Here is a 57,671-nt window from a genome sequence, read left to right on the forward strand (position 1 = left end):
GGCATTATGGCATTCGGCGAAGACAAACGGCCTATTGTTAAATCATTCTCTGATAAAATTTACGGTGCCTTCAGAATGGGTGGCATGGGTGTAGCTTTAGGTGCGGGTACAGCAAAAGAGTTAGTTGATTTGGTCTTATTCCATTGAAGAGCATATGGTTACCTAAGAAAAAGAAAGGTACTACCTTAAGAAAAAGCAAGGTACCACCTAAGAAAAGGTAAGGTGCTACCTAAGAAAAAGCAAGGTATCACCTAAGAAAAGCTAAGGTACCACCTAAGAAAAGGTAATGTATCACCTAAGAAAAGATAAGGTATCACCTAAGAAAAGGTAAGGTACCACATAAGAAAAGGTAAGGTATCACCTAAGAAAAGGTAAGGTACTACCTAAGAAAAAGCAAGGTATAACCTAAGAAAAAGCAAGGTATCACCTAAGAAAAGGTAAGGTACCACATAAGAAAAGGTAAGGTATCACCTAAGAAAAGGTAAGGTACTACCTAAGAAAAAGTAAGGCATCACCTAAGAAAAAGCAAGGTATCACCTAAGAAAAGGTAAGGTACTACCTAAGAAAAGGTAAGGTAGAGGCCGTAAATCACGAGTTAATACCTATGCAGAATGACTGAACTCTTTATTATTTTATTATAAAAACACAATTATAATAACAAAAATGCAACATGAACACTTCTGACACACATAATCAGCGCATTGCAAAAATGATCTTTGCTTCTGTCTATCCTTTGTACGTTGCCAAAGTGGAGAAAAAAGGCAGAACCATTGAAGAACTGCATCAGGTTATAGAATGGCTGACTGGCTTTGATAACAAGAAGCTTCAGGAGCTCATAAAAGAAAAGGTAACTTTTGAAACTTTTTTTGAACGCGCTTCCTTAAACCCTAATGCACCACTCATCACAGGATTAATCTGTGGCTATCGCATAGAGGAAATTGAAAATCCATTGACAAAGCAGGTAAGGTATCTGGATAAGCTGGTCGATGAATTAGCAAAGGGCAGAAAGATGGAGAAGATGCTGCGGGGTTCATAAGCCCATTCCATCTTACACTTTGCTTTTGCCAAACCGGATGGTCAGCATCAAGATGCTACCCACTATTGCGGGCAAAACCAGATTCAACAACCATATCATATAACTTCCCGCCAAAATAGCCAATCCGCTTGCAGCAATATTGGTAGAAGTAAAAAGCAAGTTGGCAACATAACCGCGTACACCCAAATCGGCAAAAAAAACAGAAGGAATAACGGTTATCATCCAAAACATCAGACCTGATACTAAAATACCTTCAAGCCATGGTATGCCTGCTCCAAAGACATTTGCCAGAATCAGGAACTGAACATTATAAACACAAAACCTGCAAAAGGAAATACCTAATAATTGCAGCAAATCTGTCCTTGAATATCGCTTCAGGATACGGATGGAGACAATAACTTTCCGGAGCCATTTTTTACCGTCTGCCCAATCTGCAATTAAATCAATTCTCAGATAAACAAACAATAACACGGCCGCAGAAAGCAATGCAGCAATCAATGTTAGTTTCTGCCAGGTGCCCGGATAAGCAATATTGAAATAAATCAACCCCGCAATACCGAATGAATAAGTAACGATTGTCTGGGATAAATTACTGATAAGGGTGGCAATTGCTGCCCGCAGTTTATTTTTATCATCGACATACAATATTCTTCCGGCGAAATCGCCTATTTTATTGGGTGTAACCATTGAAAAAGCTATGCCCGTAAGAATAGAAGCCAATGCTTTGAAATAACGGACCGGTTGAATTTTAAGCAACAATTTATACCACTTTGCAGCCTCGAGCATCCAATTCACCGGCGCCATAAGCAACACCAATATAAGCAACCATTTATTCCCTTCACTGAAATGTTGTTTAAAACCTTCCCATTGCGTAGCGAAATCATCCTTTTGCGTAACCTGCCTGTAAATAAGCCACAAGAGAAGCACCATCAGCAATGGAGATAAAATATAATTGAGGAGTATTTTTTTGGTAGTTTTGTTCACTATAATAAAATGTTTTGATTCCGATGTCTAATGTCTGATATCTAACATCTAATCTCTAAAAAAATTGACAACTATTCTCGGCATCGACCCCGGCACACTAACCATGGGTTACGGCATTATTTCTGTGGACAAAAGTAATCTTTCGCTTGTGGAAATGGGCGTACTGCATTTGTCCAAATATAAAGAGCATTCCGAAAGATTGCATTTTATATTTGAAAGGGTAAGCGCATTGGTACAAATTCACAGACCTGAAATGGTGGCATTGGAAGCACCTTTCTTTGGCAAGAATGTACAAAGTATGCTGAAATTAGGCAGGGCACAGGGGGTAGCTATGGCTGCCGCAATGGCACATGGCAGCCAAGTGGTTGAATTTGCTCCCCGTAAAATCAAACAAATGGTTACGGGCAACGGGAATGCATCTAAAGAACAAGTATGGAAGATGTTGCAGCATCAGTTAAAATTTGAGGAAAATCCCGATTTCCTGGATGCAACCGATGCCGTTGCTGCGGCTTTATGCCATCATTTTACTACAGGAAAAGGGAATAACGCCAATATTACAAAGGCTGCGCCAAAAAAGAAATCAAATAGCTGGGCTGCATTTGTGGATGCAAATAAAGAAAGGGTGAAATAAAGTTAACAACTATAGTAAAAACGTTTAAATGGCTAATACTTATACTCAAATTCATATACAATTCGTATTCGCTGTCAAATTTCGCAATGCTCAGATAACGGAAGCAATCAAGGAAGAACTGTATAAATATATTTCGGGAATTGTTCAAAATTATAATCACAAACTTTTAGCAATCAACGGCATGCCTGACCATATTCATATTTTTATTGGAATGCGTCCAACACAATCCATATCAGACTTGATGAAAGAAGTAAAGGGCGGATCATCTTTATGGATAAACAGCAGAAAAGTACTTAATGAAAAATTTGAGTGGCAGGAAGGTTATGGTGCATTTTCATATAGCAAATCCCATCTTCAAAATGTAATCCATTATATAAATAATCAGGAGTTACATCATAAGAAAATGAGCTTTAAAGAAGAGTATCTTGATTTCCTCACAAAATTTGAAATTGATTTTGATGAAAAATATACTTTTCATGATTTGCTTTAATACATGTAGGTAATCTTGCCCCTACGGGGCAAAACAAAGAACATTTGCTTATTTTCTACCAATATTTCATCCCTATGGGATATAAGTAGCTACCAATATTCATCCTTATGGGATATAAACACGAATACAAAAAAATGTTCTGTAGGAATAAAATATTGACAGCAAATGAATCATACTATTGGTTTCGCCCTGTAGCTACCAATATTCATCCCTATGGGATATAAACACGAATACAAAAAAATGTTCCGTAGGAACAAAATATTGGTAGCAAATGAATCACACTATTGGTTTCGCCCTGTAGGGGCGAGATTACAACATTACATCTACTGTTTTATCAGACTATTATTTCCATCTCCACGAAACAAAAACTTCCTTCCTACCGAATTAATTACGATTTTTGCGGTCAGAAAATTATTATGGCTACAGATTATAAAAGAATATTGGTTACGGCGGCTTTACCTTATGCCAACGGGCCTGTACATATAGGGCATCTGGCAGGTTGCTATTTGCCTTCGGATATTTATGTGCGTTACCAACGTGCACAAAAACGCGATGTAAAATTTATTTGCGGAAGTGATGAACATGGTGTTCCTATTACCATTCGTGCAATGAAAGAAGGTATTACGCCGCAAGATGTTGTAGACAAGTATCATGCTTTAATCAAAGACAGCTTTGCGCAAATGGGCATCTCGTTTGATATTTATTCCCGCACTTCTTCAGCAACACATCGTCAGACTTCCCAGGCATTTTTTAAGAAAATGTATGATGATGGTTTGTTTGAGGAAAGAGAAAGCGAGCAATATTTCGATTCTGAAAAGAACATGTTTTTAGCTGACCGTTACATTGTAGGTACCTGTCCTAATTGTGGCAATGAAAACGCTTATGGTGACCAATGCGAAAGATGCGGCACTTCTCTTTCTCCGGAAGAACTGATTAATCCCCGAAGTGCCCTGAGCAATGCGCCTCTGGTAAAAAAAGCTACTAAACACTGGTACTTTCCATTGAATGATTATGAAGGCTTTCTGAAAGAATGGATTGTGGATGGAAAGAAGGATGAATGGAAGCCCAATGTATATGGTCAATGCAAAAGCTGGATTGACAGCGGCTTGCATCCTCGTGCCATGACACGTGACAGTGACTGGGGCGTACCTGTTCCTATTGAAGGTGCGGATGGCAAAGTATTATACGTCTGGTTTGATGCGCCTATCGGTTATATCAGTGCAACTAAAGAATTATTACCTCAAAGCTGGGATGAATACTGGAAGAAGGAAGATACCAAACTGGTGCATTTCATCGGTAAGGATAATATCGTTTTCCACTGCATTATTTTCCCTGCAATGCTGAAAGCTCATGGCGGTTTTGTGTTACCGGAGAATGTGCCTGCCAATGAATTTCTGAATATTGAGGGCGAGAAAGTTTCAACTTCGCGTAATTGGGCGGTTTGGGTTAATGAATATGTGCAGGAATTCCCTGACATGCAGGATGCACTGCGTTACACACTTTGTGCTAATGCTCCTGAAACAAAAGACAATGATTTTACATGGAAGGAGTTTCAGGATAGAAACAACAGTGAATTGGTTGCCATCTTTGGTAATTTCATCAATCGCGGCATGGTCTTGATGCATAAGCTGTGCGGCGGTAAAGTACCTGCTTTTCATGATGATGCAAAGGAAGAACGTGATATTGAATTAATCAAAGAAATCATGGCTTCTAAAGCGGCTATTGAAAAGAACATCGAGCAATACCGTTTCCGCGATGCCTTATACGAAGTGATTGATATTGCACGTAAAGGCAATAAATACTTGCAGGAAGTAGCCCCGTGGTCATTGGCTAAAACACCTGAATTGCAGGTAGAGAACCAAAAGAAAATTGATAACTGTTTGCACATCTGTTTGCAATTGACAGCAAATCTTGCTATTTACTCTAATCCTTTTTTACCTTTTACAGCAAAGAAAATCTGCCACATGTTGAAAGTGGTAGATAAAATGCTGGATTGGGAAAATGGTGGTCGAATGGATTTATTGAAAACAGGTTATCCCTTACGTGCACCGGAATTATTGTTCCGTAAAATAGAAGATACAGAAGTGGAACAACAGCGTCAGAAACTGGAAGAAAGAGCTATTGCATTCAAAGCACAACAAATGGCTAACGAACCTAAACCTCAAACAGTAGTTGAAGAAGCAAAAGCACACGAACTAAAATCAATTATTGAGTTTGATGATTTTGCAAAAATAGAATTGCGTGCAGGAACTATCTTGTCGGCAGAAAAAGTTCAGAAAGCCGATAAGCTTTTGAAACTGGAAGTTGATCTGGGTTTTGAAAAACGAACTATTGTTTCAGGGATTGCATTGCATTATCAACCTGAGGATATAGTTGGCAAACAAGTAACTGTTGTAGTTAATCTTGCTCCAAGAAAAATGCGTGGGATTGAAAGTGCGGGTATGATTCTGATGGCAGAAGATGCAAATGGTAAACTTATATTTGTTTCACCGGAAACTACAGTTGGCGCAGGCAGCGAAGTGAAATAGTCTCACTTCGCCGAAAAGCAAAATCATTTGAGTTAAGAATGATGGAATGAAGTTATCATTTACTAAATTTGATTTTAATAAGTTTAAATCCTTATTCCTATTATTGGCCGGGCATTTATTGCAATATCTAATTTATGAAGAAGAAAACAGTTTGGTGGGTTATTATCATAATTGCAGTCATATTAATACTTGCATTAATCCTAAAAAATTCAGGTGTTTTTGGCGATACCAACAGCCTGCGGGTGGCCGTTGATACAGTTGGCGATCGTACCATTATTCAAAGCGTGAGCGCGAGCGGAAAAATTTATCCTGAAACAGAAGTAAAGATAAAGCCCGATGTAAGCGGCGAGATAGTGGAGCTGCCCATACTTGAAGGCGATTCGGTAATAAAAGGGCAACTATTGGTACGCATCAATCAAAGCATTTACAGTTCCGAAGTGCAGCAGGCAGAAGCTTCTATGAATCAAAGCAGGGCGAGTGTGAATAATGCAAGGGAAATGGTAGCACAGGCAAAAGCTCAAATGAGCCGCACACAATCAAACTACGAAAGGAATAAAGAGCTGTATAAAAACAAGGTCATCAGTAAAATGGAATTCGAACAAGCCGAAGCTGATTACCTTTCTGCGAAAGCCAATTATGAAGCCATGAACGCTAATGTTACGGCAGGTAACTTTGGTGTAAGCAGTTCTCAGGCAAGTGTTTCGCAGGCAAGGGAAAATTTAAGGCGTACAATTATTACTGCTCCGACTTCTGGCATCATTTCACAATTGCTGGTAAAAAAAGGCGAACGTGTTGTGGGTACTGCTCAAATGGATGGCACACAAATAATGACTATCGCCGATTTGGGCAAAATGGAAGTACGCGTTGATGTAAGCGAAACGGATATTCCGAAAGTAAACATCGGCGATACGACTTTAATTGAGGTAGATGCTTATCGCAGCCAGAAATTCAAAGGAGTTGTTTCTAAAATTTCCGTTTCAAGTGTTCAGTTAAATTCAACGACAGCAACCATTTCAACCGATCAGGTTACCAATTATACGGTTCATATTCTTATGCTTCCTGAATCCTATGCAATGGTACGTAATCAATTGGGTAAAGGTAAGTTTCCTTTCAAACCCGGAATGACCGCGGGTGTTGAAATCCAGACTCAAAAACAATCAGGCATTCTTGCAGTTCCTATAAATGCGGTTACCACAAGAGACTGGCCCGATTCCCTAAAGAAAAAGAAAGATGCGGATGGCGCTGAAATTACAGATATCAGACAAGTAGTATTTGTTTATAATGCCGCTACCAAACAAGTGCTTATGCGGGATGTAAAAACAGGCATTCAGGATAATGAATATATACAGATACTTTCAGGGATCAAAAAAGGCGATGTAGTTGTAGTAGCTCCATACGGAACAGTTACCAGAGATTTGGAGGATAAGAAAAAGGTGCGAGTGGTTCCTAAAGACCAGATTTACGAAGCAAAAGAAAAAGAATAGTTTTATAAAGTGCAAAAGCCATGAACAACTCTGTTTTCATGGCTTTGATTTATTTGAACAGACAGACGGATTTACTACTATAGATGATCATTACTTTACTTTCAGATTTTGGATATCAGGATAATTATGCTGCCGTAACAAAAGGTATTTTACTGCAGCAAATGCCGCATGCCAATATTATTGACCTTAGCCATGATGTAGAACCTTATCATTTGCTGGAATGCAGCTATTTATTAAAAAGCGGTTACACAAATTTTCCCGATTATACTGTACACCTTTCCTTATTCAATATTCTTCATGAAAATCCGGCTAAAGTTCTTTTGGCAAGGAAAAATAATCAGTTTATCATTTCAGCCGACAACGGCCTGTTGCCATTGACTTTTGACGATACATTGGACGCCATTTACAAATACGATGCGTTTGCAAAAAATTATACAGAATGGATGCAACTGGCTGCCAGACTGATTAAAGATTTGGAGCAATCACAATTCGATTTAAAAAATCTGGAAGCATACCAACCTGCAACCAATGGCGCACAATTTTCAGCCATAGAATCTGAGAATGCAATTGAATGTCAGGTAATTCATATCGACTATTACGGCAATGTCATTGTAAACATTACTAATGATAAATTTGAACAGATAAGGCAGGGACGTAATTTTCAGATACACATTGTAAGAGATGTGCTGAACAAAATCGGAACTGATTATGCTGATGTTACCGAACCGGGCAAGGCTGTCTGCCTGTTTAACAGTGCAGGGTTTCTGGAAATTGCAGTTAATCAGGGAAGCGCTTCCAAATTACTGGGATTAAAACTCCACAAAGACAAGATGATTTATTACCAACACATAAAGATTGAGTTTCTATGATTGTGAGAATAGTAAAGATGGAATTTCAGGAAGATAAAGTGACTGATTTCCTCCAATTATTTGAGGAAAGGAAAGAGCGGATTCGTCATTTTGAAGGTTGTAAGCATCTGGAATTATGGCGCCAATCAGGGAAAAGCAATATATTCTTTACTTATAGTCATTGGAACGCTGAAAGCGATCTGGATCATTATCGTTTTTCCGATTTTTTTAAAGACACCTGGCAGTTGACCAAAGCATTGTTTGCAGCAAAGGCCGAAGCATGGAGCGTGGAACAGGAAGTGGTAATGGAATAAAAAGCAAATGCTTCAAAAGCATTTAATCAGATTCGTCTAAAAAACCCATAAAATGCACAAGTAAAAACGGCTTGTGCATTTTATGGGTTTTTATATTACTGTTGAGTATTCTCCTTTATTCAAATTCTCTCAACAGATTTCAAACGCTAATCAACCTTTATTATTTTTTGATTCTGAATATAATTTAGTTCTGCATTCGAAGTTGTCAATAAATACATTCCTGCAGGTAAATCAGCAACTACAGCATGTAAATCTGTTTCAAATTGTTTGCCTCTGATTACTCCTGAATAAAGGCTTCTGCCATTTATTGTTGTCAATGTAGTTACAACATCTTTATTTAATAAAACTGCGGGTATTGTTGTATGCAAATAATTTTTAAAAGGGTTAGGGGAAAAAGTAATTTTTAGATCTTTATTTTCAGTAACGTTACCAACGCCGGTTGTACCATGTCCTCTAAATGCTACATCTCCCCATTGATGAAACAAATGAGTTGATTCATTGTTATTTCCGGAATAGACGGCATACATATAGGAACTATATTTGTCATCTTTAGAAAAATGTAAATTCTTAGAATCAGGATCGAGGGAAATTAACTGATAATCGTAAGGGGCCGTGGGACCTACAAGCGTGGTCCCGTCACTACTGATTTCTGCTGCAAATAATCCTTCTAATCCGGGTGTTCCCGTAATTCTTCCTCCCACATGTATTGATTGTCCGGTTATATCATAAGCTATTGTTGATTCAGAGAAAGTTCCATAAGGCGTAACATCAAAATTTGGAAAATCAGTACCATTAACGATGTTCTTAGTAATCGGAGCTACACTTGTTACGGGTTCAGATAAGCGTACCTTTAGTCCCTCATTATCACAATAAGTATAAGCCCAACTCGCAGAAGGGGCAAAAGTGCATACCTGAGGACAATCAATCGTAGCAAAATTATACAATGTAGTGCCGGTGATATTATTTACATCTTCTACTACCGGGGAATAGCTTGCCGGATTTGCAGCAAAAACAGTCAGGAAAGGAATAGAAGCTTCAACAATTTCGGTAGAATTAAAATCATGATAAACGATATGCGCTTCAAGCCCACCGGGGGAACCACCATTACTTTTGCTCAAAGCGACGTCAGGATATGCATAATTCTCCGTTCCACTTAATGTAATAACCTGCGTTTGCGTCAAATCATTTACAAGCATACACTTTATCACATAACCGGGTATGGGCATTAAAGGATCATATTCATCCCAAACAATTGCAATATGGGCACCTAAATAGGTATCCATATTTATTACTTTGTGTGGCATGGTAGATAAAGTATCGCTGGTGTAAAGCACAAATGTAGTACCATTCCACTTGTACCGTTCAAATACAAAAGCACCATTTGTATAGTACGCTGTACAGATATAATCGCCTCCGTTTATTGATGAATAAACGGCTTCGATATTTCCACCGCTTATTGGAATTACACCCTGTGATATAACAGCAGGAGATGCGGGAGCACTAATTGTTGAAGATAAAAAACGCCATACTATTTTTCCGGAACAGCAAAGGCCGCTATTTGTCCATCCTGAAACACAAAACTCACCGGGACCACTATTATTAAAAAAGGCAGTAACACTATAAGCAGAATTAGCAATAATGTTAGTACCCGGAGTTGGATAAATGTCAGGATTGATACTGAGGGGTGTTAAATATGGCTGAGCATTTACAAAATAACTTAACAAAGTCATTACGGACAATAATGTAATTTTTTTCATTGGTTATGTTTTTTTGGTTATTGGTACAATTCAAATGCAATATACAATAATATTTTATAGTTTACTATCGTATTTTTTGTCATTAAAAACATCAATATTGTAAATAAAAGTTAAAATATCCTTTGATTGATAACTTGAAAAACTGAAGTGAAAATTGGAAGAGAATAAAATGTCAAAATATTGTACTTTAGATGTTCGATTGGATTTTAATTAAAAAATAATTGACAATTCACAATTAAGTCATAAGCCGATAAAGTATACCCATCTTTTATAAGGAACCAAATGTCTTTGTAAATGGTAACTTGATATTTGCCAGGCAGAGGTATTATTAAAATTATTCAACAAACAAATAAGAAATGAAAAAAACATTCATTACTTCCTTTTTTATGATTGGCTTTACTGTTGCGGGTTTTTCGCAAACAATAAACCCTATTAATACAGCTTTAATGACAAAAGCACAAGTTTTCACTAATGAAGTAATGCTTAATTGTCATTCATCACATAGCAACGACTCTATGCAATTTATTGCCAATGCTGAAATTCTGACTCGTATTGAAGTTACTACCGAATCATATCAATCTGCTGAAACTTATAAGCTATTGTCAACTGTTGCATTAAAGAATAAATGTAACCCGTCCTTAACAAGAGATGAGCTTAATTTCAATCCGAGTAATTTTAATCCATTGAAATATTTTCTTAATTGGTATCCGGGCACCATTACAAAATACAGGGTTGACAATACCAACTATGTTATAATTGTACACCCGAAACTATAATTACGGCATACGAGTTTGTACGCCCGTACTTTATTAAATAATTACAAATATCCAGACAACTGACATTATTCAGAATTTAATATTATAATCTATTAAAGATGAACAATCAAAAATTACAATTTGGCAAAAAGATACAACGACTTTGTTGTTATTTATTTGTTCTGACTTTTACATTATCTTTTACAAACGTCCAGGCTCAGGTATTATCACCTTGTGATGCCAACCCTTTTTGCAGTGATAGTAGTTACGTATTTCCTAATACAAGTGGGAATATTTTTTCCGCACCAACATCTCCTCCCGTTGACTATGGCATCTGCTTAAGTCAACCTAATCCGGTTTGGTATTGGATGCAAATTGGAACGGCAGGCACAATGCAATTGACTATGACACAAACAGCAGTAGGAGGTGGATTAACAGATATAGATTATGCTATGTGGGGGCCTTTTACCGATTTAGCCAGTGGTTGCGCTGCCATCCTTGCGGGCACTCCTTCTATACAATCAAGTTATGATGGAGGCGGATTTCCTGAAGTTGTAGGTCTTGGTCTGATTGGCGGAAGCGGCATTGGCGGAGGTAATGGCGGAGCCGCAACTTCCGGTACTACAACACCGCCTGCCGCACAAGTGGGTCAGGTTTATATTTTAATATTAACAAACTATGCAAATTCTGCGGGCACTATTTCTTTTAGCCAGACTGCAGGAACAGGTGCTGCGGATTGCGGCATCGTTTGCGGCCTTACTGCTGACAATTCGGGAAATGCCTGCATGGGTAACAATGTCACCGTCGAAGCACACAATACCGATACAACCATTTCATGGAGCTATCATTGGACAGGACCAAACGGTTTTACATCCAATGCTAAGAACTTTACATTTACTCCTACCGCTGCCGGTGTTTACAATTTTGAGGTAACAGCAATTTCATCTGAACAAGACACTTGCCATGCAGCAACATCCGTTACAATATTTGCAAAACCAAATGTTGCGCTTGTGGATAACAGTGATAAGGTAATATGTTTCCCTCAAACAGCTACTTTATCGGTAGCTAATCCGACTGCCGGAGATACGTATCAATGGTTTGACAACGGTGTGGCAATTGCAGGCGAAACAACATCCTCAATTACTATTGATACAACAGGTGTATTTAAATTAATTGCCCAAAACGCGAATGGTTGTGTAGATAGTACTATACCTGTTCATATAACATGGGATAAAGTGGATTTGGATTTCAGCTTTCAGGTTTCAAAAGGATGTACAGAAGACACAGTCAGGTTCACAAATCTGAGTGAGCAAGGAAAATATTGGTGGAATTACGGAGATCTGACATCGCCGGATGATACTGTTAAAAACCCAACCCACATTTATGACGTTCAAAATATTTATACAGTAAGGCTTAAAGTTAAAGATTTAGGTGGCTGTATAGATTCCGTACTTAAAACAGTTGATGTAACGCACCCTTTGAATGCTGCCTTTACGCAAAGTGTAGATACAATTTGTTTGAGTGAAGGCGCTCCTGTTGTATTTACAGATGCATCAGTTGGCGACATAAGCAACTGGAACTGGAATTTTGGAGAAGGGGCGCCCTCAACAGCACAAAACCCTACTTATATCTTTACACAAGCAGGAAGTCATAGCATACGATTAGTTGTAAAAGAAGATAATCTGCCTTGTTACGATACTGCTTACAGTACGGTTCAGGTAGATGCAGTGCCTTTTTTCAATATTACACAGGATAAACATGTTATCTGTGCAGGTGAAGCACTGAATTTCGATGCAGATTACTACGCAAATACCATCAGGAATATTGCATGGAATTTTGGAGACGGGACTCAGTGGAATCAATTTGGCGCATCCACACACCATTATGAAAATCCGGGTGTTTACTGGATTACGGCTGATGCCGATTTCGGTGCCTGTGGTATAAGCCATGCCACAGACTCTATTGTGGTGAACGCATACCCGGTAGTGAATCTTGGTCCGGACAGTGTTCTTTGCCTTGACGGCCCTGCTCTTACTGTTTCAGATTTAAATAATGCTTCGGATCCTTCCATAACATGGCATTGGAATACAGGAGCCATTACGCCTTCCATCGAAATTGTTCATCCGGGAACATATTCACTTACAGCAACAAAAGATGAATGTGCTACAACGGAAACTATTGAGGTTAATAAAGATTGCTATACCGATGTTCCGAATGTGTTTACTCCAAACGGTGACGGTGTAAATGATTACTTTTATCCAAGGCAACTGCTAAGCAAAGGCGTTGTAGGATTCAGTATGACTATTTTCAACAGATGGGGACAAAAAGTATTTGAATCCAACACAGCAAATGGCCGTGGATGGGACGGTAAGTTTAACAGCAAAGACCAGCCGGTGGGTGTTTATATTTATCAGATAAATGCCACTTTGAAAAATGGCCGTAACGAAAGTTTTACCGGAAATGTGACATTGGTAAGATAATTCAACAAATAAAGTTTTCATCAAGAAGTCCCTCCTGGCTCAGGAGGGACTTCTACATTTACATGTAGCCCAACTTTTATAAAGAACATATTGTCTAAAAGTATGACCAAAAAACCATTCCTGAATTTATGACTAAAAATATATTACGATTTACAATATTATGTATTGTATTTTTCTCTGGTCTAGGAAACAAAAAAAGCTTCTCCCAAACAACTGCAACCATTCCCGCTGCAGTTAAGCAAGCCTACGGAGACGCAGCTACATCTTTTTCAAAAGAACAAATAGATTGGCTGATAAATCAGCTTGAAAGATCTAAAATTCAGAAAAAGAAACTGATAACAGGAGAAGCTATTCCTTTATTATCAAGCGTCAGCCTTATGTCCAAGTTTATCCCTTCTCTTCAAAAGGACAACTTCAACAATCCCCAATCCATTAACCCATTAAAATATAATATAGATTTCTTCAAGACAGAAGACCAGTCTTTCAGAATTGACGGCACAGATTATGTGCTTTTTATTGCCGGTAAGAAGTAAACTATCCCTGATTATTAACCAATGCAGCAATATTTTTTGCTGCAATATTCTTTACTCGTTATTAAGCCTGAAATATGAAAGCAAAAAAAATATACACCTCTATATTGCAAATTCTGCTGATTTCCTGTCTGACATTTTTATTGCCGGGCAAGGCTTTTTCGCAATGCCAAACGATAATGGCGCATGTAACCAGCACTGCACCTGCAGCAGATCCTGTTGATTCTGTAATTAAGATTTGCAAAGGAGATGGCGTAACCTTTAACGGTAATGCTACTTTTTCAACAGGCGGAACAGGTGCTACTTACAGTTGGCATTTCAATGATGGCGTTATTCTAAATGGTCTATCGGTAAGCCGTGCATTTCCTAACGAAGGCGTGTATGTAGTTGATTTTGTAGTAACCGACAATCAGGGTTGTGTCAATAAAAACTGTGACAGCCGTCGTATTATACATGTTTCAACAACCCCACACTTCAATCTTACCACTTTTCCCGATACGGTTTGCATCAATAAGCTTTCCTATATTCACGGTGTAGTCACACCGGTGGAAGGGGTTTATAACTGTGCCCCGCCAATTGCTGACACTACGTATCTTCCCGATGGTTCAGGTGTTTCTTACACAACAAGCATTACTGTTTCTTGCTTTACACCCTGTGATACCGTAAGAACAGCTGCCGATGTTGAAAGTATTTGTATTGATATGGAGCATTCTTATATTGGAGATCTTGACGCTAAAATAATATGCCCGAATGGTCAACAAAATAATCTTTTTCATACAAATGGAGCACCAGGTGCAGCTTCGCAGTATTTAGGTGTTCCCGTTGATTTTGGTCCCGCTAATGGGCCGGAGGATAATCAATACTGTAGTGGCTCCAATTACTGTTTCAGGATGGATGCAACATGGGGACCTTTTATAAGTATGTTGAGCAATACAACACCGGTAAGCTGTACCTCCACTTTTGGTAATACTACTACCGGTAGTTCAATGATAGCCGGAAACTATCAGCCGGAGCAAAGCTATAACAGCCTGATAGGTTGCCCCTTAAATGGTAACTGGACTATTCAGATTACGGATCATCTCGGCTCCGACAACGGCCACATTTTCAGCTGGGGCATAGAATTTAATCAAAGCCTTGGCAGCTATTCTTTTTTACCTACTTACCCTGTTACGCATTGGGCTGCCAATGCTGACATCGTTGCTACCTCAAACGGAGGAAGCGATATCACCATCAAACCCACAACTCCGGGGATACATTGTTATACCTATCAGGTTATGGATGCCTTTAACTGCAGCTATGATACAACTATCTGCCTGTATGTAATTGATCCGGGCAATCCGGGTAAAGATTCTTCTGCCAATCTTTGCCTTGATCAGGAAACTGTAAATGCATTTGATTATTTAGCAGGTAATCCGACTCCCGGCGGCACATGGACCGGAACAGGAGTTACCCCCAATGGAGACTTTAATCCTGCTGCTGTAGGTGTAGGATATTATCCATTAGAATATAAACTTACAAAATGGCAATGCGACACAACGGCAATAGTTACTTTTCATGTAGTTAACAGCGTGAATATTGATTTCAGCTATGATCTTGGTTTAGGTTGCGTAGTAGATACCGTTCATTTTAACAATCTAAGCGATACCGGAAAATACTGGTGGACATTCGGAGACGGAACCTTCCCTGCTGATACTACCATGAATCCAACACACATATATCAGGATCAGAATTTCTATACTGTAAAATTAATTGTGAAAAATGAGCTTGGATGTATTGATTCTGCTCTTAAAGTGATTGATATTACTCACCCGATAAATGCTGCGTTTACACAAAGCGCAGATACTATTTGCTTAGGCGAGGGCGCACCTGTGGTTTTCACCGATGCTTCTACCGGCGCTATTACTGATTGGAACTGGAATTTCGGAGAAGGCACTCCATCCACAGCCCAAAACCCTTCTTATATTTTTACGCAAGCAGGAAATCATACCATTAGGTTGATTGTAAGCGATGCTATACCTTGTTACGATACAGCTTATAAGCAAGTGCAGGTTGATGCAGTTCCTTATTTCTCTATTTCTCAGGATAAACATATGATTTGTGCCGGTGATGCTTTAAATTTCGAATCGGATTATTACGCTGCTACAATCCGAAACATTGCCTGGAATTTTGGCGACGGTACCCAATGGAACCAGTTAGGAGCTACTACTCACCGCTATGAAAATTCCGGAATTTACTGGATCACAGCAGATGCAGATTTCGGAGCATGCGGCATTAGCCATGATACAGATTCTGTTATAGTAACTGCGCTTCCGCTTGTCAATCTTGGGCCCGACAGTGTACTCTGCTTAGATGGCACTGCGCTAACTGTTGCAGATTTAAATAATGCATCGGATCCTGGCATGCAATGGCAATGGAGCACAGGTGCAACAACACCTTCCATACAAATAGTGCACCCCGGTATCTATTCTCTGACTGCAACAAAAAATGATTGTGCAACCACTGAAACAATAGAAGTGAATAAAGATTGTTATACCGACATTCCAAATGTATTCACACCGAACGGAGATGGTGTAAATGATTATTTCTATCCTAAACAATTACTAAGCAAAGGCGTTGTTGGATTCAGCATGACCATTTTCAACAGATGGGGACAAAAAGTATTTGAATCTACTACGGCAAATGGTCGTGGATGGGATGGTAATTTTAATAATAAAATGCAGCCCGTTGGTGTGTACATTTATCAGATGTCTGTTATAATGAAGAATGGCCGTTCAGAAGAATATACCGGTAATGTAACTTTAATGAGATAACCCCCATTTTTTCTTATTTTATTAAATGAAATAGTACATAACAGTTTGAGCAACTTGTATGTACTATTTCGTTTAATTACCTTTTATAATTGCACATTCCTGTTCTAAATAGTTCTTTTTGTTGTTAGATTAATTTATATTTGTAGGGCTTGAATTTGATTAGCAGATTGTTTGTTCTGAACGTGGCTGAAAATATGATGTCTTTTGTGCCAAAACCAGTTTTAATCTTAAATACAGAATTAAACCACACAAAATAAAATCTTCAATATTTGTGAAAAAAATCTATACTCTATTTGCATTATTGTTTCTTGCAACGTCTGGTTTAAAAGCCCAAATATCGTTGCAATACAATGATACCACGCTTTGCCCGGGGCAAACTATTACGATGTGTGCTTCTTTAACCGGATTGGCAGATGCCTTGAATTCTGACGATCAGTCCAGCGGCATTATTAATTTAGGTTTCCCTTTCGTTTTTTTCGGCAATACTTATACCAAATGCGTAGCATCCGGCAACGGGATGATCAATTTTGATACAACGTTAGCCAATACCGGATGGGGATGGACCTGGGGACAAATAACAGGCGGAACAAATCCTGTTGCAAATGAGGCCATTTTTGCCACATTTTGCGATTTATTTCTTCCTTCAGGCGGACAAATCAGATATCAACGCCTGGGTTCTGTAGGCCAAAGAAAATTTATCATTGAATGGTGCCAGGTACCCGTTTACTCAGGAGCATGTGCTTCTGCTATTGTTACAACTCAGATTGTTTTATATGAAGGTTCCAATCTGATTGAAATTCATACAACTAATCTTCCGGCAATAGGTCCATCTTGCCCAAGTGCTTCACCTGGATATTATCAACAGGTAGTTCAGGGTGTGCGTAATAGTGACGGTTCAGCATCTTTCTTCCCTACCAACAGAGATCCTGTTGTTAGCACAACCAACTGGGCAGTTACAGGTCTTGCTAACGATGCTGTGAGATTTACGCCCACCAGTAATACCAACTATACTATTACACCAATTCCTTTTAATCCATTTCCTATCATTGACTCTGTTTACTCTGATAATTTAAAATGGTATGCTCCCAATACAACAACACCTTTTGCGACAGGTGCCTGTGCAACCACAACGGTCCTGCCCGGTGTAAATTATTATACTGTTCACTATGACGGCATTGCAGGCTGTCAGGCAGATAGTGCGCACCTTATAGACACCGTGCATATCCTTTATGGTGCTAAATATGATACTTTAAATGTGGACATATGCGTTGGCAGTACTTACAATTTTTATGGGCATGCACTTCATCAAACAGGTCAATACGATACGACTTTTTCAACTGTCGGAGGTTGTGACAGCGTTATTACTTTAAATCTATCTGTTAATCCTTATCCGATTGTTTCGCTTACGGATACAACCTCTCGTGTCATTCTCTGCAGAGATGTAAACGGAACTATTGCTCTTTCAAATCCTGCAAGTAATTATAGTTACCAATGGTATCGGAATGATTCGCTTTTAACGGGACAAACGGCATCATCTATCAGCTCATCAATTCCCGGAGCTTATAAAGTAGCAGTTACTACAGACAAAGGCTGTTCATCCGTTTCGCAAACCGTTCATTTTGAGACGGACGCTATTCATGTTGATTTTAATATTGACTTGTTTAAAGGCTGTGTAAACGATACTATACGACTTACCAACCTAAGTACCGTAAACAGTACCTATAAATGGAATTTTGGAGATGGAACTTTTCCTCCTGATACAACCTTAAATCCGACACATATCTATCAGACGCAGAACGTTTACTTTATTAAATTAATAGCTACAGATACCAACGGTTGTGTTGATTCAACACTTAAACAAGTCAATACGCTACACCCTTTAAATGCTGCATTTACATCAAGTGCAGATACAATTTGTCTAAGTGAAGGAGCTCCTGTAGTCTTTACAGATCAGTCCGTTGGCGCCACTTCCTGGAATTGGAATTTTGGTGAGGGTTCTCCTGTAAATACGCAAAATGCATCTTATACTTTTACACAACACGGGGCGCATAATGTAAGGCTGGTTATTCACGATGATATTCCATGTTATGATACAGTTTACCATATAGTACAAGTAGATTCTGTACCTTACTTTTCTATTGCTCAGGATAAACATGTTATGTGTGCCGGTGAGCAGTTAGATTTCACCTCTGACTTTTATGCAACAACGCTCAGAAGCATTTCATGGAACTTTGGAGATGGTTCTCAATGGAACCAATCAGGTGCAACTTCACATCATTATGAAAATCCCGGTATATACTGGATTAATGTAGATGCAGATTTTGGTGTTTGTGGAATAAGCCATGCCATGGATTCCATTGTGGTAAATGCCTTCCCGATAGTTGATCTTGGCCCTGACAGCGTGTTGTGTTTAAATGCATCAGCTATCAGAGTTGCTGATTTACACAATACGGGAGACCCTTCTATACAATGGGCGTGGAATACAGGAGCAACAACTCCATTCATTGAAGTCAATACGCCAGGAACTTATTCTGTAACCGCTACTAAAAATGATTGTTCCACCACTGAAAGCATTACAATAAATAAGGATTGTTACAACGACATTCCAAATGTATTTACGCCAAATGGCGATGGTGTAAACGATTATTTTTATCCTAAACAATTGCTGAGTAAGGGTGTAGTCGGATTTAGCATGACTGTATTCGACCGTTGGGGACAAAAAGTATTTGAAAGCAATACACCTAATGGACGTGGATGGGATGGTAAGTTCAATAATAAGGTTCAACCGATGGGAGTATATATCTATCAGATGTCTGTTGTTATGAAAAATGGCCGTACTGAAGAATTCACCGGCAATGTAACTTTGGTAAGATAATTTACAATACAGACAGATACAAAAAAGGTCAGGTTTTTTTAAAAACCTGACCTTTTTATTTATCAGAAAGAGATTAAGCCCTTGCCTCGGTAGGCTTTACTACCGGAATACCTTTCATATCTTTAATTTTACCAAAACCGCCTAATACATTTCTCAGATTATGAAAGCCCTGACGCTTCATTAAAGAACAGGCAATTACACTACGGTAGCCCCCTGCACAATGAACATACAGATTAGCTTCATCGTCTATTTGCGCCATGTGCAACGGATTCACCAATTCACTCAATGGCATATTCTCCGCTCCCTTAACATGTCCGCTTTCAAACTCAGCAGGCTTTCTGACATCAATTACCTGCAGTTTGTTATCGAAAGGAATATCCATCGCTAATTCTTCCGGTTCAATATCAATGATGATATCGATTTTCTTATCTGCATTCAACCATGCTTCAAAGCCCCCGTCCAGATAACCGATTACTTTATCAAACCCTACACGTGCCAGACGAATCACGGTTTCTTCTTCTTTACCTTCATCTGTTACCAAAACAATATTGGTATCAAAAGGCAAAATACTTCCGGCCCATTCTGCAAACCGTCCGTCAAGCCCGATGCTTATAGATTCAGGGACAAAGCCATTGGTAAATTCTGTAGAATTCCTTGTATCTAAAATAATAGCGCCTTCTTTTACGCATTTTTCAAATTCAGCTATGGTTAAAGCTTTCAAAGCATTTGTTCTGATAGCATCCATACTTTCATAACCTCTGGAATTAATTTCCGCATTGATAGGAAAATAAGCAGGGGGTGCATTTAAACCTGTTGTTACTTCTTTTACAAATGCCTCAACTGTTTGATCCTGCAAAGCATAGTTCGTCGCTTTTTGAGTACCTATCGTACTGAATGTTTCTTTACCCAGATTCTTTCCACAAGCAGAACCGGGGCCATGGGCCGGATAAACTATAACATGATCCTGCAGGGTTTTGATTTTGGTGTTCAATGAATTGTACATCATTGTAGCTAAATCTTCCTTGCTTAGATTACCGCTGAACAAATCAGGACGGCCTACATCACCCACAAATAATGTGTCGCCCGTAAATACAGCATAATCCCTTCCTTCTTCATCTGACAACAAATAACAAGTACTTTCCAAAGTATGGCCGGGCGTATGCAGTACTTTCATCTTCAGATTACCGATGTTGAAAACTTCACCGTCTTTTGCCAAATGAAAATCGAAAGCGGCATTTGTTTGAGGACCATAAACAATAGTAGCACCCGTGGCCTTTGCCAGGTCTAAATGACCACTTACGAAGTCGGCGTGAAAATGTGTTTCAAAAATGTATTTGATAGTAACATCATGCTCCTCTGCTAATTTTAAATAAGCATCAATATCACGAAGCGGGTCAATGACAGCAGCTTCTCCATCATCTGCGATAAAATAAGCCGCCTCACTGAGGCAACTTGTATATAATTGTTCTACAAACATAAATTCATTTCAATTTTAAAGGGGCAAAAATTGTGCTTTCGCCTGTTGCAAAAGTACGCAATATCTTCAGGAAAGATATTCGTTGGGGCAATCGTAATATAAACAGAAATAATCAGGTTTATCGGACTGAAAACAATTGCATGCTCATTTAAGTTCAGATTAAAGTATTAATCTTCTATTTTAAAATAGACCTTTTTATCGCCCATTAAAGCAAATGGAGGTTCAAATCCGGGCATATAGGTTGCCCTTATTGTTTTTTCAATCGTACCGGCATCCCGGTTCAAATCAATTTGTTTCAGTTGTTGAATTTCGTTCCTGAAATGAAGATGTTCTTTACGGGTTTTAAATAATTCGGATTGTGGCGTTTTTTCGTATTTGCCTTGAATTAAATCTGCGACAGAGGTTTCGAATAATCGAATTGCAGCGCTGAATGTAAGTTCATACAAATCATTCACCCAGCAATTTTCCGGTACGGAAAATCTTTCTTCAAATAACAAGGCCCCATGATCTATTCTGGTATCCATTTCATGGATAGAGACGCCAAATTCTTTTACTTCGTCCATTATGGCAAAAGAAAACTGATTGCAGCCACGATATTCCGGCAACGGAGCCAAATGCAGGTTCACGGCTATTTTTGCAGCTTTTTGAATATGAGAAGTCTTTAGCAATTCATGATGCTGAACAGAATAAATAATATCGCATTCAGGTATTTCATCCAGGCTTCCAATCAATGGAATTTTATGTTCGTTTGCTAATGCTGCCAGGTCATTTCCGTCACCGAACTCTGTACGTAAACGAGTCCTGATTCCGATAACTTCAATATTCAGCACATCTTTATGATTCAGCAAATACTGCAAACATTGATAGCCTATTGGTTTGGAACCTAAAAAAACAATTTTTGTTGCCATGGCCACAAAAATAAGTATATAATGTGCTCAAAGGACATGATATGCTTTAAAATAACACTTGACTTTATTCAACCGCATTGAGTTTCCCTATTTTTTAATAGGCAAAACTTTATTACTATTCCGAAAAGGGCGTTTATCTTTGCGACGCAAAAACAAAATAGTAATTCAAAAATTCAAAATTTAAAATGAGTAACAAAACAGCTTCAGTAGGTAGCAAATTCCCTGAGTTTAAGAAAAAAGCAGTAGTAGCCAATGCATTAAATGCAACAGCGCCCGGACAAGAATTCGCAGAAATTACAAATGAAATCCACACAAAAGCAGGCCAATGGATGGTTATGTTTTGGTGGCCAAAAGATTTCACTTTTGTATGCCCTACAGAAATTGCTGCATTCAACAATGCATTTGGAGAATTTGATGATCGTGATACAGTATTGATTGGAGCCTCAACAGATTCTGAATTTGTACACCTTGCATGGAGAAAAGACCATGATGATTTACGTGGTTTGAAATTCCCTATGTTGGCTGATACTTCAAAATCATTGGCTGAAGAATTAGGTATTTTGCAAGCAGAAGAAAAAATCGCTTACCGTGCTACTTTTATCGTTGACCCTCAAGGAATTATTCGTTGGGTAAATGTAAATGATTTGAGTGTTGGTCGTAATGTGGATGAGGTTTTACGTGTATTGGATGCACTTCAGACAGATGAGCTTTGCCCTTGCAACTGGAAAAAAGGTGAAACCACTTTGACAGCACAACTGCAGGAAGCATAATTTTAATTAAGACATGAGATTTGAGATGTGCGTATTGAGATTTAAAAAAGATTTCAATATTCGCATCTCTTCCTTTTTATTTTAAAATAGGAATTTAATTTTTCAAATACCATCTCTAAATATAATGAACGATACGATTCAGAATCTGTTTACAGATTTACAAATTCCGGCTGATCATAAAAGTATAAGCCTTGAAAGACTGGCTGCTGTTGACAGCCGTTTTTTAAAAGATTTAAAACTGAATGTTGCAGCGGTATTAAAAAGTGCCCACATTAATAAGAAAGAGTCCTACCTCCTTGCCCTTTCAGTTGCTGTAAATGAAAAGTCAGATGTTCTGATAAATTCCTTCGAAGCCTTGGCACGTCTGGAAGGTGCTACAGATGCAGATATTGCGGAAATTCATGCTTGTACCTCTATCATGAAAGCCAACAATATTTTCTATCGCTTCCGTCATTACATGCACGATAATCAGTACTACAATAATACACCTGCAGGCTTGCGCATGAGCACTATGATGAATCCTGTTCTGGGCAAAGAGTTTTTTGAATTGGTAAGTCTTGTTGTGTCTTCATTAAACGGCTGTGAGCTATGTGTTACATCACACGAAGCATCTGTAAAACAACACGGTGCAAGCGAAGCAAGAGTATATGACGCTATTCGTTTAGGCGCTGTAGTGAAGAGCCTGGTGGTGGTTTTGTAAAAAAGGCTGTAACTTTATACATCTTAAAACAGCAAAGTATGAGTGTGCAATATATTTCAGATAGTCATGGTGTAACTACCGGGGTTTTTATTCCAATCAATGAATGGAATGAATTAAAGGACAAGTATAAAGACATTGAGGATGAATCATCTGATGGTGTGCCGGAATGGCAAAAGGAAATCGTTCTCAAAAGAATAGCACAATATGAAAAGGATGGCATAATGTTAGATTTTGATGAGGCTATGAAAGATATTGAAAAAGATCTTTGATGTATAAAGTTGTTATGTTACCATCCGCAAAACAGGATATTAAAGAAGCTGCCACCTGGTACAATAAAATACGAAATGGCTTGGGAAGAGAATTTACAAAAGAAATAAGATTGAAAACATACTTTCTGAAAAATAATCCGTTTGGGTACAGTATACGCTATAAAAATATAAGAGTTTCAACTATAGAGAGGTTTCCCTTTCTGATCCATTTCAAAATTGAGGAAAGTATCCAAACACTATTTATAATTTCAGTATTTCACACAAGTCGAAATCCTGAAATCTGGAATAAAGGATTGGAATGAAGGATAAAAGATTTGCTAACTTTTAAAAAGTTGGCAAATCTTTTATCCCAACTGCCTTTTATACAACTGCACTGTATTCTGCAATCCAAAATATAAAGCATCGCTTATTAAAGCGTGCCCGATAGAAACTTCATCAAGATTTGGAATTTGTTGTGCAAAATATTGCAGGTTATTCATGTCTAAATCATGACCGGCATTTAACCTAAGACCAACACGTTCTGCTTCTTTAGCAGCAGCAACATAATTTTTAATCGCGGCTTCTCTGTCATTGATAAAATGTTTGGCATAACTTTCAGTATATAGCTCAATCCTGTCTGTTCCGCATTCTTTTGCAGCGGTAACTAATTCAACAACAGGATCAACAAATATAGAGACGCGGATGCCTGCATTTTTAAAAACAGGAATAATGCTTTTCAGGTAAGTCGCTTCCTTAATAGTATCCCAGCCATGATTAGAAGTAAGCTGGTCGCGGCTGTCAGGCACCAATGTTACTTGTGCCGGTTTATTCTCCAGAACTAATTTAACAAAACTGTCTTCTACAGGATTTCCTTCAATATTTAATTCCGTATGAATTACTTTCTTCAATTCATACACATCCGAATATCGGATATGCCTTTCATCAGGACGCGGGTGAACCGTAATGCCATCGGCGCCGAAGCGTTCTATATCAAGCGCGGCTTTAACGAGATCAGGATTATTACCGCCACGGCTATTACGAAGTGTGGCTATTTTATTGATATTTACAGAAAGTTTTGCAGGCATTTTTATTCAGATAAAGATTTCAGCAAAAGTACATAAAGCAACAATGCCACCTTAGTATTAAAGGTGGCATTGTGCTAAAATCTGAATTAAAACTTAACGGCTCAATTGGCCGGATAAAATCTTACGTGCGAAGTGAATACGACTTTTAATAGTTCCTAAAGGTTCTTGTAAAGTGTCGGCAATTTCCTGATATTTATAACCCAGGTAGTGCAATTCAAACGACAATCTGAATATATCAGGCAATTTATTAATAACACCTTTAATTTCTCTGATACCGGCATTTATCATACCATCATTATGAGCCACTTTGCTTGTCTGGAACATGTAATAATCCTGCGGCACGTCAGATGACACTTTGGAAAATTTCTTGTTCCTGCGATAATTATTAATAAAGATATTGCGCATGATAGTATAAAGCCATGCTTTTATATTAGTACCGGTCTGGTATTTTTCTCTGTTTGCCAAAGCACGATACATCGTTTCCTGAATAAGGTCTTTTGCTTCTTCAGAATCATGTGTTAATGATACAGCTACCGGTTGAAGGAAATCGCTGTTATTGATAAGCATCTCATTAAATTCTGTTGCGGTCATGTCTTTTGGTTTTTGTTTGTGATGTAAAAGTAAAACGCTTTTCCGACAAAAAACATTCATAATCAATAGATTATAGTTCCTTAAACACAATTTTAAAGTATTGTTTAGCTTTGGGAAAATTATTACACGCTATTCCCGGCGGGAAGCAAATATTTCCACGATTTTAAACCCCAAATAGCCATCAAAGACTATTATCAAACGTTAGAAGTAAGCCCGGCAGCAACTCCGGATGAAATTAAAAAGTCATTCAGGAGGCTGGCGCACCTCTATCATCCTGATAAAAACACTACAAATGCATTTACAGAAGCCCGTTTCAGAGAAATACATGAAGCATATAGTACTTTAACCAACGAAAGCAAACGAGCTGCTTATGATAATGAACGCTGGCTTTCAGGACGTTTCAAAAAGAATGCAGCAGTTTTAACACCTCAGTACTTTCTTGCAGAAACCCAAAAATTAAATCGCCATTTATCAGAAGTAGATGTTTACAGAATGAATAAGCAATTGCTCCAGGAATATTTGTTGTTCCTGCTTTCAGCTGATAAAGCAGCTATTATTATTCAGCATAGCGACAGTAAAACCATTATTGCCATTGTAACAGAAATGACACTTGCAATAAAGTATCTGCCTGCTTATTTTGCATTACCGGTTTTGGAAAAATTAATTAGCGTGGCTGCAATCAATGATGAAGCTGCACAAATGGTTGCTTCAAAAATAACAGGTATAAAGAAAGAACAAAAATGGCAAAAGGCTTATCCATGGCTGATTGTATTGATTACCATCTGCATTCTCATTGCAATGTATCTGTTCAGTAAAAAATAAATTACATTTTAATTCAGCATATTAAGAAAGAAAAAAGTCTTCAAATATTACCTTTGCACTATACATCTCAACCGATACACACGTGCGCTATCCTTTTCTTTGTTGTCTTTTATGTTCATTCCTGTTTTTATTTCAAGCCTCTGCAGCCCCAAAGCGCGAATTAAGAGCCGTATGGATTGCTACAGTCGGCAACATTGACTGGCCTTCCAAGCAAGGTCTTTCAGCACAGCAGCAACAGCAGGAATTCATCAATCATCTTAACTTTTTACAAAGTCATGGTTTTAATGCGGTGATTGTACAGATACGTCCTGCGGCAGATGCATTCTATCCTTCGGAATATGAACCGTGGAGCAAATACCTTTCAGGAAAACAAGGCCAGCCGCCTTTTCCGAAGTACGATCCTTTGGAATTCATGATTGCGGAATGCCATAAGCGCAATATGGAATTTCATGCGTGGTTCAATCCTTACCGTGCATTAGTGGCAAGCAACAGCAATCCGAATCCTGCAAATCATGCTACAAGAACACATCCCGATTGGATTATCAGTTATGGTGGTAAATCCTATTTCGATCCCGGTAATCCTGAAGCAAGAGAATATATTCTGAAAGTTATTTTAGACGTAGTGCATCGTTATGATATAGATGCGGTTCACATTGATGACTATTTTTACCCCTACCCTGTTGCCGGCAAAGCCTTTGGCGACCAGAATTCTTATACAAAATACAGCAATGGCCAAAGCCGCGAAGACTGGCGCAGAGACAATGTCAATCTTTTTGTATCGCAACTAAATGTCAACATCAAAAAAGAAAAATCATGGGTCAAATTTGGTGTAAGCCCTTTTGGCATCTGGCGTAATGATAACAAAGATGCGGAAGGCTCCGCCACAAGAGGCTCCAGTTGTTATGATGACTTGTACAGCGATGTAAAATTATGGGTAGAAAACAAATGGGTTGACTATGTTGCACCTCAATTATATTGGCAACAGGGTCATCGTGTGGCTAATTATGATGTGCTGCTGCCCTGGTGGAAACAACATACGCCTGCTCGTCAGTTATATATAGGCCTTGGTGTTTACAATATGGTCAATGCGCGTGCAACGCCCTGGAATAGCCCCAATGAGATTCTTGAACAAATAAGAGATGCGAGGCAGGAACATGCAAACGGCTTTGTGTTCTACAGCATGTCGAGCTTCTATAAAATCAGTAGCGCATTGAGCGACAGTTTACAGCAAAATTATTTTGGCACTATTGCTGTTCCGCCGGCCATGCCCTGGTTAGACCGCACTGCGCCGCCTGCACCTGTTGCGAGGATTGCTGTGGTAAACAACGGTAATCTCATTCAGTGGGACCCTGTAATTGCGGGTAAAGAAGCTACAAAGTACCTGGTTTACCGCTTCGCACCGGGAGAGAAGATGGATTTGGAAAATGCCGATAACATTGTGGCACTTACGCAGGCAACCAGCTTTCTGGACAGGGATAATAGCAAACAATATCAATATATCATAACTGCGTTGGACAGGGTGTGGAATGAAAGCGAGAAAAGCAATGCAGTATATATAAAGAACTAATTACCTATCAGGCCAAAACATTATCAAAAGGAAATATTCCAAATAATAATTTTAGTCCCCTGCAGCCCCTTCCGCACATATTCGTGTAAGTAGACTGTTAAAAGTACACGAATTTTTGGGTTATTTCCAGAGAAATGACCTAACTTGCCGCCGAAAAATAATCCAAAAATTTAACCAAAAAACAATTTATGAAAAAAATTCTAGCTTTAGCGGGGCTTGTTGCCTCTGTGTTCATGGGTGCTAATGCAAATGCTGCTCCTGATACCGCCTGGGTTACTCCTGTTTTTATTACTGAAAGCGTAACAATCAATGGTTGTACTCCTTCTGATTCAGTTTTAGTAAGATACGGTTTCATCAATCACGGACCTTATACGATTAAAACAACTGATACTGTAGCGTTCCTTGATTTCACAAATCAAAGTTCTGATCCTTCTGATGGCGTATGGACATATTCTCCAGCTGCTAATGTTGCTCCTGGCGATACTTTCGCTTTAGAAGATTTCAACACATTCTATACAGGAATCGGAACTGCTCTTCCTATTAACTGGTTGGTTGATGGTAGCGGAGCAGTTGTTGTGCCTCCATTCGCGAGCGGTAACTATGCCGGTGTAGCACAATGGCTTGGTGTTATGACTCAAACTGCTAATGGCCTTGACTTCAGATCTGACATTATCAGCAACAATCAAGATTCTACATCTGCTTACGCAGACAGCTCTATTGCTTTTATCGGCATTTCACTACACTGTACTACAGGTATTAAAGATGCTCAGTTCAGCAAATCAACTTTAAACGTATTCCCTAACCCTGCTTCAGGCGAATTGTCATTTACAAATGATTTTGCAGCTGCAACAAAAGCAGAAGTTATCGTTACTGATATCGCAGGACGTGTTGTAAAAACAATGGATTTAGGAAAACAAAATGCAGGTACAAAAACGTTCCGCATTGATATCCAGGATTTACATAAAGGCATGTACTACATCAGTTTGATTACTGAAAATACAAAAAGCATCAACAAGTTCATAAAGAACTAAGTTCTTAAACGAGGCTATTTTCAACCCCGGTTAACACAAATTAACCGGGGTTTGTATTTTTGTGCCCAATCCTGTTTTACCAATATTGTAGTAAGTTAATAATCCTATTTTTGCAGCAAGATGTTTATAGAACCTTTTAAGTCGGGAAATAATACCGGTTGGATTGAAGTCATTTGCGGCTCTATGTTTTCGGGTAAGACCGAAGAGCTTATCCGCAGACTGAAACGTGCGCAGATAGCCAAACAAAGAATAGAAATCTTCAAACCTTCGGTTGAAAAGCGCTACCATGAAACAGAGGTCGTTTCGCACGATGAAAGCCGTATACGTTCAACCCCTGTTACAGCTTCGCAGAATATATTGCTGCTGGCGGAAGATGCCGAAGTTATCGGCATAGATGAAGCCCAGTTTTTTGATGCGGAACTGCCAAACGTTGCCGAAACACTTGCATCCAAAGGTGTAAGGGTCATTGTTGCGGGCCTGGACATGGATTTTCAGGGACAACCTTTTGGGCCGATTCCTGCCCTGCTGGCCAAGGCAGATTATATAACCAAGCTACATGCTATTTGTGTAAAATGCGGCAGCATTGCCAACTATTCTTTCCGGACGTCTTCCGAATCGGAGAAATTCGTTTTGGGAGAACAGGACAAATATGAACCCCGTTGCAGGTCATGCTTTCAAAAGGTCTGACATCCTGTTTCTACGACTTCAAAAGCTTAATTTTACCGCATGGAACCATCGCATTTACGCCCCAATGATAATCTGAATCCGGCAGAGAAAGAATATGAGAACAGCATCAGGCCGCAGAGCATTGAAGATTTTTCGGGGCAGCCGCAGCTGATTGAGAACTTGCGCATATTTATCAAAGCGGCAAATATGCGTGGCGAAGCTTTGGACCATGTATTGTTTCATGGGCCTCCGGGATTGGGAAAGACTACCCTGTCAAGGATTGTAGCCAATGAACTGAATGCAAATATTAAAGAAACAAGTGGCCCGGTATTGGACAAACCCGGCGATTTAGCCGGATTGCTTACCAATTTAGAAAACCGCGACGTACTTTTTATAGATGAGATACACCGTTTGAGCGTGGTAGTGGAAGAGTATCTCTATGCTGCTATGGAAGATTATAAAATTGACCTGATGATTGAAAGCGGCCCTAACGCCCGCAGCATCCAGATTGCTTTAAGCCCTTTTACTTTAATTGGTGCAACAACACGTTCCGGGCTACTTACAGCGCCTTTGTTATCCCGTTTCGGTATTAAATCCCGCCTCGATTATTATCCGCAGGAAGTACTGCAAAGAATTATCCTGCGCTCCGCCAATTTGCTGAAAGTAAAGATTACTTCGGATGCGGCAGGTGAAATATCAAGGCGCAGCCGTGGCACACCGCGTATTGCCAATGGCTTGCTACGCCGTATGCGGGACTTTGCACAGGTACTTGGCAACGGTGTGATTGATTTAGGCATTACAGAGCATAGCCTGAAAGCGCTGAATGTAGATGCCAGCGGACTGGATGATATGGATAACCGTATCCTTTCTACTTTAATTGAAAAATTCAAAGGTGGTCCTGTAGGCATCAGCAATATTGCCACAGCGGTTGGCGAAGAATCAGGTACCATCGAAGAAGTGTATGAACCCTTCCTTATTCAGGAAGGTTATATTGTACGTACGCCCCGCGGCAGGGAAGCTACCGAAAAAGCCTATAAGCATCTTGGCAAAGACAAAGGCTTACAAGGCGGCGTACAGATGTTGTTTTAATGTAGCTGTTCACACTTTTTAGATGCAGATGTCCCACCCTTTGAAGTGTGGGACAAAACTTTAAGCCTGAAGACCATTAACTGCATCTTACTTTTTACCCTCTACCCCTTTCCTTTTTGCCAGTAAATCAGCATAATACTTACGGCCATTATTAAAGGCGTCAAGCAATGGCGGATAAAAGCCTTCATCCTTTTTGAAATCACACATGGCAAGTATATATTTTGCCAGGCTGCTGTAGGTTCCGAGCATTTGGCTCTTCAGCATTTTACCGTCATATGTTTCTTTAGACAAGACAGTTAATGAACGGGTGGCGAATACGTTATCAAATGCATCTGCAACTTCACTCAGGTTGGAAAGATGCAATTGCAGTCCAAGCACTTGTACATGATAGTCATTTTCTTCTTTATTCCATTCATCCAGAAATTTACGGATGCCCTTACTCTCGGCTTCATAATTGAGGAATTCCAGGCCTTCGTATCTCGACAGAATAATGTTAGCAACAGTTAAAGCTTCTTTGATTTCAGGCTCTTCACGATAACGGAAGGTAGCAATACAGAGACGGATAGTACTTAATTTTCTGTCGCGCAGCAGGTCAAGCTCTTCCAGGCGCTTCGTATCGGCCATAGCCTGTATCTGTCCCAACGCATTGTAAAATTCATTGGCTTGTGCCTTCAGGAGCTGAAAGCGTTCGTTCATTTCATTATCCTTCGTAAGATCCAGATTTAAAGACGCTATATCGCTAAAGAGGCGGGTAATAAACTGGCTGGTTTCAAAGTATTGCAAATCTTGGCTTGCAATTGCATGTAATTTCATAATATTATGTTTTAAATTCGATAACATTATGATATCTGCAAAAACCGTGCCAAACTTTCTTTCTTAGCCTGAAATCTTGCAATTATTGTAAAAAAAATTCTGACTCAGGCAACCGAAGTGAAGATTAGCCTACTTGTTTTCTGATTTTTTCCTTCCAGGGACATTTCTTTTTTCACAGAAATATGTGGAGAGAAAATCAGGAACCGCATCCGGCGTACCGGACGGGCTGCCGGAAGGTTGGGGGAAAGTTTCCAGTATGCTGGACGGCAGATCGGAGCATCGGGGAAGCTTTCCAGTACACTGGACGGGCCGCCGGAAGGGTAAGGCAAGGTTTCCAGTGTCCTGAACGACAGACCGGAGCATCAGGGAAGCTTTCCAGTATACTGGATGGGTTGCCGGAAGGGTAAGGCAAGGTTTCCAGTACGCTGGACGACAGACCGGAACATCGGGGAAGCTTTCCGGTATGCCGGGATAATGTGCCGGGAGTGGGGAAAAGATTAAAACAGTCTTGCTATTCAGATTCCTTTTTCCGGCTTTCATAACCTTCTTCAAAATATTTCGAAAATTTTCCGGCCCTTATTTTATCTATTTCTTCTGCAAAATTCAATACTGCCCTCGACAATACCTCTTCGTACGCGGCTACATGTTTATCACCCATTTCAAACAATCCGGGATAAATTTCAAAAGTGGTTTCATGCAAGGCAATCTCAATGGCATCGAGAAATGCGGTATACCTTATCTGGCTGTTTCTCAAACTATTTTCTTCTACTGTGGCCTTCAGGTCTTCATACTTTTTGGTCATATCTTTATAAACCTCCGGTTTCCGGATATTTTTATTGATTTCGATTTGCTTCTGAAAATAGCTGTCCTCCAGTGTCGAAAAATATTTCGCCACATATTTATCCAGATCAAAACCTTCTTCCTGCAATGTTTCCAGTACTTTGCTATGTTTTGGACCATAACCGCGCATATTTCTGCGGATGTTAAGCAAGTATTTTCCTGTTTCCGGCTCTTCATTTTCAACAAACCCGAATAATTCATCCAGGTTAATCATAGCCGGCATGTGAAATTCTTCGCTATCATCAACTTTAAAGAAGATGTATATCGTTACCCAGTCATAGCCCAGGTCTTCCAGCGAATTGTTGTACTTTATTCTTGTGATGGCCGCCTGCATAATACATATTTTTTGCAGGCAAAGTTAATATTTTAAAAATAATAATAGCAATATAGGTCAAAAATGATTATAAAATATACTAAAAGGAGAAAGTTAAATGAATTTTATATCAAGTAACATCTTGTTTCTATTGTTTAAAGCCCAATCCCGCATGAGCCAATGCGCTGCGTAATATGGGTAAAGAAGCTTTGCCAAAACCATGTAGTTTGAGTAAAGATGCTTCGCTGTATGCCGATAATTGTTTCAAGGTTTTTATGCCTTCATTTGCCAATGCTCTTTGAGCCGGAGCAGATAAGGACTCCATGAAATTCTTTCCCGGTGCGGCTTTTGAGGGTTTGGTTTTCACTTTCTCCTCCATCTGCTTTACTCTGAATGCTGTCATTTTACTAATCAAATCCAAAGGCATGGGTTTGTCCAGCGGAAATTGTACGGAACCCTTTGCATTCTTATAGTCTGCTATTTCAGCGGCAAATGCGGTAATAGCATCCGGCGTGGGATAGAAGCCTATATGATGTTCGTAAGCGGCAAAGTGAACGAGGTTTTTGCCATTCAATCTGAAGGTGGGCATTTTGTAATTGATGCATTCCATAGCATCGGGCGCTGCTTTGCGAATGGTCTGCCATACAGATTCCAGCAGCTTCTGTACCGGCTTGGGAAATACATCGATATAGGCATCTATGGTTTCAATATCGGAGAGTTTGGTCATGCTGCATTGATTTGTAGCAAACAAAATATAAAATCATATTGTTTAAGCAAAATCTGCAGGAAGATTTGCATCTATCAAACCTATCTTGATTCCATGCTCAATGGCTTCTTTGCTGTCTTTAAAAATACACACAGGTATGCCGTTCGTACTATGTACTTCCAGCAGCATCTGTGCATCATCCGCTCTCGAATTTCTTACGTTTCTGATATAGATGGCAAATATTTGCGCAGCAAATTTATCTGCAATCTTCGCATAGATTTCGGGGTCTTTCTGCGAGTTGTCTCCCAATAAAATAAATTGTTGATTAGGGAAAGCTTTGAAGAGCCTTACTATGCGCAGAAACTTACCGTCATGCCCGGTTTTGCCCGTCAATATAAGTTCTTTCCATCTTTTTATCTGGTTCAGTAGAAAAATGCCTTCGGGTAGTTTTTTTACCTTAAAAACATTTTTGAGGTAATCGTACAGATTCCATTCGCTGCTGGAAACATAGAAAAAGGGGTTGGGCAATTTATCTTTTGCAAATGAAAAGGCCAGCAGGTTATATTGTTTTGCCGTTTCGTCAAAAAGCCTTCGCTTGGCGGGATTGCGGGAGATAAGCTCGTACAGCCGTTTGAAAATTTTTGCGGAGAAGGAACGGATAATAGTATCGTCGATATCGGAAATAAACGCAAACTGAGAAAGGTGCGGAATAAATACTTTTCCTGTCGATGATGAAATCTCATTGCCGTTATCATCAATGGCATGTACCTCTAATGCATGCCAGCCGGCAGCAAGATGGTGCTGAGGCGTCAGTTCTATTTTAAAAAAGCCGTCGGAGGCTGTTATTGCTTCTACAGATTGCGATTCGAATGTCAGTTTTACTTTTGCATAAGGCACCGGCTTTACTTTAAAGAGCTTGATGAGTTGCCATATATTTTGCAACAAGCCGTTCTTTTCATAGTTCAGCGTCACGTGCGGCTGCTTTTGCAGTAAATGACCATAGACTATCAGGTTTTCCGAATGTCCATAGCCATCATATACTTTTACAAAAGGCAACTTTTCAGGGCTTTTCATTGTTTAAAAAATCTATATTGTAACGCATTCAAATAAGCAATCAGCTAACGGCTATGTCCAATGTAACATCAAAACGTAAAATATTGTTTGCCATTAACAAAGCCGCCGGAAATAATACAATGGATTGCCCTGCATTAATTCCATCTTTCTTTGAAGATAAAAAAGAAATACAATATCTCTTATTCGATTTGCCTGCCGATAATTTAAAAGAAGCGCTCAAAGAGTCCATTGCATCGTTTGAACCGGATATAGTAGTGGCTGTTGGCGGCGACGGCACTATTAAACTGGTGGCTGAGGTGGTAATGCAGACTTCCATTGCGATTGGCGTGATTCCCGCCGGGTCGGCCAACGGCATGGCAAAAGAATTAAAAATCCCACTGGAGCCATTGGAGGCGTTGGAACTGATAGTTAAGGGAATAGCAAAACCGATTCACCTGACCAGGGTAAATAATAAACTTTGCATACATCTGAGCGATATAGGCTTCAATGCATCTTTGGTAAAACGCTTTCAGAATATGGAACACAGGGGTATGTGGGGTTATGTGAAGGCAGCATGGAGCGAGCTCTGGCATCATTCAAAAATGCAGGCAAGTTTCGTACTTAACAATCAGAAGATAAAAAGAGATGCGGTAATGATAGTTGTGGCGAATGCCACGAGCTATGGTACCGGCATTACGGTTAATCCGGTAGGCAAGCTGGATGACAGGCTTTTTGAAATAATTATTATCCGTAAAATTTCTCTTGCCGAAATATTGAAGATGCGTTTCTCTACCGGCGTTTTTCATCCTGAAAAGACCGAGGTTTTTCAAACGAATCATGTAACGATTCATTCAAGAAAGAAGGTGCATTTCCAGGTAGACGGCGAATATTACGGGAAGGTAAATGAACTGATAGCAGAAGTTATTCCTGATGCTATTAAGATTATTTATTGATCTCGCATTTCCAAACACTTAAAAGTACTGTAAACGAATAAAGCATAAGCCGGGGCTTATGCTTTATTCGTTTCTTTTATGATGGTTATTTTTTAATTTCTTCTACCATAAGCCCTACATTTAATACGGAAGGCAGGGGATCCATGCGCATCAATTGTTCTATCCTGATTTCATAAATGCCGGGTTGCTTAAATTGCGGCATAGCTTTGGGGTCCATAAAAATTTTGTGCTCCCATATGCCACCCATGCCTTTTCCCTGCCATACGCCGGAAGCATCTGCCAACGGCACTTCCAGCTTTGGCCCGTCTTTAAACGTTTTTTCACCGGGGCCTTTTATTTTCAGGCGCAACCATAAATTGGAATTGGGATAAGCTTCATCATGTCGAAACAATAAAAAACAATAATGATTTGCAGTAGTGTCTTTAATTTCCAGTTTGAATTCGGGCATGAACTTTGCAGCCCATGCAGCCGATGGTACCGGTACCTGCTTCTGATAGTATGCTGTTTTCATACCACAGGAGGAAAGCATAGAAACTGCTATCATTAAAGGAAAAACAAATGCTTTTATAACCCTTGATTTCATTGTTGCTTTTGTTATTTTACATTTTAGAATTTGGAACACAAACATCTGACACTTGCTTAAAGTACATTTAAAACCTGCTCTTTTGCTTTTTCCAGATTATCTTTCATATTAACTACAATCTTTTGAATATCGGCATCGTTGGCTTTGGAGCCGAGGGTATTTATTTCGCGGCCTACTTCCTGCAATACAAAGCCAAGCTTTTTGCCGATTCCTTCCTCGTTACCTTGTTCCATTAGCTGAGCAAAGTAACCGGTATGCGAACGCAGCCTTTGTTTTTCTTCAGAAAAATCAATTTTCTCAATATAGAAAATAAGTTCCTGTTCCAGGCGGTTCAAATCAATTCTTTCCTTTTCCACCCACTCTTCCAGGGAGCCATTAATGCGCTGACGGATGCGCTCCATCCTTGCGGGTTCAAATACTTCTACCTGTACCACCTGGGTTTCAATGCTATTGATGTTTTGCAGCAAATCTTTTGCAATCTCAATACCTTCTTCTGCTCTGTGGTCCGCCAGTTTCTGTGCGGCTTCCTGTATCAGGGTTTTAATGCTCAGCCATTCTTCTTCAGGCAATGTGTCCATATCGGCCGCTACTATTTCGGGCATACGCATCAATGTTGCCAGCACATGTTCGGGATGACCCGTAACATTCAGGTTCAGGTCATTGGCAATGGTCGTCATGGCGTTATAATAATATCTTGCCAAATCGGTATTGACCTGCATGGGCTTATTGGCGCCTTCCTGTTTAATGGTAACAGTAAGGTCAACCGTGCCACGTTTCAATATGCGCATCAATTCATTGCGGATGTCGGCTTCATAAGCTTTCAGTAAGGGAGAAAAACGGTTGTTCAGTTCAAACTGTTTTCCGTTAAGTGATTTCACTTCTACAATAACCTGTCTGTTGCCGGCTTTACCTTCGGCGCGGCCATAGCCGGTCATGGAGTATATCATTCAGAGTATGTTTTACAATTCGGTTTATTTCTTTTCCGCAATGATGTAAATAAATGCAGTGATTTTCAAGCCACCTTTATTTCCCAGTAATCCTGTTACAAAATTCATGGACTTTCCTACTATATTTTTTATGCCGCTGCTGTAATGGGTGTCCCAGAATGCCGGCAGAATGGTAAGGTTATAGCCTTTGGTTGTAATGATTTTTTCATAATCTTCCACAGGAAGAATATGCTCCGACCAGACTCCATTTTCGGGATTGCAGGTATTGCTGTAGTGGATATCAGGATTAGGCAGCACACTTTTAACACGATACATTTCGATGGCATTGTCCAGATCCTGCATTGCCAAGCCTCTTGTTGCCAGAGCAAGTTGTTCAAGCTCATTGGCAGAAATTGCATTCAATTTACTGCTGATAATTGATTTCCTTACTGGTATAAAAACCTGTTCATGCTTTTTATGGAGTCTTTTATGAAACCAGAGCATGGCAGGGTTTTGATAATTTGCCGTTGTTGAGAAATAAATAAGCGCATTGGGTTGCCCCGCTGACATTTTCTTGTAGAAGTCATTCAGGTCATAAATATGTTCAACCACATTCCTGCTCAAAATTATATCACATGAAATGCCTTTTTCATTCAGCTGTTCAATGGTTCCGGAATGGTCGGCAGTAATGTAAAGATCAATCTGAATCTTAAGATAGTTTGCCACTTTTTCTGCTGCATCTGTCATTTCCGCCATGATATCATTGTAAACAACCATTTTACAACCTATCATTTTGGCCAATAAATATAAACTACCTACACCTGCACCATAATCCATTAGCACGATCTCCTCAACCGGTTTCCCTTTTAGAAGGATGGACCGGTATAGAAGTTCGGCAGCAGTCTGCACCGAAAAGAAGTTTCTTTGCTGATGGCAGCCTTTAAAATAGCTTTTTGACAATTCAGAAAGATCCAATTGTTCCAACGGCAATTCTTTAAGACTTAGATATAACTTCTCTGCTTTTTCATTAATCAGGCGACTAAGGCTATCAACAGGTTTTACAAAATTATCCATTGTCAATCCGGTAAATTTAAATTTATGCGCAATATTACTAATAACCGTTCATTGAAACGACAATAATTAAATTATTGAAACAATAAGGATGATCGCTTTAAGCATATTCTTAAATACCAAAATATGCTCATTTATAAAAAATAGGTTAAAGAAAAAAGATGTATGCTTGAAAGCGCAGGATAAATAATTAGCTTTACAAAACCAACATAAAACACAATAATAATGAACAACAAAATTGTACCTGCATCAATCGCCTTTGTTACACTACTTGCACTCAATGCCTGCAACAACGGCACAACCGAAAACACAACCACTGCTGATACTGCTCAGGCGACCACTGCCCCTGCAGCTCCGGTTACTATTCAACCGGTAACAGGGTCTCCTGAATTTGCAGATGCCAAACTGGGCATCAAAAACGTAAAAGCCGAAATGCAGGGAACTGACTCTGTAAAGATTACTATAGATTATGATGTAAAAAATTATGAGTTAAAAAATCAGACAAGTGATGCGACTACAAAGGAATGTAATAATTCCAAAGATGGTCAGCACATCCATTTTATTTTAGACAATCAACCTTATGCCGCTTTGTATGAACCTACTAAAACTTTTACTGTAGCCGCCAAGAGCGAACATTACCTGATGTCTTTCCTGTCACGTTCTTACCACGAATCTATCAAAACTCCTGACGCAGGCGTGTTATACCATTTCTCGGTTGATGAAAAGGGTAAGCTCACTAAAATGGATATTCCAAAAACACCGATGATTTTTTACAGCCGTCCGAAAGGTCAATACATCGGCGCAGATACCAAAAATGTTTTATTGGATTTCTATGTTTATAATACTGCATTAGCCGCAGATGGCAATAAGGTGAAAGCAAGCATTAACGGCACCGATTTTACAATTGACAAATGGCAGCCTTATTTTATACAAAATGCACCGATGGGTGATGTAACGGTTAATGTTCAACTGGTTGACAAAGACGGTAAAAATATAGAAGGCGTAAACACTTCCGTAAGTCGTTCTATTAAATTGGCCGAACAGGAGCCTGTTAAGTAATAATTGTTTCCCGCAGATTCAGAAAGACGCCTCAACAAAACAGGTATAAATCTGTATAATCTGCGGGAAATACATTTGCAAAGGGATTAACAATTAAAACGACATGAGAAAATTACTGCTGCTTTTACAAATAATACTTTTTGGATTAACAAGTAAGGCCCAGGACACATTATGGGTAAAAAAAGCAGATGGAAAGGCTTTTGTCATACATAAAGTAAAAAGCGGCGAAGACATTTTTCTCCTGTCAAAAAAATACAAAGTCCCGCCTGCAGCTTTAGCAGATGCCAATAACCTTAATTATCAAGGCGGATTAGCTTCCGGGACTATAGTATGGGTTCCCGTTGATAATTATAATTTCATACGAATTGAAAGTGTGGTTAAAAGCAAGCCCATTTATTACAAAGTCGGCAGGAACGAAGCGCTGAAAGATGTAACAAGAATGATAAATGTTGCTCAGAGCACGCTTCAAATGTGGAACCACATGAGCGAACAGGATATTTTCCCCGGGCAGGTCCTGCAAATAGGGTGGATTGCCTTTGATGATACGCAAGTTCCGTTTTCGGCTACATCCGGTAATTCCGACGTTTCAGGTTTAACACAAAAACAAAAAGGTGTTATAGGCTATCCCGGCCCTAAACCACAAGCTACCGTTGTTGATTCAGTAAAAACTAAAGCCGGTTTAAACGAATCTTCCGCAAATGAAGAAAATGATACGATTGCAAGCCCCTATGAACAATTGTATGAAACACAGACTATGGGTAATGCAAGTAATAATGAAAGCGGAGCTGCTGTATTCTATCCTTTAAAAATGAAGATGGCTGAGGGGATTTATTATGCTTTTCATAATACCGCAGCAAAAGGAACCATTATAAAAGTAATGAATCCTGCAAATGGAAATTTCATTTACGCAAAAGTCATCGGCACTATTCCCAAATTAGGCGATTATAATAATTGTATTATTGCGCTGAGCACCAATGCTGCAAAAGGCCTGATGGCAAAGGAAAGGCGTATGTTTTGCAAGATTGAATACCAATAGTGCGTTTTTTTTAAAGTAATCGGGAATCTGAATATCAGAACCCGGAATTTTATAGCAGGCTGTGAAAATATTTCACAAAAAAATAAAAAATACTTTGCCCTTTTTGCATTTTATTCAAAATCAATCTTTACTTTTGCACTCCATTTTTGAGTCGCGGGTGTGGTGAAATTGGTAGACACGCTAGACTTAGGATCTAGTGCCGCGAGGCATGGGGGTTCGAGTCCCTCCACCCGCACTAAGATGAAAGCCCCGCATTTGCGGGGTTTTGTTTTTTTTCCGATTCAGGGATGGCGTATTATTCATAACATTACAATCATCTAAAAAAAATCATAACACATGGCAACGGTAACACGTGAAACCATCGGTAACTTACACGATAAATTGGTGGTAAAAATCACTAAAGAAGATTATCTTCCTTCCTTTGAAAGTGCTCTTAAAAAATACAGCAAAAATGCCAATGTACCGGGTTTTCGTAAAGGCCAGGTTCCTGCAGGCATGGTTAAGAAAATGTACGGCCAGTCTGTATTTGTTGAAGAAGTGCTTAACAGCGCCAATCGCGAATTGCAGGCATATCTTCAGGAAACAAAACCTGAAATTTTTGCTCAGCCGATTGCAATGGAAGACAATAATCTGAAGTTCGACATGAACCAGCCTGCTGATTTCGACTTCTCTTTCGAAATCGGTTTGAAACCTGAATTTGAAATTACTCCTTTGAACAAAAAAGGTGCTTTAACTAAGTATAAAATCAAAGTAAGTGACAAATTAGTTACTGACGAGATTGAAAATATCAGTCGCCGCGCCGGTAAGGTAGAAAATCCTGAATCTTTTGAAAAAGATACGGATATCGTTTACGCTTCTTATGAGGCTTGCGATGCAGAAGGCAATGTTGCAGAAGATACAGCTAAAACGGAAGATGTTGTTACATTGGAACAAATGCCGAAAAAGCTGGCAGAGCAGTTAAAAACTATCAAACCTGAAGGAACGATTGTTTTTGTTCCTGCCGATGTTTGCACAGAAGAGGAATTGCCTGTTTTCATGAAGAGCGCTATCCACAAAACAGACGAAGAAGCAACTAAGGCTCATTACAAAATGACGCTTACAAAAATCGGTCGCTTGATTCCACGTGAATTGAATGAAGATTTCTTTGCGGAAGCTTTTCCGGGTGCTGAAATCAAGGACATGGATGCTTTCAAAGAAAAAGTAAGACAAGAGTTAGAGAAAGAAACGGACCGTATTGCAAAAGACCGTATGCAAAATGAAATTTTCGAAACTTTGGTTCATGAAACACCAATATCATTGCCTGTCGACTTCCTTAAAGCATGGATGAAAAGAGGCGGTGAAGAAGTGAAAACAGACGAAGAGGTAGAAAAAGAATTTGGCAGCTTCGACCATCAATTACGCTGGACATTAATTTCAGACAAGTTAATCAGGGAATATAACATTCAGGTTACACTGGAAGAAGTAATGGCTGATATAAAAACCAAAGTAATGGCTTATTTCGGCATGAAAGAAGGCGACGATGCGCCATGGATGGAATCTTACCTTGAAAAAATGCAAAAAGAAGAAAAGACTATGGACGAAACTTATCGTCGTCTTTTGTTCGATAAATTGTTTGAGAAATTAGAAGAAGTAATGGAAGTTAAGCCTGCCGAGGTTACAGAAGAAGAATTCAGCAGCCTTGCACCTTCTCATCACCATCACCATTAATAAGTTGCAATATTTTGCATTTTAAATATTGAAAAGGGGTAAGCTGACGCTTGCTCCTTTTACTTTTTAAGAAAAGAAATTATTTCAAACACGTTCGATTTTAAAATTATTTTGTATCTTGACACCCAATTACGTCAAAAAACAATTCATAGCAACATAAGAAAATTTTACATAGACAAATGAAAAATTGGAAATCCATACTCATTACAGTTTTCAGCTTCTTTGCCATTTCCGGCATGGTTTTGTTTAACTCTTGCGTAAAAGATCCTTGTAATGACCTCAGATGTCAAAACAAAGGCACTTGCAGCGACGGTTTTTGTCAATGCCCTACAGGCTTTGAAGGTTCCGAATGCGAAATTACTGCTGCCAGCCGTTTTACGGGAACTTGGGTAGGAAATTATCGTTGTAATAACTATCCTATTACTCCGGACACTGTCAGGATTGTATTGCAGGAAGCGCCTAATACTGTAAGATTTGAAAACTTAGGATTTGGTAATACCGCAGCTCATAGCTTTACCGGAACCGCAACAACCCCTCAGACAACCTTTGTTGATCTTCCATCTCAGGGTTCTACTACACATGCTTATATGTATGTAGACGGAGGTTTATTACAGGTTTATCTTCAAACAGTTGATGCAAATGGTCTTCCAACTCAGAATTGCCATTTCTCAGGTGTAAGAATCAGCAATTAATAAAAGATATTAAGGTATAAAGAACAGGTTGTAACATTAAGTTACAACCTGTTTTGTTTATACCTATTTTTGCAGCATAATCGGAAAATTATGAATGAAGTAGCATTTATAGACTTAGGGAATATAGAATACGGGACAGCCTGGGATTTACAGGAATCTTATATGAAAAAAGGATTGGATATCAAGTCTGCAAGGTTTCATAATGAACCTTTAGGAGAACAGGAGATAAAACACTATTTGTTCGTTTGTCAGCATCCGCATGTATATACATTGGGCAAAAGCGGTTTCATGGAAAATCTGCTTATTAATGATGAACGTATGAAAGATTTGCATGTTACTTTTTATAAAACAAACAGAGGGGGTGATATTACTTATCATGGCCCGGGGCAAATGGTCGCTTATCCTGTTTTGGATCTGGAGCAATATTTTACTGATTTAGGCCGGTATATGCGTTCATTGGAAGAAGCCATTATTCTTACCTTAAAAGAATATGGCATCGAATCAGGAAGGCTTAAGGGCTCTACCGGTGTCTGGCTGGATGCTGATAATGCCAACGCACGCAAAATATGCGCAATGGGCGTAAAAAGCAGCCGTTGGATGACCATTCACGGATTGGCGCTTAATATTAATACAGACCTTCAGTTTTTCAATTACATAGTTCCTTGCGGCATTGTTGATAAGGGAGTGACAAGCATGGCTAAAGAATTAGGAAAAGTAATTGACGAAGAAGAAGTGAAGAAAATATTTGTAGAAAAATTTGCCGAAGTGTTTGAATCTGAAATACTAACAGGGCAGATAGTTGCAGCCTGATATTACTAACTTCAAAAAAGATTAAAAGGGTTTCAGAATATCTGAAACCCTTTCTATTTAATAAAATACTTACCGGATTTAATCTTTTAATTTAAGATCCATTTCAACTCTTCTGTTTTTGGCACGGCCTGCGGCAGTTTTATTGTCGGCAACAGGGTTTTCTATACCGTGACCATTTGCTGTAATTCTATCTACAGAAATACCTTTACCAACAAAATAAGCTTTAACAGCATCCGCCCTCAGCCTGGATAATTCCATATTCTTGGCAGCATTACCTGTATTATCTGTATAACCATCTATAGTCATGTTATAATCAGGATATTCATTCAAAATGGTAACGATTTCATCCAGCATGCTATAAGATTGTTGCTTAATTGAGCTCTTTCCTGTTTCAAACTGGATAGCGGTAGCAGCAAATGCCAGCTTCTTCTTCACTTCTTCTTTTACTTCCGGACAACCGCGATTTGCAGCCGTTCCTGCAACCGTAGGGCATTTATCCATTTCATCATTTACACCATCACCATCGCTATCAGGTACGGGACAACCTGCATATTTAGCCAAACCGGCAACGGTAGGACATTTATCCTCCTCATCGTTCACGCCGTCTTTATCATTGTCAGGAATGGGGCAGCCAAGGTATTTAACCGTACCTGCAACATCCGGGCATTTATCATACTTATCGGCAACACCATCATTATCTTTATCAGGGCAACCTTTCAATGCAACAGGTCCGGCTAAAGTAGGGCATTCATCCATTGCATCTGTTGTTCCATCTCCATCCTGATCAGTCGGTGGAGGCGGAGTCACAGGAGCAGAAGCAGGTGTAGATTTAGAACGAAGCGGTACTGCGAATCCTAATGAATAGAAAGTATTTTTATCCAATTTTGTATCCTGGAAACTGAATCTGTAATTTGCCTGCAGGAAAATATAGCTTTCGCTGTATATATTGAATTGCAATCCTATACCGACAGGAGCATAAGCAGCAAAAGAACCGCTATAAGTTCCGCCACCAATACCCGCAGAAATAAATGGATTGAGGAAATGGTTATCGCTCAAAGCCCTGAGATGTAAAGAGCCTTCCAACTCACTTATAAGTTTATTATCCTGGTTAGGTACAGGCTTGGCATAATCAGAAAAAAGACCATTATACCTGATTGAAAAATCAAGGTTTTTATTAATTCCCTGCCAATACATAAGGGAAGCCCCTAAATTAACAGTTCCGACATCAGGAAGGGATGCTGAAAAATCTGTAAGATTCACACCAAAACCTAAAAGCGGACCTTTAACAGGGCTTCCAAATTGCATTGTTGTGTTTTGAGCATTAGCCTGCAAAGAAGCAAATCCCAAGCAAAGCCCGGAAAAAAGTAGTTTCAATTTCATATTACATTGGTTTAGAATGGAAAAATATTTTCGTTAGTATTTCAATTACCAATATGATCAATAATCATGCCAATTATTGCGATTAAAGAAAAATAGTTGCACAAAAAGGGCTGAATAGTCATAAAAATAAAATTAGTATATATTTTTACAGCAAACAGGTCGATTTTATAGCTAAAGAACTGATGTAATTACTGCAATAACCTTATTTAAAGAACCTTACAATCCAAAAAATATAGACATTCATTAATGAGATAAATAAATGAATATAATGTAATGTATCATTTCATTGATAGACGAAATATTTCAGGACATACAAGACAAACTCGCAGAAATTTCAGAGGAAAATGGAAAATAGTATAAAATTGATACTCACAAAAAAATCCCTTGTTACTTTCGCAACAAGGGATCAACAAATTATAATAGTCTATCTAATGTTCTTCTTCGCCATCTCTTAAAGGAACGGTCTGAGGAATAAAATCGTTTCCATTACCATCTTCTTTGAAGTCATATGGCCAGCGGTAAACAGTTGGAATCTCTCCTTCCCAGTTACCATGACCAGGATGTAATGGCGTAGTCCATTCCAATGTTGTAGAACCCCAGGGATTTAATGAAGTTACTTTTCTTCCTTTAAAGATGCTCATAAAGAAGTTGAATACAAACAACAGTTGAGCAAAGAAAACGATGATAACAACTGTACTTATGAAATGATTTAAGGTTGAAAATTGCTTGAATGATTCCCATGCGCTGTAGTCATAATAACGACGAGGCATACCAGCAAAACCTTCATAGTGCATTGGCCAGAAAATAAGATAAGCACCGCCTAATGTTACAAAGAAATGGATATAACCCAATGTATTGTTCATGAAACGACCGAACATTTTAGGGAACCAGTGATAGATACCGGCAAACATTCCAAAGAAAGCGCTCACACCCATTACCAGGTGGAAGTGGGCAATTACGAAATAAGTATCGTGAAGGTGCAAATCCAAAGCAGAGTTACCTAAGAAGATACCTGTCAAACCACCGGAAATGAATAAGGAAACAAAGCCTAATGCAAACAGCATCGGAACATTCAAACGAATATTACCTTTCCAGATAGTTGTAAGCCAGTTGAACACTTTAATCGCTGATGGAATTGCAATCAATAAAGTGAGCAATACAAAGATACCGCCCAAGAAAGGACTCATACCTGTTACGAACATATGGTGCGCCCAAACTACGAATGCAAGGACCGTAATACCTGTCAGAGAAATAATCATCGCAAGATAACCAAAGATTGGTTTGCGGCTATTCGTAGAAAGAATTTCAGAAGCCATACCCATACCCGGCAACATTACGATGTAAACCTCAGGGTGACCCAGGAACCAGAATAAGTGTTGATAAAGAACCGCAGAACCACCAATATGAGACAACGCTTTACCACCGATGAAGATTTCAGAAAGATAGAAACTTGTACCGAAATGACGATCAAAAATCAACAATACAAAACCTGAAAGCAATACCGGGAAAGAAAGTACCCCAAGAACAGCAGTAAAGAACAATGCCCAGATAGTCAATGGCAAACGAGTCATTTTCATACCCTTCGTACGCATGTTCAAAATCGTAGTGATATAGTTAAGACCTGCCAGCAATTGCGAAACAACGAATAAAGCCATTGAAATCAACCAAAGATCCATACCTAATCCGGAACCTAAAGAAGCTTCTTTTAAAGCACTTAACGGCGGATAGGTAGTCCAACCACCTGCTGCAGGACCGGTTTGCACAAACAATGAAGCAAACATGATAACAGAAGAAATGAAGAAGAACCAGTAAGAAAGCATATTCATGAATGGAGAAGCCATATCACGCGCACCAATCTGCAAAGGAATCAAAAAGTTACTGAAAGTACCTGATAAACCTGCTGTCAATACAAAGAATACCAGAATAGTTCCGTGCATGGTTACCAATGCATAGTAGAATTCAGGTGTTAATTTACCTCCTTGCGCCCAGTGTCCCAGGAATTTTTCCATAATAGGAAAAGTGCTGTCAGGAAAACCTAATTGAAGACGGAAGAAGACAGAAAACAAGGCACCGATTATAGCCCAGATAATACCGGAAATAAGGTATTGCTTTGCGATAACTTTATGGTCCTGACTGAAAATCCACTTAGTAATAAAGTGTTGCTCATGATGTTCATGGCCATGCGCGTGTGCATGTCCGTGAGAATCCATGTGAGCGTGCGCATCATGCGCGTGTAAGGTAGTTGCTTCGTTACTCATTTTATTTTTAAATTTCCGACCCTTTCGAAAAAAAGGGGAATTCTTATTTTATATAAATAAACCTCAGTACTTCTAAGATAATTTCTCTCTGCTTATTAATTAATGTGCCATTGTAACTGCACCGGCTCCGGTTGTATCGGCCGTAGCAGGCGCTGCTCCTGCCGGGGCTGCCGGAGGCGCAGGAAGCATTCCGGTATAATAAGCCGGTTGCTTACTAAGCCATTCTTTAAATTCATTTTCAGTCTGAACAATAACAGTACCTCTCATTGAATAGTGGCCTTTACCACACATCTGATCACAGGAAATTTCATATACAAAATCAGGATTGCCTGTTTTGTTCTTCATTTCGTCTGTAGTAAATTTAGGCGTAAACCACATTGTTGTTGTAATACCCGGAACAGCATCCATTTTCATACGGAAGTGTGGTAAACCAACATCATGAATTACATCACGTGAATTAATAACCAGCTGAACATTGTGCTGCTTAACAATATGCAATTCTCCATTTTGAACAATAATATCATCTTTTGCAGCGATATCATTTGTATCAAGACCCATTACATTAGTCGCGTCATCCATCAATCTGAAATCTGTTTTTCCTAAAATACCGTCGGCACCCGGGTAACGAATCAACCAGTTAAACTGTTTACCCATTACCTGAACAAGCATAGAACCTTCAGGAGCTTTATCAGTTACGTTAAACCAGTTTCTCAAACCAATTACAACCAAAACAACCAAGGCCAATGCAGGAACAGTTGTCCATAAAACTTCCAGTTTATTGTTATGAGAGTAGAAGAATGCTTTTGAATGTTCTGTTTGTTGATATCTGAAGATAAACCAAAACAAAAGTGCCTGAGTCACGAAGAATACAAAGCCTGTCAATATTAATGTAACAATTAACATGGAGTCGTAATGATCTCCCTGCACAGAAGCAGATTCCGGTAACATTTTACCGATTAATGCTTCATGACATTTCCAGATACCTATCATTCCAAGTACGAAGAATGCTACCATCAACCACGCCATCAGACGATTGGTTTGCGATTTAACATTCTCCTCACCACGAATGATGGTTGCTAATTCACTGGCTTTTGCAATCTGATAAATGACAATAAAAACCAGAATAACTAAGGCGGTAACTATTAATCCCGACATTGCTTATTTTATTTTATATACTCTTACCTTCGGAAAGGATAATTATTATTAAAAATTCAACTTTAAATTCCAAACTTTAATATTCAAGTTCCAATTAACTTTCTTTCGGAACTTATCTTTCTATTTGGGATTTTAACTCACGTGTATCAAAGTTTCTTTCAGATATGGATGATTCTGTGGAATCAGGTTAGCTTTTGAAAGTGTTCTTGTAACAACCAAAATCATTATACCGATAAATCCACATGGAATACCTAATTCATACCAGCTTAAATGCCAGTTTTCCTGCAAAGGTCCGGGCATAGTCATCAAGTAGAAATCTAACCAGTGACCAAAAATAATTGCCATCGCCATGAACACGATTGTAAAGTAATTACGCTTGCTTGGGCGAGACATCAAAATCAAAATCGGAATTGCAAAATTCAAAATTAAGTTAGCCCAGAAGAAGAAGCTATAAGGACCTTGCATTCTTATTTTGAAATAAGTAGTCTCTTCAGGCATATTTGCATACCAAATCAACATAAACTGAGCGAACCAAAGGTAAGTCCAGAAAATACTAAATGCAAACATGAATTTACCTAAATCGTGCATGTGTTCTTTAGTAACCAGTTCAAGCTTATTCTGATTTTTCAGATAAACAGTGAACAAAAGAATCAAAGCCATGCCACTCACAAAGGAACTTGCAAAAACGTACCAGCTAAACAATGTAGAATACCAGTGAGCGTCAATACTCATGATCCAATACCAGGGAGTTGTACTCATCATGGAAAGTGCATATACAAATAGGAAAGCACCGCCCATAGCAACTATTTTCCAGTGTAATTTTGTACTGTTCTTTGGAGCAGATTCCTGAGCGATGGACATCTGACGGAATTTAATACCGAAGAATGACCAAAGGGCAACAGTTACGATAGAGAAGCCTGCGAACATTCCTTTATTCAAGAAAGCAGATTTTCCTTCCAATATTTCATCACCATGAGGATGAACCCAGTGGTAAATAGGATTATGTTCTCCTAATCCGAAAACGATGCAGAATAAAACGACTAAAGCAATCAGTCCAAAAACCCAAACGTTAGCTCCGATGGATTCAGGTACACGGCGATAAGCTACAATCCAGCTTGCCTGTGCCAGACTTGTTGCAGCTTGAATAAAAATAGATGCTGCGGAGATGAATAAAAAGAAAACACTGTTCTGTAATAATACAATCCAAAAGCGTGCTTGCTCATGTTCGTTTCCACCTTTCAACGCTATAAACCCGCCTATCAGTGCTATAATACCGATTAGCAACAAACCAATAGCGGTCGATTTTAAACGGGAGGGTACTTCAAAACGTTCCGAAATCATAGTAAAAATCCTTTAAAAGGCATTTTAATTTTTAATGTAATATATTTTTGCGCCTGAATATTTAGCAACAATAAATTATTTCTTAGCAACTGTAGTATCTGCTGTTGCAGGTTTTGCAGCTTCAGCACCTACTTTCGCAGCGCCGCCTTCACCCATTGTAAATGCATCACCACCATTTTCAGATTGTACTTTTTTAATGTAAGCCAATACCGCCCAACGCTGGTGAACGTCCAACTGAGCTGCATAGCTTCCCATCATATTCTTACCATACATGATAGCATGATACATTTTGCCGACAGGCATGTGAATATAAGCAGCACCTGATTTCAAATTAGCAGGCATAGCTGCAAACTTTCCGCTTGCATATAATGGACCGTTACCATCTAATTGTGTACCATGGCAGATACCACAATAAATGTTGAATAATCTTTTACCTTCAGCTAATCCTGCGTCATTAAAAGTAAATGGTGACTGCAAGGCAATGTACGCTGAAGTATCTGCTTCCGTAAGATGGTCAGGTAAAGCATGGCCCCTTGCAATAGTACCTTCAACAGGTTTTTGGCTTGTCAGACTATCGTGCGTTACAGGGTTTTTGGTGTATGCATCATAAGCAACCGAATAGGTCATATCGGGTACATAAGTCTTACCCGGATTACGACGCGTATCACCACTGTTGCAGGCTGCAAACGTTGCCGCTCCGGCCACCATTAACGTTACTAAATATTTTTTCTTCATGTTATATTCAATAATAGGCTAAGCCCATCAGAAAATTTTTACTATTTATTGTTAGTGAAATCAACACCAACAATGGCATTTATGCTAATTGTTTTTGATACGCTTCTTCTTTATCCCATCTGCCATACCACCAACCTTCTTCAGCAATCTGAACATTGGTTTCAATAGCGCCTGTTGATTTCATAAAATCAATCAACTCTACTTCACTTGTACCTTCTGTAATCTCCATTGCTATTACAAACAAATCATCAGTTTGGCGTGGATGGAAAATATGTTTTTTAACACCCGGCATGATTTGGTTTAAGTAGCAATAAGTAAGTACCATTCCTACCGCGGCAAACATTACAGTCAACTCGAATGTAATCGGAATAAAAGACGGAAGATTGAAAAATGGCTTACCACCATAGTTAATAGGCCAGTCTTTAGTGAAAATCCAACTCATAAAACCAAGCGCTGTAGCTGTACCGGTAATACCGAAACAAAAGCCTGCAATGTGCAAATCTGTTTCTTTCTGACCTAAAGCTACATCCAATCCGTGAACAGGAAAGGGAGTATAAACATCGTGCAGTTTGTATCCACTGTTACGTACTTTGTCAACCGCGGGAAATAATACCGCTTCATCATCGTAACAAGCAACTGCAAATTTTTTAATAGCCATTTTTTTATTAATTATTGATGTTGGATTTTGAATGAATCAAATCGGACATCATTTATTTAATTATGGGTTTTTATCATTTTGGAAATTTGATTAAAATCCAAAACTTAAAATTCAAAATCCTAATGAGCGTGTTCTACAATATGAACAAATTCTTCTACTGATTTTTCTTCCAAAGGCAACATTTCACGTTTGTAATTATCACCTGAAGTTTTCAACACAAACTTAATCTCAGCAATAGCAACAACCGGGAAGTATTTAGCAAATAGGAAGAAGCATGTAAAGAACAATCCGAAAGTACCGATATAGAAACCCATCTCAGTCCAGGTCGGGCTATAATAAGTCCAGCTTGAAGGCAGGTAATCACGATACAAAGATGTTACGATAATTACAAAACGCTCGAACCACATACCGATATTTACCACGATTGATAACAAGAAAGTAAACACGATATTTCTGCGCAATTTTTTGAACCAGAAGAATTGAGGAGAGATTACGTTACAAGTCATCATCGCCCAATAGCTCCACCAATATGGTCCTAATACTCTCCATTTAAATGCTTGTTGTTCGTAAACAACCTGTGAGTACCAGGCCATGAACAACTCTGTGATATAAGCCACACCTACGATAGAACCTGTCAATACAATTACTTTATTCATTGCCTCGATGTGTCCGATAGTGATGTAATCTTCTAATCTGAAAATCTTACGAACCAATACCAATAAGGTATTTACCATTGCGAAACCGGAGAATACCGCACCCGCAACGAAGTATGGAGGGAAGATGGTAGCATGCCAACCCGGAATAACGGATGTAGCAAAGTCAAAAGATACGATAGTGTGTACTGAAAGTACAAGTGGCGTAGAAAGACCTGCAAGTACAAGGGATAGCGCCTCAAAACGTTGCCAGTTCTTAGCTGTACCTGTCCATCCGAAAGATGCGATACCGTAAAGATGTTTACGTAATTTGGTTTTAGCTCTGTCACGGATGGTAGCAAAGTCAGGCACCAAACCTGAATACCAGAATAATAAGGATACTGTGAAATAAGTAGAGATTGCAAATACGTCCCAAAGCAAGGCTGAACTGAAGTTTGGCCATAAAGCACCACGGCTGTTTGGTAAAGGAAGTACGAAGAATGCGTTCCAGACACGACCCATGTGGAATATAGGGAACTGACCCGCACACATTACCGCAAAGATAGTCATCGCTTCAGCGGCACGGTTTACGCCTGTACGCCATCCCTGACGGAAAAGCAACAAGATGGCGGAAATCAATGTACCGGCGTGACCGATACCTACCCACCATACGAAGTTGGTAATATCCCAACCCCAACCTACAGTACGGTTAATACCCCAAGTACCGATACCCCAGTAAACTTCCCAAGTCACCGAAAAGGCACCGAAACCCAGCAAAAGCAATGAGAAAAAGAATCCCATGTACCAAAGTCTTGTTGGTTTTTGTTCTATCGGGCGGCAAATATCCTCGGTAACCTGAGCATAAGTTTTGTTGCCGTTGACTAAAGGCTCCCGAACAAACGATTCGTATTTAAGATGCATAACGATTATAATTCAAAAGGTAAAATTCAAAAAGAACAAATCCGATTTATCCGTCTTGACTTTCTATTTTTAATTTTTAATTCTGATTAAATGTGTTGATTTGCCATTTCATCTCTTGTATTGTTCTTATCACCGTTTCCTGCAAGGACTTCTTTCGCATTACGGATTTTTGATAAGTAGTTTACATTCGGTAAAATGTGCAATTGTTCCAACATATAGAACACACGCTCTTTATTGTCTTCGTAACGTACTTTGTAAATTTCGCTTTCTTTATCATTTACGTTTCCGAAAGTGATACAGTTGGAAGCACATGCAACCTGACAAGCCGTTTTAGCCTGACCATCTTTCAAAGGATGACCTTCTTTCTTGGCTACCAGTTTAGCATCTTGCAAACGTTGAACACAGAAAGAACATTTTTCCATTACCCCACGGCTACGAACTGTAACATCAGGATTCAATACCATTCTTGTCAATGAATCATTGATATCATCGCGTTGGCCATCTTCGTATTGGTTATCTGCAAAAGCATCTGCACCATTGAAATCGAACCAGTTGAAACGACGAACTTTATAAGGACAGTTATTAGCGCAATATTTAGTACCGATACAACGGTTATAAGCCATTTGGTTTAAACCTTCAGAGCTGTGGTTGGTTGCAGAAACCGGACAAACGTTTTCACAAGGTGCGTTATCACAATGCTGGCACATTACCGGTTGGAAAATTGCCTGGATAGAATCGCCGTCATCAGGATTACCGCTGAAATAACGGTCAATACGGATCCAGCTCATTTCCTGCGATTTCATAACCTCATGCTTACCTACAACAGAAACGTTGTTTTCAGCCTGACAAGCCACAACACAAGCAGCACAACCTGTACAAGTATTCAAATCGATAGACATACCCCATTTGATACCCGGCTTTTCATGTACAGGATACATGGTACCGTTCTTTACAAAGCCTTCTTCATCGAAGTCAGCATTAGGATCATCTGCTTCATGGCCTTCCCACTCAAGATGCGTAAAGTGTTTTAATTCTTCTTTGCGCTCGTTGATTAATCCGCGGGGGTCTTTCTTAAATTCTTCTAAAGTATATTCACGTACATGCGGACGATTTTCAGAGCTTAAGTGTGTCTGAGTAATCGCTACAGGATATAAATCTGCAGTTTTTTCAATTTTAGCTTCACTTGCATAACCGAATGTCTGACCATTGAAACCAACTAACGGGAATGCGTTTTGACCGTTTGTAGATGCACGACCGACTTTTTCATGACGACCATAACCAACTGCAACAGCGATTACGTCTTTATGCATACCAGGTACAACCACAATAGGCAAAGAAACTGTTTTACCATTAGCGGTAACTTTCACTACTCTTCTTTCTCTCACTACTTCATTGATACCGCTTAGTTCAGCATCAAACTGAGTTTTAGCAGTCAAAGGAGCCATCATCACATAGTTATCCCATGTTGCTTTTGTAATCGGATCAGGTGTTTCCTGTAACCATGGGTTATTACTCCAGGCACCACCGGAACCGATAGCCATTGTTTCATAAACCACTACTTCGTAAGCGCCACCTTTTACAGCAGAAGCTTTAGTCATAGCATCAGCAACATTACCGGAGAAAGAAGCACCGCTCATTGTTGGGCTTGCAGGTTCTGCAACACCATCCTGAAGAGCTTTATCAAAATTGGATTGGCCACCTAATTTAGCTACCCAATATTGATTATAGAAATTATGATAATTATCTGTAGCTAAATCAGCACCAGTCCATTTCAAAAGGCTGTCCTGAAAAGCACGTGTTTTGAATAATGGTGCAATGGTAGGCTGCATGAAGCTGTAATAACCTGTTCTCGGTTCAGCATCACCCCAGCTTTCCAACCAATGGTTATCAGGAACAGCATAATTACAAGCTTGTGTAGTTTCATCCAATCTGTCATTGAAAGAAATGGAAACTTTTGCTTTTGCTAATGCTTTCTTGAATTTTTCACCGTCAAAATAATCATAAACAGGGTTAACGCCATGTATCAATACAGCACCAACTTGTCCTGCATCCAAAGCATTAACGAATGTTACCATTTCGCTGTCAATACCTTGTTTATAATTTGAAGTAGCAGACCAGTCTATTGTTGTGCCATTAGCGCCGATAGCACTATTAATAGCATTTACAACTACCTGAACATTTACATCATTGCTGTTACAAACTACTAAACCATTTCCTTTTTTAAGGTCGGCAGCAGCTGCAACAATAAGTTTATCAACATTTTTAGAACCTGTATTTACCGAACCGCCGGTAATTGCAGCATATAATGCAGAAGCAACTTTACCATATTCAGAAGGTTTGCAGGTAGCACGCTCATCGGCATTAGCTCCTGAAAGTGTCATCATACCTTCCACCTGATAATGCTTACTCATTGTAGCATTCTTTGCATCTTTCCCTAAAATCTTACGTGTTTTAGAGAAGCCTGCGGAGAATTCAACAGGTGCTAACCATGTACATAGAAAATCGGCACCGATACTGAAAACTGTTTGTACTTTATCGAAATGGTAAGTAGGCAAAGCACGCTTTCCATAACTCATTTCGTTTGCCAATAACATACCGCTGTATGAAACGGCATCGTATTGAATATGTTTGCTTCCAGGATATTTTGCAAGGAAACGGTTGATTATTTCTTTTGTTGTAGGACTATTGATGGTACCTGTAACTAAATAAACTGCGCCGCCTGCATTTGCCAAAGCTTGTGTAATCGGAGCATCTACCTTATCCCATGTTGAAACAGGCTGCTGATTTACATAAGGCCCTCTTAAACGTGCAGTATCATAAAGACTCAAAGTAGCCGCGATAACACGAGCTGAAATACCGCCTTGTGTAACCGTAGAAAGCGTATTAGGCTCAATCATGATAGGACGGCCATCACGTGTTTTTACAATAACAGCGCATGAATCACCATTATCGGAAAATGTAGAAGCATAATAGTTAGGCACACTTGGAGTAAGCAATTCAGCATCCGGTCTGATAGCATAAGGAATAGCTTTGCGTACCGGCATTTCGCAACTTGCCGCCAATGTAGCCGCCACCGTGCTGAAACCTAAAAATTTCAGGAAATCTCTTCTCGGTGTGGTTGCATCCAACAATTTATCGCTCAGGCCTAATACGGGCAAGTCTTGTTGAAATTCATTTGCAACAGCTTGTTGATGTTCCGGAGTTTGCTCCAGTTCTTCTATCCCTTTCCAGTATTTTTTGTGACTCATAAGTCTTATATGAAAATATGAAAATGCGCTTCAGGAATGCCGTGGGCTTGACCGCTGCCCCATCCACACATTAATAGTTCCTCAAAAATTTATTCTTTTTTTTTTATAAAAATGCCAGAATTAATAGTGACATTTTTGACATTCAGTACCACCCATTTCACCTTCAGTTACACCTTCACGTTTTCCTTCTTTGATTTCCTGATGGTATTTCTGATAAATGCTATAGTAATCGTTTTCTTTGAATTGTACATTGGTAGTACGGTGGCAGTTGATACACCAGCCCATTGACAACGGTTGATCCTGATGTACTTCATCCATTTCCTGAATAGCACCGTGACATGTCTGACATTGAACCTTACCAACTGCAACGTGTTGACTGTGGTTGAAGTAAACGTGGTCAGGAAGGTTATGGATTTTTACCCATTCAATAGGAGTAGCTAAGATATTGCCTTCCGCATCACGGTTATATGCTTTTTTAACAGGATCCCAACCGGCAGCTTTATACAGTTTTTGAATTTCCAAAGTACCATTTACTTCTTTTCCTTCGTAAGTAATCAGCTTTTCTGTTCCTGTATATTCATTGATTTGCTTATGGCAGTTCATACAAACATTGGTGGAAGGAATCATTGCCTGACGGCTTTTTTCAGCACCTGCGTGGCAATACAAACAGTTGATTTGGTTTACACCTGCGTGAACTTTGTGGGAATAGAAAATAGGTTGCTTAGGCATGTAGTTTTGCTGACGGCCCATATTGATAGCACCATTCGTAATCCAGTAACCTGCAAGGCACAACAAAATTATAGAGAAGATTGCGATGGTAACTTTGCTTTTGAATAAAGGTGTTTCACGTTTTGTAGGTTGTCCTTGTTTGTCGTTAGCAACTTTATTCAAAGTTTTATTAACACGTGTCAAAATGAAAATCAACAAAGCAAGACCTAAAGTGATGATAGTGTACATCACAGTATTATCTTCCTGAGGGGTTTCCTCTTTAGGTTTAGATCCACCATCACCACCTGGTTTAGGAAGGCCATCTACGTAAGCAATAATTGCATCTATATCCTTTTCGCTCAATTGAGGGAAAGCGGTCATAGCCGTCTTGCCGTATTCATTATATACCGCAACCGCATCTTTATCGCCGCTGGCGATCAATGCTGCTGAGTTGTGTACCCATTTATATAACCATTCCTTGCTCGGAAGCGTAGCAGCCCTACCCTGTAAAGCAGGCCCGGTAGCATCCTTAAATGGATTGTGGCAGCTTGCGCAGTTAGTTACAAATAATGCCTTACCGTCTTGCGCAGAAGATCTTGTGGTTAGAAAAGAGAATAAAACAGTCAGTATAAGAAGACTTACCCGCTGTAAAAATGTTTTTGACTTTAAATATGCAGACACGTGTAAACTATTTTTTTATTTTACGATCCTATTAGTCCCAATGTGGGGGCAAAAGTACAACACGATTGCCAAAGTTTCTACACATTTGTTAAAAAAAATTTTTCAAGCCTGGCAAGGGTTTCAGCACTTTCAATTGTCATTTCAGAAATATGTTTGTCATCTCATTGTCATTGAATCGTCTGTTTTCTGTCATTTTTTGGTCAACAAACTGTAAAAAAATACAGTCGCATATTAAATTCAAATCTATAACAGCACGCTAATTCTTCTTTAGTTTTAAAGACAATATTTTTTTGGTTGCAGCATTGACCTTAAATCTGTCGTCAGCTCTCATCCCTATTACCCAAATTATCTTCTTGTCACTTTCAAGTACCCAAACCAGTTCTTTTTCATGTAAGGGTACTTTTTGTTCAATTAAATACTTGCTGACTTTTTTCTTCTTGCTATTTGTTCCCAAAGGGTAAAAATAATCACCTGTTTTTTTAGGGCGGAGCAATAAGGGAAATGTAACTTTCTCTAAGTCAATGCAAAGTTCCTCCGGCTGTAAATGCTTTATAGAGTCCATATCCAAAGGCCTGAAGTCTTTTTCTTTTAAAGCAAGAGAAAAATTGCTCGTCGAGATTACAGAATCATTCCTTTCGACTAATACATGAGTACTTTCTGTTGTAGTATTGGGTGTGATAATCAAAAAATCACGGTTTTTAATAATTCTATGCGTTGATGATTCAACATATTTACCCGTTTCCGCGTCCTGCAAACGGATAATATCTTTTAATTGTGCGGGATTAAATGAAAATGGTTGCAGCAATTCCCATAATATAGTTTGAATGACGGGCTGTAACTTTTTTAATTTTAAAACAGGTATATACCAATCATGCTGCCTTTGCTCTAAAAGCTTTTTGGTATGCCTTTCCAAAGA

General features: G+C 39.2%; 51 protein-coding genes, 1 tRNA gene and 1 pseudogene (2 of these 53 only partly in view). 30 read left to right on the forward strand and 23 right to left on the reverse strand.

All coding sequences use genetic code 11. From position 1 onward, the window contains the following. On the forward strand, nt 1–147 hold the 3' end of the coding sequence (locus F0919_RS12220) for an NAD(P)/FAD-dependent oxidoreductase (protein ID WP_150033054.1). It extends 990 nt beyond the left edge of the window; 147 of the gene's 1,137 nt are visible here — the last part of the coding sequence; its start codon lies beyond the left edge, outside the window; the stop codon is at nt 145–147. A 523-nt stretch (nt 148–670) separates the two neighbouring features. Continuing rightward, nucleotides 671–1,036 (forward strand): DUF2200 domain-containing protein, encoded by a 366-nt coding sequence (locus F0919_RS12225; protein WP_150033055.1) that lies wholly within the window; start codon nt 671–673, stop codon nt 1,034–1,036. A 12-nt stretch (nt 1,037–1,048) separates the two neighbouring features. Here the strand turns inward: F0919_RS12225 and F0919_RS12230 are convergent, their stop codons facing one another. After that, nucleotides 1,049–2,020, reverse strand: a complete 972-nt coding sequence (locus tag F0919_RS12230; protein WP_150033056.1) for a lysylphosphatidylglycerol synthase domain-containing protein — start codon at nt 2,018–2,020, stop codon at nt 1,049–1,051. Nucleotides 2,021–2,084: 64 nt separating this feature from the next. Between F0919_RS12230 and ruvC the strand changes: the two genes are divergently transcribed. The 6 genes from ruvC (at nt 2,085) to F0919_RS12260 (ending at nt 8,315) form a co-directional block, all read left to right on the forward strand. Then, nucleotides 2,085–2,651, forward strand: a complete 567-nt coding sequence (ruvC, locus tag F0919_RS12235; protein WP_235903504.1) for a crossover junction endodeoxyribonuclease RuvC — start codon at nt 2,085–2,087, stop codon at nt 2,649–2,651. Between the two features lie 28 nt (nt 2,652–2,679). Continuing rightward, nucleotides 2,680–3,141 carry an IS200/IS605 family transposase gene (gene tnpA, locus F0919_RS12240; RefSeq protein ID WP_150033057.1) on the forward strand — a complete coding sequence of 154 codons (462 nt, stop codon included), beginning with the start codon at nt 2,680–2,682 and terminating at the stop codon, nt 3,139–3,141. A 416-nt stretch (nt 3,142–3,557) separates the two neighbouring features. Then, nucleotides 3,558–5,669 carry a methionine--tRNA ligase gene (gene metG, locus F0919_RS12245; protein WP_150033058.1) on the forward strand — a complete coding sequence of 704 codons (2,112 nt, stop codon included), beginning with the start codon at nt 3,558–3,560 and terminating at the stop codon, nt 5,667–5,669. 134 nt (nt 5,670–5,803) lie between these two features. Then, entirely contained in the window at nt 5,804–7,153 is a 1,350-nt protein-coding gene (locus tag F0919_RS12250; RefSeq protein WP_150033059.1) for an efflux RND transporter periplasmic adaptor subunit, read from the forward strand. Nucleotides 7,154–7,236: 83 nt separating this feature from the next. Further along, nucleotides 7,237–8,022, forward strand: coding sequence for an SAM hydrolase/SAM-dependent halogenase family protein (locus F0919_RS12255; protein ID WP_150033060.1), 786 nt, complete (start codon nt 7,237–7,239; stop codon nt 8,020–8,022). After that, nucleotides 8,019–8,315: a putative quinol monooxygenase gene (locus tag F0919_RS12260; RefSeq protein ID WP_150033061.1), complete on the forward strand. Its 297-nt coding sequence runs from the start codon at nt 8,019–8,021 to the stop codon at nt 8,313–8,315. Before F0919_RS12255 ends, F0919_RS12260 begins: the two co-directional genes overlap by 4 nt. 146 nt (nt 8,316–8,461) lie before the next feature. Here F0919_RS12260 and F0919_RS12265 read toward each other — a convergent pair whose 3' ends face one another. Further along, a complete protein-coding gene (locus F0919_RS12265; RefSeq protein ID WP_150033062.1) occupies nt 8,462–10,072 on the reverse strand; it encodes a T9SS type A sorting domain-containing protein in 1,611 nt (536 codons plus the stop codon). Nucleotides 10,073–10,428: 356 nt separating this feature from the next. Here F0919_RS12265 and F0919_RS12270 point away from each other — a divergent pair, with 356 nt between their 5' ends. From F0919_RS12270 to F0919_RS12290, 5 genes are all read left to right on the forward strand, one after another. After that, nucleotides 10,429–10,848, forward strand: a complete 420-nt coding sequence (locus F0919_RS12270) for a hypothetical protein (RefSeq protein ID WP_150033063.1) — start codon at nt 10,429–10,431, stop codon at nt 10,846–10,848. Nucleotides 10,849–10,946: 98 nt separating this feature from the next. Continuing rightward, entirely contained in the window at nt 10,947–13,307 is a 2,361-nt protein-coding gene (locus F0919_RS12275) for a PKD domain-containing protein (RefSeq protein ID WP_150033064.1), read from the forward strand. Between the two features lie 128 nt (nt 13,308–13,435). Then, a complete protein-coding gene (locus F0919_RS12280; protein WP_150033065.1) occupies nt 13,436–13,840 on the forward strand; it encodes a hypothetical protein in 405 nt (134 codons plus the stop codon). A gap of 74 nt (nt 13,841–13,914) precedes the next feature. Continuing rightward, nucleotides 13,915–16,647: a PKD domain-containing protein gene (locus tag F0919_RS12285; RefSeq protein WP_150033066.1), complete on the forward strand. Its 2,733-nt coding sequence runs from the start codon at nt 13,915–13,917 to the stop codon at nt 16,645–16,647. 271 nt (nt 16,648–16,918) lie between these two features. Further along, entirely contained in the window at nt 16,919–19,522 is a 2,604-nt protein-coding gene (locus F0919_RS12290; protein ID WP_150033067.1) for a gliding motility-associated C-terminal domain-containing protein, read from the forward strand. Between the two features lie 73 nt (nt 19,523–19,595). Here F0919_RS12290 and F0919_RS12295 read toward each other — a convergent pair whose 3' ends face one another. Both F0919_RS12295 and F0919_RS12300 read right to left on the reverse strand, forming a co-directional pair. Next, on the reverse strand, nt 19,596–20,999 hold the full coding sequence (locus tag F0919_RS12295) for an MBL fold metallo-hydrolase (protein ID WP_150033068.1): 1,404 nt from the start codon (nt 20,997–20,999) through the stop codon (nt 19,596–19,598). A gap of 167 nt (nt 21,000–21,166) precedes the next feature. After that, nucleotides 21,167–21,907, reverse strand: coding sequence for a formyltransferase family protein (locus tag F0919_RS12300; RefSeq protein ID WP_150033069.1), 741 nt, complete (start codon nt 21,905–21,907; stop codon nt 21,167–21,169). 185 nt (nt 21,908–22,092) lie between these two features. On the opposite strand from F0919_RS12300, the gene F0919_RS12305 reads away from it, so the two are divergent. From F0919_RS12305 to F0919_RS18840, 4 genes are all read left to right on the forward strand, one after another. Next, nucleotides 22,093–22,677 (forward strand): peroxiredoxin, encoded by a 585-nt coding sequence (locus tag F0919_RS12305; RefSeq protein WP_150033070.1) that lies wholly within the window; start codon nt 22,093–22,095, stop codon nt 22,675–22,677. Between the two features lie 124 nt (nt 22,678–22,801). Further along, nucleotides 22,802–23,377 (forward strand): carboxymuconolactone decarboxylase family protein, encoded by a 576-nt coding sequence (locus tag F0919_RS12310; protein WP_150033071.1) that lies wholly within the window; start codon nt 22,802–22,804, stop codon nt 23,375–23,377. A 38-nt stretch (nt 23,378–23,415) separates the two neighbouring features. Next, entirely contained in the window at nt 23,416–23,646 is a 231-nt protein-coding gene (locus F0919_RS12315) for an addiction module component CHP02574 family protein (protein WP_150033072.1), read from the forward strand. Between the two features lie 14 nt (nt 23,647–23,660). Beyond that, nucleotides 23,661–23,948 carry a type II toxin-antitoxin system RelE/ParE family toxin gene (locus F0919_RS18840; RefSeq protein WP_190277375.1) on the forward strand — a complete coding sequence of 96 codons (288 nt, stop codon included), beginning with the start codon at nt 23,661–23,663 and terminating at the stop codon, nt 23,946–23,948. Between the two features lie 42 nt (nt 23,949–23,990). Here the strand turns inward: F0919_RS18840 and F0919_RS12325 are convergent, their stop codons facing one another. Together F0919_RS12325 and F0919_RS12330 are read right to left on the reverse strand one after the other, a co-directional pair. Then, nucleotides 23,991–24,710, reverse strand: coding sequence for a pyridoxine 5'-phosphate synthase (locus F0919_RS12325; RefSeq protein WP_150033074.1), 720 nt, complete (start codon nt 24,708–24,710; stop codon nt 23,991–23,993). 93 nt (nt 24,711–24,803) lie between these two features. Beyond that, nucleotides 24,804–25,301 (reverse strand): RNA polymerase sigma factor, encoded by a 498-nt coding sequence (locus tag F0919_RS12330; RefSeq protein ID WP_150033075.1) that lies wholly within the window; start codon nt 25,299–25,301, stop codon nt 24,804–24,806. 180 nt (nt 25,302–25,481) lie between these two features. Between F0919_RS12330 and F0919_RS18845 the strand changes: the two are divergent. From F0919_RS18845 to ruvB, 6 genes and pseudogenes are all read left to right on the forward strand, one after another. Beyond that, a pseudogene (locus tag F0919_RS18845) lies at nt 25,482–25,664 on the forward strand (DnaJ domain-containing protein); the annotation flags it as partial. Nucleotides 25,665–25,793: 129 nt separating this feature from the next. After that, nucleotides 25,794–26,123, forward strand: a complete 330-nt coding sequence (locus F0919_RS18655; RefSeq protein WP_235903505.1) for a hypothetical protein — start codon at nt 25,794–25,796, stop codon at nt 26,121–26,123. An 82-nt stretch (nt 26,124–26,205) separates the two neighbouring features. Then, nucleotides 26,206–27,690, forward strand: coding sequence for a glycoside hydrolase family 10 protein (locus F0919_RS12340; protein WP_216629420.1), 1,485 nt, complete (start codon nt 26,206–26,208; stop codon nt 27,688–27,690). A 188-nt stretch (nt 27,691–27,878) separates the two neighbouring features. Beyond that, nucleotides 27,879–28,721 carry a T9SS type A sorting domain-containing protein gene (locus tag F0919_RS12345; protein WP_150033076.1) on the forward strand — a complete coding sequence of 281 codons (843 nt, stop codon included), beginning with the start codon at nt 27,879–27,881 and terminating at the stop codon, nt 28,719–28,721. 120 nt (nt 28,722–28,841) lie between these two features. Then, nucleotides 28,842–29,408, forward strand: coding sequence for a thymidine kinase (locus tag F0919_RS12350; protein ID WP_150033077.1), 567 nt, complete (start codon nt 28,842–28,844; stop codon nt 29,406–29,408). Between the two features lie 39 nt (nt 29,409–29,447). Continuing rightward, nucleotides 29,448–30,476, forward strand: a complete 1,029-nt coding sequence (ruvB, locus tag F0919_RS12355) for a Holliday junction branch migration DNA helicase RuvB (protein ID WP_150033078.1) — start codon at nt 29,448–29,450, stop codon at nt 30,474–30,476. An 87-nt stretch (nt 30,477–30,563) separates the two neighbouring features. Here ruvB and F0919_RS12360 read toward each other — a convergent pair whose 3' ends face one another. The 4 genes from F0919_RS12360 to F0919_RS12375 all read right to left on the reverse strand — a co-directional run bounded on the left by F0919_RS12360 (nt 30,564) and on the right by F0919_RS12375 (nt 34,222). Beyond that, a complete protein-coding gene (locus F0919_RS12360) occupies nt 30,564–31,289 on the reverse strand; it encodes a DUF6261 family protein (RefSeq protein WP_150033079.1) in 726 nt (241 codons plus the stop codon). Between the two features lie 511 nt (nt 31,290–31,800). Continuing rightward, a complete protein-coding gene (locus F0919_RS12365) occupies nt 31,801–32,463 on the reverse strand; it encodes a hypothetical protein (RefSeq protein WP_150033080.1) in 663 nt (220 codons plus the stop codon). A 127-nt stretch (nt 32,464–32,590) separates the two neighbouring features. Next, the gene (locus F0919_RS12370) at nt 32,591–33,169 is read right to left on the reverse strand and encodes a DUF1801 domain-containing protein (protein ID WP_150033081.1); all 579 of its coding nucleotides are present in this window, start codon (nt 33,167–33,169) and stop codon (nt 32,591–32,593) included. A 42-nt stretch (nt 33,170–33,211) separates the two neighbouring features. Continuing rightward, entirely contained in the window at nt 33,212–34,222 is a 1,011-nt protein-coding gene (locus tag F0919_RS12375; protein ID WP_150033082.1) for an App1 family protein, read from the reverse strand. 53 nt (nt 34,223–34,275) lie between these two features. Here F0919_RS12375 and F0919_RS12380 point away from each other — a divergent pair, with 53 nt between their 5' ends. Then, complete coding sequence (locus F0919_RS12380; RefSeq protein ID WP_150033083.1) at nt 34,276–35,154, forward strand: diacylglycerol/lipid kinase family protein; 879 nt, start codon at nt 34,276–34,278, stop codon at nt 35,152–35,154. A gap of 85 nt (nt 35,155–35,239) precedes the next feature. Here the strand turns inward: F0919_RS12380 and F0919_RS12385 are convergent, their stop codons facing one another. From F0919_RS12385 to F0919_RS12395, 3 genes are read right to left on the reverse strand one after another with little or no spacing between them, the layout of a single operon-like run. Further along, nucleotides 35,240–35,737 (reverse strand): gliding motility lipoprotein GldH, encoded by a 498-nt coding sequence (locus F0919_RS12385; RefSeq protein ID WP_190277376.1) that lies wholly within the window; start codon nt 35,735–35,737, stop codon nt 35,240–35,242. A 56-nt stretch (nt 35,738–35,793) separates the two neighbouring features. Beyond that, nucleotides 35,794–36,684 (reverse strand): YicC/YloC family endoribonuclease, encoded by an 891-nt coding sequence (locus tag F0919_RS12390; RefSeq protein ID WP_150033085.1) that lies wholly within the window; start codon nt 36,682–36,684, stop codon nt 35,794–35,796. Nucleotides 36,685–36,708: 24 nt separating this feature from the next. Further along, entirely contained in the window at nt 36,709–37,737 is a 1,029-nt protein-coding gene (locus tag F0919_RS12395; protein ID WP_150033086.1) for a class I SAM-dependent methyltransferase, read from the reverse strand. 222 nt (nt 37,738–37,959) lie between these two features. Here F0919_RS12395 and F0919_RS12400 point away from each other — a divergent pair, with 222 nt between their 5' ends. From F0919_RS12400 to lipB, 6 genes are all read left to right on the forward strand, one after another. After that, on the forward strand, nt 37,960–38,793 hold the full coding sequence (locus F0919_RS12400; RefSeq protein ID WP_150033087.1) for a hypothetical protein: 834 nt from the start codon (nt 37,960–37,962) through the stop codon (nt 38,791–38,793). A 103-nt stretch (nt 38,794–38,896) separates the two neighbouring features. Continuing rightward, entirely contained in the window at nt 38,897–39,829 is a 933-nt protein-coding gene (locus F0919_RS12405; protein ID WP_150033088.1) for a LysM peptidoglycan-binding domain-containing protein, read from the forward strand. Between the two features lie 153 nt (nt 39,830–39,982). Beyond that, nucleotides 39,983–40,064, forward strand: a tRNA-Leu gene (locus F0919_RS12410). A 101-nt stretch (nt 40,065–40,165) separates the two neighbouring features. Further along, nucleotides 40,166–41,536, forward strand: coding sequence for a trigger factor (gene tig / locus F0919_RS12415; RefSeq protein WP_150033089.1), 1,371 nt, complete (start codon nt 40,166–40,168; stop codon nt 41,534–41,536). A 179-nt stretch (nt 41,537–41,715) separates the two neighbouring features. Beyond that, on the forward strand, nt 41,716–42,228 hold the full coding sequence (locus F0919_RS12420; RefSeq protein ID WP_150033090.1) for a calcium-binding EGF-like domain-containing protein: 513 nt from the start codon (nt 41,716–41,718) through the stop codon (nt 42,226–42,228). Nucleotides 42,229–42,318: 90 nt separating this feature from the next. Continuing rightward, nucleotides 42,319–43,038, forward strand: a complete 720-nt coding sequence (gene lipB, locus F0919_RS12425; RefSeq protein WP_150033091.1) for a lipoyl(octanoyl) transferase LipB — start codon at nt 42,319–42,321, stop codon at nt 43,036–43,038. A gap of 78 nt (nt 43,039–43,116) precedes the next feature. Here the strand turns inward: lipB and F0919_RS12430 are convergent, their stop codons facing one another. The 10 genes from F0919_RS12430 to tilS form a co-directional block, all read right to left on the reverse strand. Then, complete coding sequence (locus tag F0919_RS12430; RefSeq protein ID WP_150033092.1) at nt 43,117–44,418, reverse strand: OmpA family protein; 1,302 nt, start codon at nt 44,416–44,418, stop codon at nt 43,117–43,119. A gap of 428 nt (nt 44,419–44,846) precedes the next feature. Further along, a complete protein-coding gene (locus tag F0919_RS12435) occupies nt 44,847–46,676 on the reverse strand; it encodes a cytochrome c oxidase subunit I (protein ID WP_150033093.1) in 1,830 nt (609 codons plus the stop codon). Between the two features lie 99 nt (nt 46,677–46,775). Beyond that, a complete protein-coding gene (locus F0919_RS12440) occupies nt 46,776–47,831 on the reverse strand; it encodes a cytochrome c oxidase subunit II (RefSeq protein ID WP_150033094.1) in 1,056 nt (351 codons plus the stop codon). Between the two features lie 132 nt (nt 47,832–47,963). Next, entirely contained in the window at nt 47,964–49,172 is a 1,209-nt protein-coding gene (locus F0919_RS12445; protein ID WP_150033095.1) for a quinol:cytochrome C oxidoreductase, read from the reverse strand. 75 nt (nt 49,173–49,247) lie between these two features. Continuing rightward, nucleotides 49,248–49,907, reverse strand: coding sequence for a c-type cytochrome (locus F0919_RS12450; protein WP_150033096.1), 660 nt, complete (start codon nt 49,905–49,907; stop codon nt 49,248–49,250). A 79-nt stretch (nt 49,908–49,986) separates the two neighbouring features. Further along, nucleotides 49,987–50,565 (reverse strand): DUF3341 domain-containing protein, encoded by a 579-nt coding sequence (locus F0919_RS12455; RefSeq protein ID WP_150033097.1) that lies wholly within the window; start codon nt 50,563–50,565, stop codon nt 49,987–49,989. Between the two features lie 119 nt (nt 50,566–50,684). Beyond that, nucleotides 50,685–52,118, reverse strand: a complete 1,434-nt coding sequence (gene nrfD, locus F0919_RS12460) for an NrfD/PsrC family molybdoenzyme membrane anchor subunit (RefSeq protein WP_150033098.1) — start codon at nt 52,116–52,118, stop codon at nt 50,685–50,687. Nucleotides 52,119–52,204: 86 nt separating this feature from the next. Continuing rightward, nucleotides 52,205–55,366, reverse strand: coding sequence for a TAT-variant-translocated molybdopterin oxidoreductase (locus F0919_RS12465; RefSeq protein WP_150033099.1), 3,162 nt, complete (start codon nt 55,364–55,366; stop codon nt 52,205–52,207). A 120-nt stretch (nt 55,367–55,486) separates the two neighbouring features. Further along, nucleotides 55,487–56,755, reverse strand: a complete 1,269-nt coding sequence (locus F0919_RS12470) for a cytochrome c3 family protein (protein WP_235903506.1) — start codon at nt 56,753–56,755, stop codon at nt 55,487–55,489. Between the two features lie 256 nt (nt 56,756–57,011). Continuing rightward, on the reverse strand, nt 57,012–57,671 hold the final stretch of the coding sequence (gene tilS / locus F0919_RS12475; RefSeq protein ID WP_190277377.1) for a tRNA lysidine(34) synthetase TilS. The gene runs 681 nt beyond the window's last position; 660 of the gene's 1,341 nt are visible here — the last part of the coding sequence; the start codon falls outside the window, past its right edge — the gene reads right to left on this strand; it ends in the stop codon at nt 57,012–57,014.

The organism is Taibaiella lutea (assembly GCF_008629695.1).
GTDB classification, from domain to species: domain Bacteria; phylum Bacteroidota; class Bacteroidia; order Chitinophagales; family Chitinophagaceae; genus Taibaiella; species Taibaiella lutea.

Coding starts and splice junctions, on each gene's coding strand:
- F0919_RS12330 (WP_150033075.1), bottom strand. CDS start 25,301: ATGACCGCAACAGAATTTAATGAGATGCTTATCAATAACAGCGATTTC.
- F0919_RS12360 (WP_150033079.1), bottom strand. CDS start 31,289: ATGAAATTACATGCAATTGCAAGCCAAGATTTGCAATACTTTGAAACC.
- F0919_RS12325 (WP_150033074.1), bottom strand. CDS start 24,710: ATGCCTGCAAAACTTTCTGTAAATATCAATAAAATAGCCACACTTCGT.
- F0919_RS12350 (WP_150033077.1), top strand. CDS start 28,842: ATGTTTATAGAACCTTTTAAGTCGGGAAATAATACCGGTTGGATTGAA.
- lipB (WP_150033091.1), top strand. CDS start 42,319: ATGAATGAAGTAGCATTTATAGACTTAGGGAATATAGAATACGGGACA.
- F0919_RS12385 (WP_190277376.1), bottom strand. CDS start 35,737: ATGAAATCAAGGGTTATAAAAGCATTTGTTTTTCCTTTAATGATAGCA.
- F0919_RS12435 (WP_150033093.1), bottom strand. CDS start 46,676: ATGAGTAACGAAGCAACTACCTTACACGCGCATGATGCGCACGCTCAC.
- F0919_RS12255 (WP_150033060.1), top strand. CDS start 7,237: ATGATCATTACTTTACTTTCAGATTTTGGATATCAGGATAATTATGCT.
- F0919_RS12455 (WP_150033097.1), bottom strand. CDS start 50,565: ATGGCTATTAAAAAATTTGCAGTTGCTTGTTACGATGATGAAGCGGTA.
- F0919_RS12270 (WP_150033063.1), top strand. CDS start 10,429: ATGAAAAAAACATTCATTACTTCCTTTTTTATGATTGGCTTTACTGTT.
- F0919_RS12285 (WP_150033066.1), top strand. CDS start 13,915: ATGAAAGCAAAAAAAATATACACCTCTATATTGCAAATTCTGCTGATT.
- tig (WP_150033089.1), top strand. CDS start 40,166: ATGGCAACGGTAACACGTGAAACCATCGGTAACTTACACGATAAATTG.
- F0919_RS12380 (WP_150033083.1), top strand. CDS start 34,276: ATGTCCAATGTAACATCAAAACGTAAAATATTGTTTGCCATTAACAAA.
- F0919_RS18840 (WP_190277375.1), top strand. CDS start 23,661: ATGTTACCATCCGCAAAACAGGATATTAAAGAAGCTGCCACCTGGTAC.
- F0919_RS12375 (WP_150033082.1), bottom strand. CDS start 34,222: ATGAAAAGCCCTGAAAAGTTGCCTTTTGTAAAAGTATATGATGGCTAT.
- F0919_RS12405 (WP_150033088.1), top strand. CDS start 38,897: ATGAGAAAATTACTGCTGCTTTTACAAATAATACTTTTTGGATTAACA.
- F0919_RS12390 (WP_150033085.1), bottom strand. CDS start 36,684: ATGATATACTCCATGACCGGCTATGGCCGCGCCGAAGGTAAAGCCGGC.
- F0919_RS12465 (WP_150033099.1), bottom strand. CDS start 55,366: ATGAGTCACAAAAAATACTGGAAAGGGATAGAAGAACTGGAGCAAACT.
- F0919_RS12365 (WP_150033080.1), bottom strand. CDS start 32,463: ATGCAGGCGGCCATCACAAGAATAAAGTACAACAATTCGCTGGAAGAC.
- tnpA (WP_150033057.1), top strand. CDS start 2,680: ATGGCTAATACTTATACTCAAATTCATATACAATTCGTATTCGCTGTC.
- F0919_RS12310 (WP_150033071.1), top strand. CDS start 22,802: ATGAACGATACGATTCAGAATCTGTTTACAGATTTACAAATTCCGGCT.
- ruvB (WP_150033078.1), top strand. CDS start 29,448: ATGGAACCATCGCATTTACGCCCCAATGATAATCTGAATCCGGCAGAG.
- F0919_RS12420 (WP_150033090.1), top strand. CDS start 41,716: ATGAAAAATTGGAAATCCATACTCATTACAGTTTTCAGCTTCTTTGCC.
- F0919_RS12345 (WP_150033076.1), top strand. CDS start 27,879: ATGAAAAAAATTCTAGCTTTAGCGGGGCTTGTTGCCTCTGTGTTCATG.
- F0919_RS12260 (WP_150033061.1), top strand. CDS start 8,019: ATGATTGTGAGAATAGTAAAGATGGAATTTCAGGAAGATAAAGTGACT.
- F0919_RS18655 (WP_235903505.1), top strand. CDS start 25,794: ATGAATAAGCAATTGCTCCAGGAATATTTGTTGTTCCTGCTTTCAGCT.
- F0919_RS12315 (WP_150033072.1), top strand. CDS start 23,416: ATGAGTGTGCAATATATTTCAGATAGTCATGGTGTAACTACCGGGGTT.
- F0919_RS12225 (WP_150033055.1), top strand. CDS start 671: ATGAACACTTCTGACACACATAATCAGCGCATTGCAAAAATGATCTTT.
- F0919_RS12265 (WP_150033062.1), bottom strand. CDS start 10,072: ATGAAAAAAATTACATTATTGTCCGTAATGACTTTGTTAAGTTATTTT.
- metG (WP_150033058.1), top strand. CDS start 3,558: ATGGCTACAGATTATAAAAGAATATTGGTTACGGCGGCTTTACCTTAT.
- F0919_RS12395 (WP_150033086.1), bottom strand. CDS start 37,737: ATGGATAATTTTGTAAAACCTGTTGATAGCCTTAGTCGCCTGATTAAT.
- F0919_RS12275 (WP_150033064.1), top strand. CDS start 10,947: ATGAACAATCAAAAATTACAATTTGGCAAAAAGATACAACGACTTTGT.
- F0919_RS12280 (WP_150033065.1), top strand. CDS start 13,436: ATGACTAAAAATATATTACGATTTACAATATTATGTATTGTATTTTTC.
- F0919_RS12300 (WP_150033069.1), bottom strand. CDS start 21,907: ATGGCAACAAAAATTGTTTTTTTAGGTTCCAAACCAATAGGCTATCAA.
- nrfD (WP_150033098.1), bottom strand. CDS start 52,118: ATGCATCTTAAATACGAATCGTTTGTTCGGGAGCCTTTAGTCAACGGC.
- F0919_RS12450 (WP_150033096.1), bottom strand. CDS start 49,907: ATGAAGAAAAAATATTTAGTAACGTTAATGGTGGCCGGAGCGGCAACG.
- F0919_RS12400 (WP_150033087.1), top strand. CDS start 37,960: ATGAACAACAAAATTGTACCTGCATCAATCGCCTTTGTTACACTACTT.
- F0919_RS12440 (WP_150033094.1), bottom strand. CDS start 47,831: ATGTCGGGATTAATAGTTACCGCCTTAGTTATTCTGGTTTTTATTGTC.
- F0919_RS12295 (WP_150033068.1), bottom strand. CDS start 20,999: ATGTTTGTAGAACAATTATATACAAGTTGCCTCAGTGAGGCGGCTTAT.
- F0919_RS12430 (WP_150033092.1), bottom strand. CDS start 44,418: ATGAAATTGAAACTACTTTTTTCCGGGCTTTGCTTGGGATTTGCTTCT.
- F0919_RS12370 (WP_150033081.1), bottom strand. CDS start 33,169: ATGACCAAACTCTCCGATATTGAAACCATAGATGCCTATATCGATGTA.
- F0919_RS12305 (WP_150033070.1), top strand. CDS start 22,093: ATGAGTAACAAAACAGCTTCAGTAGGTAGCAAATTCCCTGAGTTTAAG.
- F0919_RS12445 (WP_150033095.1), bottom strand. CDS start 49,172: ATGATTTCGGAACGTTTTGAAGTACCCTCCCGTTTAAAATCGACCGCT.
- F0919_RS12250 (WP_150033059.1), top strand. CDS start 5,804: ATGAAGAAGAAAACAGTTTGGTGGGTTATTATCATAATTGCAGTCATA.